Source organism: Chitinophaga pinensis, from assembly GCF_007896845.1.
In the GTDB taxonomy this organism is placed as follows: Bacteria; Bacteroidota; Bacteroidia; order Chitinophagales; family Chitinophagaceae; genus Chitinophaga; species Chitinophaga pinensis_C.
Genome location: NZ_VOHS01000036.1, coordinates 1 through 57,534 on the forward strand (window position 1 = coordinate 1; position 57,534 = coordinate 57,534).

Below are 57,534 nucleotides of genomic sequence, written 5' to 3' on the forward strand. Positions count from 1 at the left end.
AAGTTGTTTTTTTAACAGGTGACAATGCTACGCAGTGTTGTGGGTATAAAAAAGGAATGGTAACTGCTAGGCGGATACATCTTAATATTTTGAAAAAGGATGATCGTGATTTATTATTAATCAGTTCGCAAATTTTCCGGGATGGAAAACGACTATTCCTGCTCTAGCACAGTGGAAGTTCAAATACTAAAAAAGAATCCAGTAGTTTTAGTAGATGTTTGGAATTATAAAGATAAATGGTTGCAGTACGATCAACTAAATGGGATGGCGACTTCAGATTCAGAAATTTCACTTGACATAGAAACTTCTACTTGCGCATGGCTACAAACGCCAGGAGAAAGTGGAATGCTTGCGATTGATGATGAGTTGAGTGACGAATGGATTAAATTTGTATCAACAAAAAACGTTCCTGGTAAACTTAAGGAGGAGGAGTGTTTGGCCATTTCGACAATTACAGGAGAACGTATGCGAATTGATACTGAATTTGTAGCGGCCCCAGGAGGCAGATTTCTGATTTATTTTGATTCACGTATAGATGCATATTGTAGTTATGATTTGGTGAAAAGAGAAAAGTCTGTTCTTACTAAAGATATAAGAACAAATTGGAGAAAAAGTGGTTTTTGGGAGCCAGGAGAGCCCAGAGGCATAGCGGGCTGGTCAAAATCAGGAAAATAGTTTTCATATATGATAGATATGATATATGGAAGGTGGATTTAGAAAATAAGAAAAAGGCCGTTAATCTAACAAATTTTTATGGAGCAAGAATAAAGTGCAATTCAATATTATATCAAAATCGTCCTTGTTAGAAGAAGCACAACGGGTATTGTTAATTGGATTTAACCATGAGAATAAAAATAATGGATTTTTAGACTAGATCTGGGAAGATTAAATAAATTAGATTCACTTAGTATGGGCCCTTATATGTATTGGTATAAAAATTTCATGAATGATATCAATGGTAGTGAAGGTATGCCCCCTATCAAAGCCGAGTATACAGAGGCTTATATAGTTCAGCGACAGACATCCAGCGAGTCTCCCAATTTCTTTTATACAACAGATTTTAAATCGTTTAAAGCAATAACAAATTGTTATCCTGAAAGAAACTATAATTGGTTTAGAACTGAACTCCATACATGGAATAGCGAGGATGGAAGAAAGTTAAGTGGGATTTATATAAGCCTGATAATTTTGACTCAACTCGTCGGTATCCTATCATATTCTATTACTACCTGGTAATGTCTGATGGGCTCAATGTTTATATTAAACCTAAACCATGTGAAGGTGGATTAAATATAGCTTGGTATGTAAGTAATGGATATTTGGTATTTACGCCAGATATTGTTTATAATCAACATGAGCAAGGAAAAAGCCCGGTAACTGCCGTTGTTTCAGCAGCGAGATATCTATCTAAGTTGCATTTTGTGGATAGTAGTAAAATGGGATTGCAAGGATTTAGTATTGGTGGTTATGAAACCAATCTTTTGGTGACAAAAACTAATCTATTTGCAGCAGCTGCATCTTCGGCGGGATGTACCAATTTAGTCAGTGCTTATGGTAACCTTGATGGAACAGATATGAGGAATGGTCTTGAGGTTTCTTGGGGTATATTTGGTATTGGTGCATCTCTGTGGGATAGTACTAAAGTGTATATAGAAAATTCTCCTCTATTTGGGTTGTCAGATGTGAAAACTCCTTTGTTAATTATGCACAACAAGAATGATGGAGCCGTCCCTTTTTCGCAATCTCTTGAGTTGTTTCTAGGATTAAGGCGATTGGGAAAAAAGGTTTGGATGCTACAGTATGACGATGGCCATCATGGACTGTTTGGAGAATCAGCTCTCGATTTTGATATAAGGCTACAACAGTTTTATGCTTATTATTTAAAAGGATCGTTGCCCCCAAATTGGATGGTTTCAGGGATTCCGGCTCGCAACAAAGGAATAGATAGAGGGCTTTTGTTGGATAGCTCAGGAGTGATGCCTTAATGAGAATTTGTCATTAGCAAGACTATATTAGTAGGCTATGAAAAGGGTTGTTGCAAGGTGAAATTCTCTTGAAGTTTACATTGTGTAATGTTACAATCAGTCATCCAGTGCTCTGCTTTTTCGTTTATGGCTGTATAGGGCTGAATAGTTGGAGAAATATAGTCGCTAGTAGTAGAATGGGAAATATGCAAGCTACTTGTAGCTTTAAATGGTAATGTGTCATTCACTGCATCAAAACAAGACAAATACAGAAGTAACGCTTTTGTTTCCTGAATATCTCTCTCATCTTAGATCAAGCTAAACTTAAAAATGTATATCAATATTTATCCTGTTCGTAAAAAAAACTGCGGAGAATAATATTATTCTCCGCAGTTATAAAATTTAACCTGGATTATTGAGCTCTGAACAAAGTTGTTGCAGGGCAAGTGCGTCCAGGAAGTGAAATAGTATAAACTGTAGTCAGCGCAGTGGTACCCAGTCCCTCATTTACAGTTGTATATGGTAAAGAGGTTGGAGAAATACAACCGCCAGCAGTATAAGAATACAAAGTATGATTAGTCCTTGTAGCTTTAAACGCAAACGCGCCACCAACTAATGCGAACAATGCAACTGCAGAAAGAACGATTTTTGCTTTCTTCATAACTTTCTCGCCTTTTAAAATCAAAAGGCTAAACTTAGGAAATTTGGATTAACGCCTACTCTCTTCTAATGGTTTTCGGCTTCCCCATTATTTAACCCCAAAATGAGGTCATATGCCTGATCAGGACAATAAGTTTTATGCGAAATGAAATACCAGATGAACAGGTTTCTCAAAGTGACATACTAAGCAGTATGCCGGTTATTTTCATTTGGATAATCGTTTACGGGTAACAAGTTATTTTTCATGAATGCCTTCTTTAACAGTAATGGTAGCATGATTAATGGTGAGCGACTTCTTCGTTGTCGTCTCTAAATCAAAGATAGCATCATCGGGGCCTCTTTTACTTAGGAATCAGCGGCGGAAACTTTGGAGATCATGAATTAAAAAGAGGCGAAAGTGCCATCAGGAAATAGCACTTTCGCCTCGTAAGTCTGGAATAAAAATGGAGAAAGGTAAAAACTACTGCAGCATGTCTGCAATATGACTTAAGAAAAACTGATTACCTCCCTGTCAGGAGCTACCAGAGACATAGAACGCTGACAAGTCAGTTTTGAGCCCGGTGTCGGCCCTTCGATCGTATCCCCATCCTGAATGACGTCTCCTTTATCAAAGGCGTAATACGCAAGATTCCAGAGCAGTGTTGCTACGGATGATGGATTTTCGTTGGCAAAGCGGATCTCAAAGTCCGGCAGACCGAAAGTATGCAGTCCGATGGTGTCCATGAGCATCTCTTTGTTGGTAGAATTGGAGATATTGAAGAGACGGACATTCACAACGGTATCCAACAGACCTTGTTGCTCGAATATCTGGTTGGGAGGAAGCATTTTCTCGGCTGGAAGAGAATAAACGACGTCCGGTTGTGTGACGATGATAACTGCTTTTAAGAAGTTCGTAAACAGCTCATGTCTGGCTTTATAAGGTAATTGCCGGGTCATGAGGTCATTGATGAGTAATTCGTGCCGGCAACCTGCGGTTACCTCCGCAGCGGCGGACCAATGCCAGTTTTGTTGTAAAACCTGCTCCGGTATCAGACCGAGTCTGGTGACCGGCATAATGGCACATTGGGCGTGTACGGTGATGTCAGATAACTCAACTGGCAGATTCGGGAAGGTAAATAACATATTTCCTGTGTTTTCCACAGCGGGATAGGATTTTTGTAGCTCTTCCAGGATCCGGGCGTGATGAATGACGGGTTGTTGCTTAAACAACAAACGGCAACCGAGCATGGCAGGCATATTGGCTACCGCCATAGGCGATTCAGGTGTGTTCGGAAAATTCATAGGCGACTAAATTAATAAGATCTTGTCACGTTTTTTATTTCCCGGCTGTCTTAATATCAACAAAAGATAATTTATATGATAGTCGTAAAAGTTACTTACACCGTAAAAGACAGCTTTGTAGCGCAGAACAAACAGAATATCAACACTTTCCTGCAGGATTTTAAGAAATTGGCAGGTGAGTTCCGGTATACCGTCTATAGCAAAGACAATACCTTTATCCACCTGTCTCATTTTAAAGATCAGGAGATCCAGACCGCCGTACTGGATGTACCCTCTTTTAAGGCGTTTCAGGCAGCCAGAGATGCCAGCGGACTCATAGGAGCACATCACCTCGAGGTACTGGATCTGGAAGGGACTAATGCCGATATTTTCTAATATATTGTGTCGTAGGGAAGGTTTTGTAAATTAGCAAAGTCCAAAATCCATGACGGCACATGAGTAAGCATAAACAAATAGACGCACCACCCGTTTTTAATAATCTGGTCGAAAATTATGACCACCTCGGACTGCCCGTCGAGTTGATAGATCCTAAAAATGACTTTACCATTCATAAACTGAATGATATTCACCACGAGCTGCCGTACAAATCCCCGGTTTACAGGGCGAATTTCTATTCCTTCCTGTTCGTAAAGAACGGACATGGAAAGTATACCACCGACGAACTGGAATTTAGTACGGAGCCCGGGACTATCTATTTCACTAACCCCGGACATTACAAATCCTTCGAGTGGACCAGCCTCGAAGAAGTTTTCCTTGTCACCATGAGCGAGTCCTTCCTGAAAGAAAACGTCCATGCAAATATCTTCGAGGAATTCCCCTTCCTGCTGGCAGAAACAGTCCCCCCAAGGGTGCTGAAACCCGAAGTATATGCCGAAATCGAACCGCTATACCAGCAGATCTATAAAGAGTACTTCTCCTCCTCTCCCTATAAGAATAAAATGATGGGAAACCTCTTCGTAGTGATCCTGCTGAAAATAAAAGAATACTTCTGGGAGGATTATAACCCCATATATGAAGGTAACAGAAGCTCACAGATCGTCAAGACGTTTAAACGTACGCTGGAAAAGCATTACCGCGAACTTAGCACCGGCAAGGCTACCAAAGTCTTCCGGTCACAGGATTATGCTGCCGAACAAAACCTCCATCCCAGCTATCTCAATAACGTGATCAAAGCCAAAACGGGTAAGTCCGTCACCACATGGATCACAGATAAGACAATTACCGAAGCCAAGTCGATGCTGCAAAATTCCACTACACCCATCAAACAGATTGCAGATCAGCTGGGCTTTGCAGAATCAGCTCATTTCAGTAATTATTTTAAGAAATACACCGACATCACCCCCGTATTATATAGAAAACAACTCTCCAAAGGCTGACCTTAGTTTTTTACAACTAATAGTATAAAACTTGTATTTTTTTGGCGTGCTTATGTTTCACCTTTGTTATGTCAACAACGACAATAAAAACAAAGAAACATGAACACACTAAACGAAAAAGTAATCTTAGTAACAGGCGCTTCAAGAGGTATTGGTGCTACAATCGCAGCTAAACTGGCATCAGAAGGTGCAAAGGTAATTGTTAACTATGCCGGTAATAAAGACGCCGCAGAACAGTTAGTGAATGACATCAGACAAAATGGTGGAGACGCCATCGCCTTACAGGCTGACGTTAGTAAAGGCAGCGATGTAAAGCAATTATTTGATGATGCGATTGCACACTATGGTAGAATTGATGTACTGGTGAACAATGCCGGTATTATGATCAATAAACTGCTGAAAGATACTACTGACGAAGACTTCGACCGTATCTTTAATATTAACGTAAAAGGTACTTTTAATACTTTGCGTGAAGCCGCTACCAAACTGGCTGACAAAGGATCCATCATCAACTTCTCTACTTCAGTTAACCGTATCATGTTGCCTACATACGCCACCTATGTAGCCACAAAATCAGCTGTAGAACAACTCACCCGCGTATTCGCAAAAGAAATCGGCCCAAGAGGTATCAATGTGAACTCAGTATCTCCCGGCCCTACTAATACCGAACTATTCACCACAGGTAAGTCTGATGAAGTGATAGCCCGTCTTGCCTCACTGTCAGCGTTCAACCGTATCGGTGAACCAAACGATATTGCTGAAGTAGTTGCCTTCCTCGCCAGCGATGCTGCCAAATGGATCTCCGCACAGAATATCGGTGTAAACGGCGCTATGGCTTAATAAGCGCACCATCTCATTTCTTCAATCATTTAATCAAGTGTCAATCATGAATAGCTTAAAGAATAAAGTAGCAGTAGTTACAGGATCAGCAAGAGGATTAGGTAAAGCCATCGCAGAACGTTATGCCGCACTTGGCGCCGACATAGTAGTGAATTACTCAAGAGATAAAGCCTCCGCCGACGAAGTAGTAGGTAATATTAAAGCCATGGGCGGAAGGGTAATCGCTGTACAGGCAGATGTAAGCAAAGTAGCAGATATCGAACGCCTGTTCAATGAAGCAAAAGCCGCCTTCGGCAAAATTGATATCGTAGTGGCAAATGCCGGTATCGAACTGGTAGAAACACCAGTAACAGATTTTACGGAAGAACAGTTTGATCGCGTATTCTCCATCAACACCAAAGGTTCTTATTTCACCATGCAACAGGCTGCCAGACAGGTAGAAGACAATGGCCGTATCATTTACGTGGCCTCCAGTACAACCTCCTTCCCCGTGCCAGGTATGGCGGTATATGGTGGTAGTAAAACCACTCCGCGTTACATGGTCGATGTACTGTCAAAGGAAATCGGTCATAGAGGCGTAACAGTGAACTCTATCATCCCTTTCGCTGTTGATCATTCTGGTATATTCGCAGATCCTGCAGCATACCCTGAGCTGAGAAAACAATTACTGGATAGTTGTCCGATGGGCCGTCTGGCTGAAGTAGAAGATGTTGCCAATATCGCAGAATTCTTCGCAAGCGATATGTCTTCATTTGTTTCCGGTCAGCATTTGCTGGTAAATGGTGGTGCTACAAACTAAGTTCCCCGTGATCTGTTGATGTAAAAAATAGCAACTATGTTCATCAGAATTTTCAACACTGTACTGGTCCTCTTCATCGTATGTATGGGTCTCAAACAGGGATGGGCCATGCTGTCCGGCAAACCGGAAATGGCACAGCTGCTCGGCCGCTTTCAATTCAGCCGCACTGCTATCCTGATAATGGGTCTTGTTACCTTACTGAGTGTGGTATTGATCCTGTTTCCGGGGACTTTCATGGCAGGCAATTTCCTGATGGCCGCCTCCATCCTGCTGATCATGTGTTATGAGTTATCATTAAAAGATATAAAAGGCGCAGCAATAGAACTCCCCTTTCTCCTGATGAACCTGGTCGCTATTTTTCTACAGCATCCGTTCGCTAAAGCAACGTAATAATGAAAACTTTCCTAAGCATCATCGTGTTTGTAACATTTGCACTGACTACGTTCGCGCAAACAACATCTAAAACAATGAATACTGATAAATTAACCAACACGACCGTCAGAAAAGCAATAGACGCACTGCAAAGCGCGGATAGCAAAGCGTGGTTCGCATTGTTCACCGCAGACGCAGCCTTATATGATGATGGTAATAAAATGAATTTCCGCAGTTTCTTTGAAAAGACATTTGGGCATGAACGTTTCACCAGTATCGATAAGGTAGAGAATAATGGTCTGGACCTCTATGGCCATTTCCATAGCGATCAGTGGGGCGATTTCAAAACCTATTTTAAGTTCCATATTAACAGTGACGGTAAGATTAACCGACTGGATATCGGACAAGCCAGCTACTGATCTTACAGGTTCTGTGCTTTGAATTTGCCCCGATAAGAAAGATTGCTGCCTGAGATCATAAATGTCGCATCACCTCTGTAGTGCACCGTCCGGGGATATTTGGGTGAAGTCGCTACATGCGCTTTTACCACTTCAAGAACAAAGAAGTTATACTTTGGTAACAGGTGTTCGTCAATCACCTTACACTCAAAATTGGCATAGCATTCCTTTATAAGGGGTGCTTTTACCTTTTCAGCCGCTACTGCCGTTAACCCGAATTCACTGAATTTATCTATTTCCGCCCCCGTACTATTTCCAATACCTATAATGGTGTCAATCATGTCATATGTCGGAATGTTAATCACACATTCTTTACTCTTTTTGATCAGCTCAAAACTATAATTAGCGGCTGTAATCATACAACCAATCATGGAAGGTGAAAACTCCATCACCGTATGCCAGCCCATCGTCATGATATTCGTTGCACCTTTCCAGTGAGAGCTGACCAATACCGTAGGCCCCGGCTCCAGATACCGCCGGATCTCCGCAACAGGCAGATCTTTTTTTCTATATGCTCTTTTCATATTCCAAAAGTTATCAGATAGTTATAGGCTGATTGCACACTTTATCACACAATTACCAGACCAGTGTCATCGTGTGCGCTGATGCCAGTCATCATTCCCGCAGCTGACAGCGCCTACTTTCGCATTGTCATTATTTCACAATCAACCCACGAACATGAAACAGGTAAAATTTCTACTAACCCTTGCCCTGGTGTTTGCCGCCAATGTAATGTACGCACAGTCTTCCCTGAAAGCAGGAGACAAACTGCCCTTGTTTGTGCTGAAAGATCAGGATGGAAATGATTTCGTGGTGAGTGAATATATTGGCAAACATAAACTGGTGATCTTTTTTTACCATAAAGATGATAGTGAAATGGCTGTAAAAGAAGTCTGCGCCTTCAGAGACAGCTATGCTGATTTCAAAGCTGCGAATGCCATGATCATCGGAATTGGTTCCGGCAGTATAGAAAGTCATAAGGCATTTCAGGAAGAACATCGGCTGCCGTATGTGCTGCTGAGTGATCCTCAGAATGAAGCCCTGCGCTTGTTTGGTACGAAAGCAGGTTTCTTTCATGATATGAGAGAAACATTCATTACTGACCTTGCCGGTAATATCACATATAGTTACCGTGGTCATTTTAAAAGAGGAGATATCTACTCTGAGAAAGTGCTGAGTTTCCTCAGAACTGACGGAGTCAACTAATAACTACCTATCCTATACCCTATACATCTCTGCTATTGTGAAAGACCGCTAAGTAATTCCTGTGAGAAAAAAATAAGGTCGATTAACAAAAAAAGCAGGCTCCCCGGGCATATTCATCCCGGGGATTTCTTTTTTTTGTGTAAATTAATGGAGCCAACTGGAAATTGTCGCCGGTAGCTCATTGAGGGTCCGATTTGACAAGTTAGAAAACGATATGAGAAAAATACTATTTATCCTACTGATTCCTTTCACCGCGTTTGCGCAACAGGTCGTTATTACAGGACAAGTACCGGACAGCCCGGATAGTATGGACGTCTTCGTCTATAAACCCATAGGAACTTACTTCAATTCTCAATATAAACAGGTTGTAGGTAAGGTGATAGAACACCAGTTTAAGTTAGTACTGCCAATGACTACACCTGGTTTCATCACCATAGAGAACAATTATGTGAAGTCAATCCTCTTTGTTGAACCGGGTGATTATGTGGATATCGGTATCAGTCGGGAAGGTAGTCAGGGGAAGAAATTATATAAGGGAAATAATGCCGCCGGACATGAATTATTCAACAATGATACGCCCTTGTCTGAAGATAAGATGGCCGGTCTGATGGAACATGTCATGGATACAGCTAAAACTGTTAATGGCGCACTCTGGGGAATGCGTAATAGCCTGTCAGAACTCAAAAGTCCTTTACTGGTATACCTGAAGAAAGGTGAAATCTCCGTAGGATTCTATGAGAATATGGTGGCCACACTTGAAAGCCGTCTCCTATACAATTTCCTGAATGCTTTGGGTAACCGGCTGGATAAACCTGAAGCAAGGAAGAATAAAGCATTGACAGAAAAAGAGATGAAACAGCTCCTGCAGGACGCCGTAGATCTCTTCGACCCCTTTGATGAGAAATATACCGTCAGCCCCGCTGCCAGCTTGTTAGTAGCCAAGAAATGTTATCTGCTGAAGAAAGGCTATCTCCGCGGAGCATCTCCGCTTACAGATTTCTGGTTGCACTTTGAGGAACCTTCCCGTATCTATGCATATGCCCCCTCCACCCTGCTGGAAATGAACGCCGGAAACGAAGTGATGGCATATCTTAGTAAACGCCCTGCTGATAAAACAAAACAATTCGCACTGCTTGACTACTTTAAATATAATTTTCCCAAAAGTGCATATCTCCCTGTTGTTGAAGAACTGATCACTAAAAAGCGCTAAATACCGCCGCCATCGGTGGAAAATAATATAGCAGCCGTTCGCCTCTGGCGCAACGGCTTTTTTCTGCCCCATATATTCTTCGAAGACAACTTTGCACCCTCCTTTATATATGGTATTGTACCACCATTACGCCGTTATCGCTCCGAATATGAGCGAAGAGATCAGGGGGTAATACCGGTGTTATAACGGTATAATGCGGACTATAGAAACACCATAAACCCTCAATTTTTCCAGTATTACTAGTTTTGGGAGTGATAAATTTTAAATAATTAGTTAGATTTGTCTAAAAATATAATTTAGACAAGACTAAATAATGTTACGAAATGATCCGTATTTGTACTTTAGTGTATTTAAAAATAACATTACTTGTTGTACTGGCATTCCCCTCGGCTGCCCAGACGTCGATACCAACCGGCGCCATCACCGGGAATGTCGTATCTGATGGGCTGCCGTTATACCTCGCCAATATCACACTGGTGGAAAGCAAAGCAGGCGCAGCTACCGATTCGACCGGATATTTTCACATCAATAACCTTAAACCGGGTACTTACACGCTGAAAGCCTCAGCGACAGGATATACTGTTTTTACACGGAAAGTAAGCGTCACCGCCGGTGGAAAGATAAATGTCCAGATCCGCTTGCAGGCAGATGTTACCAAACTTAATGACATCGTAGTGACGGGTACCCTGAAACCTGTCAGCCGGGCAGAAAGTCCGGTGCCCGTAGAAGTCTATACATCAAAATATTTCCAGAAAAATCCCTCTCCCTCCCTGTTCGAGTCTATCGGTATGGTGAATGGTGTGCGGCCGCAGCTGAACTGTAACGTCTGCAATACCGGCGATATCCACATCAACGGGATGGAAGGAGCCTACACCCTCATCCTGATAGATGGGATGCCTATTGTCAGCGCATTATCCACTGTATACGGACTGAGCGGCATTCCTATGAGCATGGTCGAACGTATCGAAGTGGTAAAAGGCCCCGGCTCTTCGCTTTACGGCTCCGAAGCAATGGGTGGTATCGTCAACGTGATCACCAAAAATCCTATGAAGGCACCACTGATAAGTGCTGACGTCTATAGCACTTCATGGGGAGAATATAATGTAGACGCTGCCCTGAAAGTCAAAGCTGGTAGTGCACAGGGACTCGTAGGTGTCAGCTATTTCAACTACCAGCAGCCAAAAGATAATAATAAAGACGGCTTCACAGACCTTACCCTGCAGAACCGTATTTCCATATTTAATAAATGGGCCTTTCACCGCAAAGAAGACCGGCAGGCCAGTATCGCTGCAAGATATGTATATGAAAACCGCTGGGGCGGGATATGCGCTGGAATAAATCATGGCGTGGCAGTGATAGTATCTACGGCGAAAGTATCTATACGAGGAGAGTGGAGCTGATCGGAATGTATCAGTTACCGGTAAAGGAAAAGATCATGCTGCAATACTCCTATAACCGGCATGCACAGAACTCATACTATGGCCAAACACCTTATATGGCTACGCAACACGTCGGTTTTACACAGCTCTATTGGGATAAACAATTAGGTGAAAAGCATAACCTGCTGACCGGCGCATCCTATCGTTATACATGGTATGATGACAATACGCCGGGTACACTTTCTGAAGATGGGAAAGTAAATATGCCTGCAAAAACACCCCTGCCGGGTGCTTTTATACAGGATGAATGGTCCTTTGCTGCTAAACATAAATTACTGCTGGGCTATCGGTATGACTACGACAAATACCATGGAAGTATTCACTCACCAAGAATTGCCTATAAATGGGCGCCCAATGTTGATAATACCCTGCGCGCCAGTTTTGGGACAGGATTCCGTGTCGTGAACCTGTTCACAGAAGATCATGCCGCATTGACCGGTTCCCGTCAGGTCGTGATAGCTGAAACCCTGAAACCGGAAAAATCTTACAATGCTAACCTGAACTATGTACTGAAGATCCCCATGAACAATGCATTCATTAATCTGGATGCTACCGGTTTCTACTCCTATTTCACCAATAAGATCAATGGAGATTTCGATGTAGACCCCGATAAGATCATTTATGACAACCTGCGTGGACATGCCGTATCGCAGGGGATCTCTTTAAATGTGGACGCGGCGTTTGCCTTCCCGCTTAAAGTGCTCGCAGGATTGACCTATATGGACGTCTATCAGATAGATGAAGATGATGCCGGCATTCCGCAGAAAAGCAGACAGGTATATGCACCCAAATGGGCAGGGACGTTTACGATCGGATATAGCTTCCCCTACAATTTTGGCTTAGATCTGACCGGCAACTGGAATGGTCCTATGCGATTGCCGGTACAACGTAACGACTTCAGACCCGATTACTCCCCATGGTTCCTGCTGGCAAACGTACAGGTAACAAAGAAATTTGCCAAAGGATGGGAAATATACGGTGGTGTGAAAAATCTGCTGAATTATGTGCCTGAATACGCCCTGATGCGTCCTTTTGATCCTTTTGATAAATATGTGAATGACCCGGTGAACAATCCGAACGGTTATACCTTCGACACAGAATATAATTACGCCCCCTTACAGGGTGTCAGAGGGTTTCTGGGTATACGATACAATCTCTATCAATGAAAACAGCCCTGCTATCCATCACCTGTCTGATATGCAGCCTTGTGCTGTTCCTACCGGCTCATGCACAGCATGGGCCGGTAACTTTTGCCGGATTGAAAGACAGCATGGCGGTACAACCCCGGCCTGTAGTGATCGAATTATATACCACATGGTGCAGTTATTGCCGGATTCAGGAAAAACAGATAAAACGTTCTCCCACTTTACAACAACTTTTATCTGAAAAGTATTATTTTGTCTGCGTGAATGCTGAAAGTGCCGACTTTGCTGCTTTTAATGAAATCCTTGGTCAGGTAGCCCTTCAACAGCTGGCTTATCCCGCATGGATCCTATTGGATACAAATTACCGGATGAAAGACTTTCATACCGGACTGCTTAAATCCGGTGAATTGGAAGACTGGCTGATAGCAAAATAGAAATGCCAATTGCCCTATTATCGAATCTATTGTATATATCATCGAAAGGCGGGAGATTTCAAAAACAATGTCGGATAATTGTGCTTCGCCTCCGACTGCAGAGAGATATTTAAACGTTGATCTATGAACAGGCTTATGCTGGTCCTCCATTTCATAATGTTGGGCATACTACCCGGTATGGCCCGGCAGCAATATGGCGTGTCCATACCTGCATTACAACGTTTATTAGACAAAAGCACAACTGATACCGGAAAGATCCGGCTATCACTGGCCATCGCAGAAGCGTACATCCGTCTGCCGGGTGCAGAACAGAAAGATATGGACAGTGCATCGCTGTACATGAAACAGGCCGCCATTCTTAATACACGTGCCGGTATACCTCGCTGGGAAGCCCGTAACTACTATCTTCAGGCAAAAGCATACCGTGAAAAAGACCTTTATGTTGAAGGCAAAGCAGCTGCTGTTAAAGCAAGAGAATATTAGTATCGCTTAATTACCCCGGAGACATGGCAGATGTGCTCATGGAGACAGGCCACTACTATAGTATAGATGTCGAAGAAGAATTAAAAGAGAAGATACGTTTATACGAAAGCGCTGCGCTGCAGTATAAAAGGGCCGGTAATATTGCCGAAGAAGCCTATGCCTGTAAAATGACCGGCGACTGTTATCACTGCTGGGAAAATATGATGAAGCACTCCTGTATCTGAATAAAACACTCGCCCTGTATAAAAGACGGGCCGTAAAGATCTGCAAGGGGTCTATGACCTGATGGGGACAATCGCCACCGGTAAAGGAGACTATAGTCAGGGACTGACCTATGGGCTGCTGGCATTGAAAACCGCAGAGGAACAAAAAGATAGTTCACTACAATTATGCACGATATTAAACCGGCTTAGTGTTACCCTATACGAACTGGGGGATTATGAACATGCACTTGATTTCTCACAACGATCACTGAAAATAGCCAGCCACTATAAGGATACTACCGCTATCCTTACCGTCAGCACGAACTTTATTACCATCTACCTGAGAGATAATCAGCCGGCAAAAGCACTGGAACTGCTGAACAGAATTGTCGCATTATATAAAACGCCTATCCAGAAAGACCATATCTGGATATCCACAAACCTGATCCGATGTTACGTGCAGCTGCAGCAGATGGATAAGGCAGCTGCTTTCGTACCCGGTCTGCTGGCGATATCTGCAAAGATGTCAAAGTATAATTATTATCAGACCATGATCTACTCAGCACTGGTAATGTATTATATACACGGAAAACAATTTGAAAAAGCAGCAGAATTTTGCGCCTTACAGTCAGATGTATGTAAGCAGATCGGGCAGCTGAACGGACTGTCCCATAACTATCTGCAATGGTTCCGGGCCGATTCGGCGTTGGGAAATTATCCGGCCGCTATCCGTCATTATAAAGATTATAAGGTATTAAATGATTCCCTCTTCAGGATCTCTAAAGCTGGTGAGATCGCGCGATTACAGGTGCAATACGACTTTGATCAGAAGAATAAGGACATCACCCTGAAACAGCAGAATATAGAACTCCTGACACGTCAGGGCTTATTACAACGTGCTGCTTTGAAAGAAGCCCGCCTCACCCGCAACATCATCATATTTGGAGCCGTGATGCTGTTGTTACTGTTGATATTAAGTTACAACCGTTATCAGCTGAAGCAGGCAAGCAACAGACAGCTACAGCAAAACAGGAAGAAATTTATCTGCAGAATCAGTCTTTACAAGGACTGATAGACGTACAGGAGAAACTGCTGGAAGAAAAAGAATGGCTGGTCAAGGAAATACATCACCGGGTGAAAAATAACCTGCAGATAGTTATGAGTCTGCTGAATACGCAGGCCGCCTACCTGCATGACAGTGACGCGCTGGAAGCTATCAGTGAGAGCCGCTATCGTATGCAGGCCATTTCATTGATCCATCAGAAATTATATCTGTCGGCTAATATGGCCCTGATAGATATGCAGAACTATATCCGTGAACTGATAGCCGGTCTGAAAGACAATTTCGGCGGCTTACAGCAAATCTATTTCGATATCGATATCGCCCCCGTCAAACTGGATGTATCGCAGGCGGTGCCGGTATCCCTGATCCTCAATGAAGCATTGACCAACGCGATCAAATACGCTTTCCGGAAAAACGAGAACGGCATCATCTATGTCTCACTCCAGTACACAGGAGAAGCGCAGTTACTATTGCGTATCGCTGACAGCGGACACGGCTTCCCGGCCGGGTTTGACGTATATACACAAGGTACAATGGGGATCCGCCTCATAGAGACATTATCAGAACAACTGGAGGGTACACTTGAAATAAAAGAAGCACCGGGTGTAGCTGTACAAGTGTCTTTTAAACAGCAAAAGAGCTGATTAACCCCACAGGCGTTGACAGATACCCGAAAAATGTGTACTTTCACACGGCTCTCAACCAACTATGCCATATTTTAAAAGCCACATTCCTGGCGGGACCTACAATGAGCAAATGCCGATAAACAGGAAAGTATATTGCTGTACAGACCGGGCAGGGCTGTGAGCGGAAAGAGATGTATCTAAAAAACGATTTATGAACAGGTTACTGTTGCTTATCTGTTAGTAACAATATTTGTTTTGCAATGTGTTGCACAGGAAAAAGCACCACTACAATATAAACAACTCAGCATTTTGCTGACAAAGGACAAGCTGGACGAACAGGATATCAAACAGCTTTTTATCTGGGGAGAACAATACATTAACAGACCTGGAATATTGCCAAAAGATATAGATAGCAGCATCTTATGCGCTAATAAGATACTGAATGCAGGTATCAGACAGCACAATGACAGCTGGCAGGGACAGGCCTGTATGATCTATTCGAAGATATTCCGGGAAAAAGGAGAACAGACGAGAGGCCGTGAATATGCCCAAAAGGCGCAGAAGATATTCGAACGTACCCATCAGGAGGAATTCCTCGCGGATGCTTATGTAGAATTGTCCAGATATATCTCTTATGAGGACGATGAGAATCTCGCAGAAGCCATACACGAACAGGAAATGGCTGTCAAACTATATGCGAAAACAGGCAATCACCTGAAGCAGGCACAAACACTCACCCTGCTGGCAGATTACGTCATTGGCGTGCCGGATATGTACAAGGCGATCGAACTGCTGCATCAGGCAGAAGCAGTGTATAAAAAGATCGGTTATACGCGGTTGGGAGGTGTGTATGATCTCCTCGGACTGGCATACAGATCGACCGGAGAACTAAGCACAGCCCTCGACTATCAGCTGAGAGCCATAAGAGAAATAGAAGGAAGCGGAGATACGACGCAGTCTCTGTCCACTGCCTATAATGGTCTGGGTATGATGTACTATGAAATGGAGGCCTTTGAGCCGTCAGTAGATGCTTATAATAAAGCATTTGCCGTCGCCGAAAAATTGAAGGATACGGTCTCTATGCAATATATCACCGGCAATCTTGCCAACTCCTATATCCGCCTCAAAAACGGTGATGCTGCCCTACGTGTATTGAAAAGGGAAGAACGCTTTTTCCCTCCCTCGGGCGAAAAACCGCGAGTACTGCTGCAGGTAGCTATGGTGCACGCGTATGTGGCAGGAAATAAACTGGCTGCAGCACGCCCGTATGTGGCCGGCTGGTGGAAACAGAGAAAACTATGGACCGGAATGACGTGAACAGATTTCAGCTGCTCACTGCTACCTCTTCTTTCTATTATGTGACCAAACAGTATGACAAGGCGATCGAAGAATGTGAGGAGATAGGTTTATCACCAAAAAATATAACATGCTGGCTCAGGAAGCGCGCAACTACCGCCAATGGTATAGAGCAGATTCCGCCAGAGGAGATTTCGCCTCTTCAATTAAACATTTTCAGTTATATAAGTTCTATAGCGATTCGTTGTTCAGTGTCAGAAAAACCAGTCAGCTCAACCAGCTGCAGGTAAAGTTTGAGACAGAAAAGAAAGATCAGGCCCTTCAACTGAAACAGAAAAGTATCGAATTACTCACCAGAGATAGTCAGTTACAAAAAGCAGAGCTTAGAAGAGCCCGGTTCACCCGAAACGTGATCATTTTCGGAGCCGTTATGCTGATCATCCTTCTTTTGCTGGGATATAACCGTTATCAGTTGCGATTACGTAGTAACCGGCAACTAAAAGCCCAGCAGGATGAAATCAATAAACAAAACCTCTCCCTGCAGGCCCTGATCTCATCGCAACATAAACTACTGGAAGAAAAGGAATGGCTGGTAAAGGAAATCCATCACAGGGTAAAAAACAATCTGCAGATTGTTATGAGTCTGTTGAATACACAGGCCGCTTTTCTGGATGATAAAGACGCCCTGAATGCCATCAGGGAGAGCCGTTTCCGTATGCAGGCGATATCCCTGATTCACCATAAACTGTATCAGTCAGAAAATATGGCCCTGATTGATATCAATGTGTATATCCATGAACTGATCCATTTCCTGCAGGATGGATTTACAGGCGCTAACAGGATCCGGTTTGATATGCAGATTGCCCCCGTTAAACTGGACGTATCTCAGGCAGTACCGATCGGACTTATTCTGAATGAAGCAATTACCAATGCGATTAAATACGCATTTACAGATAACGGTACAATATTGATTTCTTTAAAGTTTACAGGACAGGACAGACTTACATTAGTGATCGCAGATAATGGCCACGGATTCGTGATGAATGCCGGCGCCAGTGTCAGAAAATCAATGGGCCTGATGCTGATGCATACATTAAGTGAACAACTGGATGGTACTCTGGATATCCAGAGCGAAAATGGAGTGGTCATAACAGTCAATTTCAGGTATCAGGAACCTGACCCTGCTGAAACTACAGGAGCATCTGAAATAACCTCTTCATACGGGATCATGTCATGATTTTATCTTAAATGATGAATTATCGATATGTTATAGGCGGTCTATATAGTCTTGAAAAAATGTTGTATTTTCAGCTGTCAATCATACAATTAAGCCAACTAGCCATTTATTGAGAAATAACAATTGCTGACAAACCGATCCTTAGCGTAACAAAGCATAATAAGAAAACAACATTAAAAGTAAAACCTCAGATAAAAGAGAGTATTAAAAATATTTATCTATGAATAGGCTATGGTCGCTTTCCGATTGCCTTCCAGGATACCTATTGCCACATATAGCGCAAAGCAATATACGGCTTTTGGACGGCGAAGAGGTGGACTTGATGCACACTTCATGGGAACATTTGCAGAAGATATTGAACATAGAGAGCTGGATCGGTGTAATATTTACAGTCAACTTTAAATATCAGAAGAAACAAGCTTTTACCATACCGGGAGCACAGGAGAAGGAAATCTCAGACTATGCCTGACACGAATGGGGACCATATAAATTTCTGCCGGAAAATGCTACTCTGGTGCTGTTGTGTACTGTTTTGCATCTGGACGGATTATGCATCCGCACAACAAAATCCCTTGTTGCCATTTTCCCTGCCAGTAACAGTGCAATATCCTGTTCCCGAGGGCATAGCAGATGTCTGGATGAAAGTAGCATTGGACTATAGCATCTATTCGGAAAAAGAACTGGCGCAGCGTATCGCCTGTTATGAGCAGGCAGTCCGGCTGTACCGGAAGGCGCTTAATCGCCGGAAAGAAGCAGATGCATTACAGATTCTGGGGGACTGCCATAATCATCAGGGCTCACTCGTACCGGCTGAAGCCGAATTGTTACAGGCACTGGCTATCTATAAGGAAATAGGATATACCGCTTTACAGGGTATCTATGATCTTTTAGGAAATGTAAATGGGCAAAAGGCACATTATGATGTAGCATTGAAATATGGGTTTCTGGCCGTCCGGACAGCCGAAGCGCAACAGGATTCCAGTCTGCAGTTATGTACCATTTACAACAGACTGGGATTGACTTTATATCATCTGGCGGAGTACAATAAGGCGCTGATATATTTTAAAAAATCATTGGGTGTTGCATATAAGTGGCAGGATACTACTTCCATATTGACATTGGTGCCTAACATAGCGAGTACCTACTGGCATTTGGGGCGGCCCGGACTGGCGATCAGTATGCTGACATCCACAGAGAAAAGATATCCGCTTAGTTACGATGAAGACAGGATCACTTTCGCTGCAGGTCTGTGTATCAACAATGTCAGTCTGGGGCGGTATGGGGAAGCAAATGTGTATGTGAAAAAGCTGCTGAACTTATCAGGTAAGTTTGATCGCTACAATTATATTCAGGACGTCGTATATGTAGCATTGTTGAACTATTATCAGGCTATAGGAGATTATGCACATCTGCGACATTATGCGCGTGCCTACGAGGAATATTGCCGGCGTGGTGGATATGCTTATGAACTGTTGAATGATTACGCGTATCTTTTCCGGGCGGATTCTGCACTAGGTAACTTCCCGGCTGCCATTGACTATTATCAGCAATATAAATTGCTGCAGGATTCTCTCTATGGAGAAGAAAAGAGTCATCAGATCGCACAACTGCAAATGCAATATGAGGCCGAACGTAAGGATCATGATCTGCAATTGAAGGAAAAGAGCATTCAGCTGCTGACAAGAGAAGGACTACTTCAAAAGTCAGCATTGGAACGTGCCCGCTTTGAAGGAAATATCATCATCGGAGGTACGGCTATGCTGGTACTGATGCTGGTATTGGGATATAACCGTTATCAGTTGAAACAACGTATCAATCGTGACTTAACTTTGCAGCAACAGGAAATCAGTCAGCAGCATCAGTCGCTGAGTGTATTGGTCAGTCGTCAACGAAAGCTGGTAGCAGAAAAAGAGTGGCTGATCCGGGAAATCCATCACCGGGCGAAAGACAATCTGCAGATCATTGTACGCCTGCTGAATACGCAGGCAGCCAATGTAGATGATCAGTCAGCAAGAGCAGCTATCCGGGAAAGCCGGCATCGCATGCAGGCAGTCTCACTGATTCATCAGAAACTGTATCAGGAAGAGAATGCGGCAGAACTGGATATGGATATATATATCCGGGAACTTGTTGCATATTTTAGCGACAGTTTTAATGGATTACAACAGATTTCATTTGATTTGCATCTCGCGAACGTATATCTGGAAGTATATCAGGCGGTACCTATCGGCCTGATCCTGAACGAAGCCATCACAAATGCATGCAAGTACGCTTTTCCTGAAGGGCAGGAAGGGGTCATTACCGTAGTGCTCAACTATGTAGCGGAAAATTATCTGCTGCTCTCTGTGAAGGATAATGGTACAGGACTGCCGGCTGATTTCGGGATACGTAAACGGGCATCTATGGGAATTATATTAATGGAAACCCTGACAGAACAACTGGAAGGCAATCTATCCGTGACAAACAAAGACGGCGTAAGCGTCGTGCTGATATTTAAACCACAACACAATAGGGAGACAATTCCGGCTTACTGAAATTAGTAAATAAAACTGCGTAGTATGGAAGAAAAAATCATGATCGTAGAAGACGAACTGATTGTAGCAGGTGATATACGATTAACGCTGGAGAGAGCGGGATATAAAGTATCAGGCGTGGCACGCTCTGTACACAGGGCATTGGAGATTATTGATGTAGAAAGACCTGATCTCGTATTGCTGGATATCTATCTGAAAGGCGATCAGACAGGTATTGACCTGGCTGTAGAGCTGAATAAACATAATATACCTTTCGTGTATCTTTCTGCGAACTGTAACAGACAGGTGCTGGAAGCCGCGAAAGTAACACAGCCTTATGGTTTTATCGTAAAACCATTCAGGGAAAAAGACCTGCTGGTAACGCTGGATATTGCCCGTTACCGGTACGAGCATCACCGTGTATTAAAAGTAAAACCCGGCGTTGTATCGCAATCAGATGATCTGCGTCTGCCTCCATTACCCGTACAGCAACAACCAATACCGGAAGTAAAGAAAGACGCACTTCCTCCTATTCCTAATTTTGAAGGTATTATTGGTAGCAGCATCCCGATGCAACGCGTTTTCGAACTGATTCGTCAGGTGGCTCCTCTGGATACTTCTGTATTGGTATTAGGCGAAACAGGTACTGGTAAAGAAGGTGTAGCAAATTGTATCCATCATCTCTCTCCCCGCAAGTCCAGGCCGTTCGTCAAGGTCAATTGTGCAGCATTGCCTACACATCTGATAGAGTCTGAATTGTTCGGTCATGAGAAGGGCGCTTTCACCGGTGCATTGGAAAAGAGGATCGGTAAGTTTGAACGTGCAGACGGAGGTACAATCTTCCTTGATGAGATAGGTGATATGCCAGCTGATCTGCAGGTGAAATTATTACGTGTTTTACAGGAAAAAGAAATTGAAAGAATAGGAGGTAATGGCCCGATAAAAGTGAATGTGCGCATCATTGCAGCGACTAACCGTAATCTGGAAAAGGAGATTGCAGAAGGACGTTTCAGACTGGATCTTTATTACAGGCTGCACGTATTTCCCATCATGCTGTCTGCATTGCGTGAGCGTCGTGATGATATTCCTTTGCTGATCGCTCACTTTATCCGCTTATATGCAGCTGCAACAGGTAAAGCTGTATCCGATATCGCTCCTGCTGCATTAAAACAACTGACGGAATATGCATGGCCGGGTAATGTACGCGAATTGCAGAATCTTATTGAAAGAAGTGTATTGCTGTCACGCGAAAACATTATCAGAGAAGTCATCCTACCGGTGAGTGTAAAGAAAGAAACAAGCGTTGTGTCTACCGAAACAGATATTAAAACAATTGTGGAATTAGAAAGAGAACACATACTTACCGTACTGAAAAAGTGTAATCATAAGATATCTGGTCCCGGCGGAGCCGCAGAACTATTGAATCTGCCGCCATCAACGCTTGCATCGAAGATGAAAAAACTGGGTATTGTAAAAAGACATACATTATAAAGTTCTCCATAAAAAGTACAACAGAAGAGTTGATTAGGCAATTGACTTTCGGGCGCTGTGTAAGTAGCTTTGTATCAGATTCAGCAAGCAATAAAAAGAAACAACAGAGAGGATTTAATAAGCAGAATAACCGAAGAAACAGCAGCATGGTTTTAAGTGAAGATAGTCGGCAATTATTAGCTTATAAGGGATAGGGAGCAGTCTGTAGACGATAGGCAATAGTTCAGATGGCACAACGCACATAGAACGAATAAAAGCTTAATCGGACATAGTTAAAAGACAGGACAAAAACAGACCCGTGTTTTGCTATGAACTATAGTCTATCGACTATGGACTGCTAACTAGAAGTGAAGTGCTGAAGATATTAAAAAGTATATCCTTCCTTTTATTCATACAGTGGAGCTTGATTGTTAATGGCCGTTTCTCTCCAGGAACGGTCCTTTTTTTCGTAAGGGCCGAAGGGATGCAGTTCGTATATTTGCTACATAACCCACAATCCCTCCGACAATGAAAGACAAGTCAATCATAGCTGACCAGTTGAATGATCTGGAAGAATTAATGGTTCCCCGCAGAAAAGACTTGCTGACATGGTGGCTGAAGTTTTTCAGTGCGATTTTTGTCGTGGCCGGCATCTTTGGCGTCTTCATTTATCCATACATGTTTCTGATGGAGACTGATATACAGGTAGCGTTGTATGGATTACAAAGTACGGATCGTACCTCTTTCCTTATGCTGGTCATTACCATGCTGTTTATACTGAAAGGAGTTGCTTCATTCGGACTGCTCACCGAAAAGGAATGGGCGGTGGATATAGGTCTTGCAGACGGATGGGTAGGGATTTTGGTTTGCGTCTTCGTAATGATCTATAATTATTTTGGTCCGGCACACATTTTTGCCCCTCTCGGACTTGAACTGATACTACTGTCGGCATACCTGGTAAAGCTTCAGAAAATACGTACTGACTGGAAAAGAGGCCGCGGCAGGATAAGCTAGTTTTCATTCACTCAAAATAGAAATTTATGGAACACCACTATGATACTGTTGCCAATGCCATCAACACTTTGAAGAGTCAGGGATTTACGGTTGATTTTAACCTCGAAGGTAATTACCTCGTGAATGGAGGAGACAAGATCGCTCTCAGTGAATTTAATATAGTCGATGTGTACCGTTATGAAGGCGATACCGATCCTTCTGATGAAGCGGCAGTGTATGCAATAGAATCAGCTGATGGTATAAAGGGCGTGTTGGTGACTGCTTATGGTCCGTCTGCCGATACTCTGAGTGAAGAAATGCTGGAGAAACTAAAAATCAGATAGCCTCCCCGCTACGTGGTGATTTGTAGACAGCTGTGGCGAAGACGGGTTCGCTTGTGGTAATACTATTTTAACAAATAGTTAAATTGAATTACCATTTATTTGAAATAATAGTACATGACTGTGTATTGGTGCAGTATTTGAAATTACTTTTATCCGATATATATAGTATGTACGAATTACTACAGATAAGAGCGCAATTGGAGACTATGCCGTATAAAAATACCGCTAGTCTGTTTGAATTAAGGATGGTATTAATGAATACCGGTACCTTATTGACGTCCAGACATCTGGCTAATCAACGGGGAGAAAAAGATATAATGACTTCCAAGTTGTTATTGTCGACTTTTCGCAACGTGCGGAACTATTATCATATACTGGAAACGACCAAAGAGGCGCATGAACAGTGCTTTAAAAATATCAAGGAGCTGGCGTTACAGGATTTAGTAAGTTTATACAGGAAGCTGCGAACGTCTAACGTTGTTAATATGCCACAGGAACAGCAGGTGCTAAGTGCAGCCCGTTAAACTACATCCGCCATTGCTGGCGTAGCATATTCTCCAGCAGATCCGCAAAGGTCCAGCCTATTTTACGGGCTGCTACTGCGGACAGGCTATCCTGATCCATTCTATGTGGACGGGAAGCACCGGTCATATTCGGCTTCATATTCAGGTCAAACAGGAAATAACGTCCTTGTTCATCCTGCCGGCAGTCAATTCTCACAGGAGCCTTTGCTCCGACTAAAGCCGCCGCAGATTCACATTGTTTACATAAAGTAATGATAGCAGGCGATTGCAATTGTGCATCGTCTAACACTTTGCTGTTATTTACAACAGCCACCGTGCCATTATACGGCGCAACACCATCGTGGTGATTGAATCGCTCCACCGGTGGCAGACTCCAATAATTGATCTTCTCCTGACAGATATCCTTTATCACATACTTACCCGGAGGCATGACTGTAATAGTCACTTCTTTGCCCGGAAGAAACTTTTCCACGTATACTGCTGTCCCGTATTTGTCTTCCGCAAACATCTCTTCAAGTACCATCTGCAGATGATCAGGTGTATCCACGACCTGTACACCATCGCTTCCTCTGCCCCGGATAGGTTTGGCTACTACCGGAAAAGGGAAATTCAGCTGGTAATCATGCAGATTGTCTTTGTTAATCAGAATGGCTGGCGGAATGGGAAGGTTGTTTTTCTGTAAGAGTTTATTGGTTGTCCATTTGTCATCATAGAGGTCTGTATTACGGGGAAGCTGGCCGACGGCAGCGATCCCTTTTTTCAGAAATGCTTCTACCGGGTGACCGTTATACAGGATGGTATTTAACCACAACACCTGAGCACCTTTAGCGAGTGCGTGGAGTATACCCGCTTCCGTATCAGGAAATACCCAGTCAAGATCGATCATTAGCTGAGGGTGGATCACGGGCGTGCTGACTGGTACCTGTCTTTCACGCAGTGCATAGGCTATATCTGCTCCGCTGTCTGAATAACCTCCGGGCTTCATAGGTTTTAAAATGCCGTTCCTGGCGGGTGGTTGCTGCGCCTGATAAAGCAGCGCTACTGGGGTACCGGTTACTGACATGGTCAACTGTTTAAAACGTGAATGTAAAGAAAAATACAATCTCCTCACAGCAGTGAAGCCCCGGGTAACTATGGTTGTGTGAGTCTTCTGCCCAGTCGCTCATAACGGGCCGGTTGTACAAACACAAGACTGTTATGATCGCCGTATTTAACCAGTCTTTCCTTCATCTCGGTACTCATCAGTACCTTATTCAGCAGGAGGTAAATGGCGTGGTTGTCGGGCATACAGCCGTTGGTATTGGAAAAGGTAATTGTATGTAGTATGTTGTTCAGTTTAGCATAGACCGTATACTTGATCTCAAATGTGGACAGCTGTTTAAAGCCATAGCAGACTTCCAGTTTAAGGTGATTATCCGCCAGAATGTCCTTCATGGATGTCATAATAAGATCGCTGTAGTTCACAGGTTCACCGACACACTCTTTGAGTAATGGGGCAAATACCCTATTATGTTCCAGAATGGCAATTTCTTGCGTGGGAGCTGTCTTTTTCAGATAATCGCCCGGTGGTACAAGTTCTTTCCGGAAGGTCTCCATTTCATTTACGATCCTGATATATTCCTGTATGTTATATCTGGCTGGCATAAGGTTGGCGATTTCTTTTTCCCCTTCGGGAATATGAGCGCCGTCGGTTCTCACGGGTTCCTGTTCCCAGCTTTTGGCCATGTTTTGCTTCAGCACGTGAAATTCCTCCTCAGTAACGGGATGGCTGGTGTATTTATAGCTACCAATATCAACATTGATTTTCAGATCGAAGTTCTTGTTGGCAGAGTGACGGTTACACTGAAAGCTGAATATGACAAGCAGGAATAATAAAGACTTTTTCATAGGATATATGGCTGGGGCTAAGATAAAAAAGAACGGCCATATGATCATGGCCGTTCATGTATAGTCCTGTTTTTTATGTACGGAGTGCTTAGTGGAGTACTACCGTATCACCGCCATCATGCAGGAAAACGGGATTGGTGATACGCAGTCCACCCAGAAATAATATTCCGACAGATATCAATGCTGTTGCTGCCATCAGCATGGTCATCGGAACGGGCGACGTTGCATGGAACAAACTGGCTACTGTAGATGCCAGTCCGCCGATACCCATCTGCAATGCCCCCATCAGCGCAGCAGCTGTACCTGCGTTCTTTTTAAACGGCGCGATACTCAGTGCAGAAGCATTCGGATTGGCAAATCCCAGACAGCTCAGATATAAGAACAACATGATAATTGTTGACGTCAGCCCGAACCATCCAAAGTAACTACCCGCAAAGAAGATGATACCGATGATTGCCTGTCCGATGAGCGCAATACGGATGATCTGCTCACTGCGGAAATAGCGTAAGGTCAGACTGTTCAGCTGACTGGAGCCGATAAAACCGACAGACAAACCGGCGAAGATCCAGCCAAAATGTGTTTCAGACACATGGAAGATATTCATAAATACCACCGGAGAAGACGATACGTATACAAACAGGCCGGAGAATGCAAATGCGCCGGTCAGTGCATAGGTATAGAATTGTGGTTCCCGCATTACGGCCCAGAATCCATTAATGATAGGACCCGGTTTCAATGACATGGAGGTATCTGGCTGGTGACTTTCAGGCAGAAAGGCAAAACAGGCGATCATCAGCAATAATCCCATTCCACCGAGTACGATAAAGATGGCCTGCCAGTTCCACGCAGCTGTAATATACCCTCCAATGGTAGGAGCCAGCATAGGAGAGGCACCTACTACCAACATGAGTAATGCAAAAACTTTCGCACTGTCTTTTATCGGGAACAGATCGCGTACCATTGCTACAGAGGCTACAGCCGCTGCGCAGCTGCCGATGGCCTGAATAAAGCGGAGGAGTACAAAAGACTCCAAAGATCTGGCTGCAATACATCCTGCGGATGCGATCAGGTAGACGATCAGTCCGGCATAAAGAGGTTTCTTTCTGCCAAAACGGTCCAGCAGGGGACCATATAGTAATTGTCCCGCAGAGATACCGATAAAGTAACTGGCGAGTGATAATCCGATACGTTCTGTAGGCACATGCAGATCTTCTGCTATGGCCTGATATCCGGACAGATACATATCTATTGAGAATGGCCCTAAGGCGGTCATTGTTCCCAGAATTAAAATCAGGGACCAATACTGCCGGGCTGGCATTGTTGCTTCCATTAATCAGTATTTGAGTGTGCAAAGCTATTTAAACATATCGGGAAATCCCAATTTCCCTATCGCATGATAGGAATAAGGATGTGGAAGCTGGTGCCCTCATTGACGATGCTGGTGGCGAAGATCTTTCCGTGGTGGTTGCTGACCACTTTTTCGCAAAGTGCGAGACCGATGCCGGTACCGGCGTAAACGTCGCGGGTATGTAATCGTTGAAATATGGTAAAGATCTTTTCCGCATAGCGTTGTTCGAAACCGATGCCATTATCTCTGACGATGATTTCATACCAGTTCCATGATGGATTCAACTGTGGATGCGTGGAAATTGCTGTTGCGGTAACAGGATGGCCGCTGATATTGATTGTCGGAGTAACGTCCTGCCGGGAGAATTTGATAGCGTTACCGATGAGGTTGAAAAAGAGTTGCCGTATTTGTAGCGGTACGGCGGCTATCTGCTGCAGGGGCGAGACAGTCAAAATTACCTTTTTTTCTTTAATGGCAAGTTCAAAATCTTCTTTTACTTCTTCTATGATAAGATTGAGATCAGTGAGGACAAAAGTATTTTCTGCTTTGTCCAGTCGGGAGAAGTTCAGCAGATCATTGATGAGGGCTGTCATTCTGTTGACGGACGCGTCTATCTTATTCAGGTATTTACGGGTGAAGATATCGGCTGTATGATCGGTTCTGTTCTGAAGGATATCGGAGAATATTTTGATCTTTCTCAGTGGTTCCTGCAGGTCATGACTGGTCACATAGGCATACTGCTCGAGGTTATTATTGACCTTTTCAAGGGTTTTATTAGCTTCCTGCAATTCTATATTGGCAATACTGAGTGCGCGGGTTCTTTCATTGACCAGCCTTTCCAGTTCCTGCTGGCGTTGCCGCTGTTCGGTGACATCCTGCGTGATACCTATCGCCATATGGGGTTGACTGGCATCGTCGAGGAAGATTTTTCCGGAAGTATGCATGATGCGTTTCTCACCTGTCCGGAAGTTCGTCAGCTCATATTCTACATTGATAATCCTGTCAGACCCGGGTTGTATTGCACGTTGAAAAGCAGCAGTCAGAATAGACGGATCTGTGATACAGGCGGTGGCTTCTTCAAGGGTGATGGTTTCACCCGGTGAGGCGCCAAACCATGCCTGTATGCGTTCAGCGAGTACGGCTTCTCCGGTCTGCAGATTTATTTTCCAGTCACCCAGTTTGGCTACTTCTATGGCATTCCGCAGGTTTTCTTCTGCTTCTGCGAGCAGCTGCCGGGCTTTTACCTGTTCAGTGACTTCCATAGCGGTGTTCATGACCGCATAGATCTCACCCTGTTCATCCCGGAGGGCCTTATAGGTAAAATTGTAGTAAGTGGGTGACAGTACGCCATCCCGCATCAGCATCACTTTTTCCTCTATGGCTTCGTATGTTTCGCCGGTTTCGTATACTTTGTCAAGGATATCGAAGAATGGTTGTCCTTCCAGTTCGGGTACAGCTTCCCGGAAGGTTTTGCCAATTACAGATGCATCTTTTTCCCATGCTTGCAGGATGGCATCGTTGACGGTGCGGATCCGTAATTCCCTGCCAACATATATACCGATAGGCGTCGGGGAATGGGCGACAAAGCTTTTGAACTGCTGTTCGCTTTGTTCTGCTTTCCTGCGCTGCATAACAGAAGATGTGACATCGATAGCGTGTACCAATATCTGTATGACCTTGCCTTCTGCATCGCGGATAGGCTGATAAATAAAATTGAAGAATATGGGTTCCCGTACACCGGTGCCTTTACGGTCGAGGCCTACTTCTATTTCGTGGCCGATGAAGGGTTGTCCTGTGCGATATACATCATCCAGTAGTTCGAAGATACCCTGATCTGCCAGTTCGGGTAGCGCTTCCCGGATCGGTTTACCCACGATACTGCGTTCTATACCGATCGTTTCCATATACAGCTTATTTGCCAGTATATACACGTGTTGAGGACCGCTGAGCACGGCAATGACTGCCGGTGTATCCATGAGCAGCTGGTAAAAGTTTTCCCGTTCAGCAGCAGATTCCTGTGTGACAGGACGGGACTGGGGCATTTGTATTGCAGTGGGTGTTGTGCGCTGCGAATATTCGATCACCATCACAATTGTGCGGGCGACGAGCCGGATAAAATGCAGTTCTGCGGGAGTTGGCTGACGTCCGGATTTATAACTGATTTCAAAACTTCCGAGGGCATTTCCTTGTTTTCCTGTCAGCGGGGTAGTGCAGCACACAGTACCCGGATGAGCGGAGGCTTGTCCCACCAGTGAAATAGTCGCGATCATTTCCCCGTCAGACTGTTGCATCCAGGTAATAATGTGCGTAAGTATCTCCTGTAAAGGGATGCCTGCTGCAAGCATTTCCATAACATCTGTCTGATGTTGCAGTAGTGCTTCTAGCCGGAGCGTCTCCCCGGATTGTTCGCGGTGTTCGTCATGCTGATGAAGGGATGTCTGCTCATTTACGGTGCTGCTCATAGTATCAGGAACGTGGCTTGACGTGTTCTTGAAATAAAGATAATGGAAAAATACTGGCATTACTCTTGTCTTGATCATCAACAATATCAAACCCCGAATTTTTATATGTTACGTGAAATACCCGGGCAACGAAGCCTTAAAAAAAATCTGATGCTGGCCTCATCAACGGCCTCGGTGGCGGGAATGACAAATGTGGTGGGTGTACTGGCTTTTCTTTCTTTTGTATCCAATATTACGGGCCATGTGGCGACGCTGGCGGGAAAGCTTACAGAACAGAATATGGAGGAAGTGTATACGGTGGCTTATTGGTTGTTCATGTTCTTTTCGGGGCTTTTGTCTCCAATTTTATTGTCCGGTCTTTCGATTACAAGAGCACTTATTTTGCACACGGGATGCCGATCGTATTGGAGATCGTGATTCTGTTGGGTGTGGCAGTTTATGGAAATGATGTATATAGCGGTAGTGAGTTCCAACGGGAAGCGACTACCGGTGCTGTGTTATTTTGTATGGGGCTCCAGAATGGATTGGTATCCCGTATTTCCGGAGGATTGATCAAGACTTCTCACCTGACAGGTATGGTGACTGATCTGGCGTCTGAATTGTCTGAATTGGTGCATCCGCACGCGGAGACGACGCGTGCATTGAAGGAAAAGATCTATATCCGTCTGACGGTGATAGGCTTCTTCATTTTAGGGGGGATATTGGGAGGATTGTTGTTCAGTATGATCGGTATGGTTACTTTTTTTATCATCCCGCTGGTATTGATAACGATACTGTTGTATGATGTGTATCCGGTTATCCTTCACCGGATGTTGAAAAGCTTCAAATAACGATCTGCAGCTGCGGTCAGTTGTGTATCTCAGATTGGTAACTTACACTGCGTTTCGATAAGGCTCTGATGCTGCTTAGGTAAATGAAAGATAAAATATAAACCGGGGATCTGTTATTCACAGAAAAGGAAATTTCCTATTTCGTTTTAAGCTCAATTTTAGCCGTTTTTAGCCCTTTGCTTTTTACCTCGATTCTAATATTGCCCGGGTGCTCATTAGCTCTTAAAATGACCAATGCATGCCCTTTGTAGCTATTTATTGCATGTTGTTGGAAGCTTGCGGGACAATCCGGACAGGCATTACCCGCAGCGGCGAGGGAACCATTTCCGGTGATGCTGATTTGTAGGGGCAGATTTGCGTCGGGTACTGCTCTACCCTGATCATCAATAATTTCCACCTGCACATAGGCGAGTGAGCCGTTACCGGCGGTAATTTCCCGTTGGTCAGCAGTCAGTCTGATGGCTACAGGGTTGTTAGCGGTTGCAATAGATCTGACGCCGACTTCATTGCCTTTGGCATCATAGGCAAACGCCGTTAATTGGCCCGGTGCGTAAGGTACATCAAAGGTGACGGTCAGCGGTGTGCTGTCAGACACTTCTTTTGTCGCTACCCTGAAATCATTGAGAATCAGGTCGATTTTGCTGGCGCGTGTAAAGACCCTGACCTGCATGTTTTTTCCGTTCATACCCCGCCAGGTCCATGAGTCGGATTCATCCGGCCATCCCCAGCGACTTACTTTTCCTTTTTGCCTTCTGGAACAGGTGTATGTACGAGTATCTCTACCGGACTATTCCGCCAGACTACATCCCGATAAAAGGACTGTGGTTTTTTATTGCCGATGAGGTCTATATCGCCACAAAAAGCATTGATCCATGGGAAGGTGCGTCTGCCCTGACCAGTACCGGTATAGGTGGAATGTCCGATACCGGCTTCGCCAAGATAATCCATAGCAGTCCATACAAAGTCACCGATGACAAATGGCAGTCCCTGCACCTGATTCCAGGTATCGTAGAGGTCAGCCGGCAGTGTTTCTGTACCGACAATTACGCGGCCGGGTACACGTCTTTCGTCGAGTGCGTAGTTTTTCCACTGGTAATTATAACCTGCCACATCCAGCAGGGCAAATACCGGATCTGCGGCCTGCCACTGATAGGGACGTTCCCAGAATTCGGGTACTGCTTCTGTGATAGCGCGGGTGGTATCATACCGGTGTACTGCCCGGATCATCTCCCGGGTAATGGCCAGTCCTTCCTTATCAGCCCTTTCCGGAATTTCATTGCCAATGCTCCACATGATAACGGAAGGGTGGTTCCGATCGCGCAACAAAACGCTGCGCAGGTCCTGTTGCCACCATTGAGCAAAGAAACGGTGGTAATCCTGCGGATGTTTTTGTTCTGTCCACATGTCAAACAGTTCGTCGATGACCAGCATACCCAGACGGTCACAGGCTTCGAGAAATTTTTCAGATGGGGGATTGTGACTGGTGCGGATCGCATTAAATCCGTTTGCTTTCATTAGTGCTACTTTCCGTTCTTCTGCCCGGTCAAAGGCAGCTGCGCCCAGAAGGCCGTTATCGTGATGCAGGCAACCACCTTTCAGCAATATCCTTTCTCCATTGAGCAGGAACCCTTTGGCTGCAGTGATACTGATGCGGCGGATACCGGTAGGGTAACTCAACGCATCTAATACCTTTTCTTTGGCGGTTTTAACGGTGTCAGAGAGCCTGATTTCGGTTGTATAGAGATAGGGTCTGGAAGGAGACCAGAGTGCCGGATTCAGCACCGTAAGCTGCTTTATGAAGGTGACAGTGTCTTTTGCTTTTGTCTGAACAGACTGCGCGGCAGTAGCAACGACCTGACCACTGCTATCTCTCAGACTGATCTCGACTATTCTGCCGGCGCTGTGCTGACTGACCACTGCCGCTGATACCTGCACGATGGCTTTACTTTTTCCTGCTTCCGGAAAAGTGATGAAGGTAGCTTCCCTGACCAGCTGATCTGCCGGTAGCACTTCCAGATGTACGTGGCGGTAAATACCGGCGCCGGTGTACCAGCGGGAATTGATGCCTTCGTTTTTCACTCTGACAGCCAGTACGTTCTTTTTACCCGGTGCTGTCAGGTAGGGTGTCAGGTCATAGGTAAAGGGCGTATACCCATAAGGGTGGTTACCAAGATGATGTCCGTTGATCCAGACATCACTGTCCATGTAAACGCCCTCAAACCGGATAGCGATGGTTTGTCCGGCGGGAATAGCCGGCAAAGCAAACGACTTCCGGTACCAGCCGGTTCCACCTACGACATAAGCACCGTGCTCCTGTGCAGGGCTGTATTTGTAGAAAGGTCCGATAATGGTGCTGTCGTTTTGTCCGGGGAGATCTTCTATCGCCCAGTCATGTGGCAGGTGCAAGGTTCTCCAGCCGGTTTCCGGGAAGTCAGGTTTTTCTGCTCCCGGCAGACTATCCTTTTTAAAAAGCCAGTTATCATCGAGTAACTGCTCACGGAGTAGTGGCAGTTTTTTTGTTTGTCCATAGGCAGCTAAAGAGAGCAAAAGGCTACCCATCAGCAAAAATTTTTTCAGACGCATGAAATTTGATCTTTTTCTTTGTCAGCAAGCATTTCGGCTATTTGCCGGGAAGCATGGCCGAAAGTTATTTCAAAAAATCTGATAATTTTTCTGAAAGTTTTTTGGCTAAATGAAAAAACTGTATACCTTTGCAATCCCAAACATCGAAAGCGATGGCAACAAAGCAAAGATGTTTAGTCGGGTCTCGGGGCGTAGCGTAGCCCGGTATCGCGCCTGCTTTGGGAGCAGGAGGTCGCAGGTTCGAATCCTGCCGCCCCGACTGAAAAAGGAAAAGGATAACAGCAATGTTATCCTTTTTTATTTTGTAGAGGGCTGTGTGTTTTGAAAAGTGAGAATTTCGGGGCGTAGCGTAGCCCGGTATCGCGCCTGCTTTGGGAGCAGGAGGTCGCAGGTTCGAATCCTGCCGCCCCGACCCGGAAAGGAAAAAGGAGATCAAGTAATTGGTCTCCTTTTTTGTTTTTCAGGTATATTTGGTTTCGTATAATCCAGAGTATGGAAAAAATCAGTATCCAAAATTTCGCAGGGATTAAAGAGTTGGACTTTGAGTTTAAGTCTATCAATATTCTTATTGGTCCACAGGGAGTTGGGAAGAGTGTAACAGTAAAATTTCACTACTTCTTCAGGAATTTCTTTCAGGAGTTGGCAAGGAATATAATTTTAGAAGAATCAACAGAAGATCTGGATAGAATACAAAGAGATAGGTTTGTTGTATTCTTTCCCCGGCATACCTGGCCTGAAGGCGATTTTAAAATCACCTATTCTCTTGATGAGGTCCAACTTAATCTGGAGAAAAAAGAAGGTGAGATTCAATTCTATTATTCGGAGTATTTAAAAAGTGCAATCAGCAAAATAAAAGCTGCGTATAAAGAAGAAGTTACCAATCTGAAAAGTCTTGGCAAAATTAGCGCATCGGTTGAAAGAGTCAGCGAATTAATCAAAATACATATCCATGAATATTTGTCATACAATCAACTTTTCATACCTGCGGGTAGAAGTTTCTTTGCAAATATTCAAAGTAATATTTTCTTTTTATTAAAGGCCCAGAGTCCACTGGATCCTTTTCTAATTGAATTTGGAGCTACATATGAGGACTTTAAACGTGTATATAAGCACGAACAAATTAAGGGTAAGGATAACTCTTTTGATGAAATTATTGCGGATATATTAAATGGTGATTATCTAAGAGAGGATGATGAAGATTTCCTCGTACATAAAGATCATCGTAAGGTTATCTTGTCGAGTACTTCTTCCGGACAACAGGAAACACTGCCATTGATTGTTTTTTTATGGGTATTATATTACGGAATGTATAGAGACGCTACCATATACATCGAAGAACCTGAGGCCCATTTATTCCCTGATGCACAAAAGGCGATTACACAGTTGTTGGCGAGGCTTTTTAACAATAGTGAGCATCGTTTTCAGATATTTGTGACTACTCATAGTCCCTATATATTATCCTCTTTTAATAATTTATTGGAAGCTGGGAGAATATCAGAATTAATGCCTGAAAAAGCAAAACAAATTGCAGAGATTGTACATGAAGAAGAGCAATTGAAATCTGGGCTGTTAACTGCATATTCTATAAATAACGGTAAAAAAGACGATCTCATAGATCAGGAAACTAATCTCATCACTCAAACAATATTAGACGGTATTTCAAACGATATTGCAATTGAATTTGGAAAACTTTTAGATATCGAGTTTTGATGAAAAATTGTAGGTTAACGTCAAAGAATAAGATTTTTACTTTCGAAGAACAAAGAAGCAAACTCATTTTAAAAAATAGAGATGAGGTTGAGTCTGTTAAAATTCATGTTGATGGTTGTGAAATAAATGAGGGATTAAGATGTGATTACCTGCATTTGGCTAAAGAGATTGAATTTTACATAGAATTAAAGGGGCAGGATCTGCATCATGCGATTAAGCAATTGAAGCAGACTATAAATAAACTTGGTACTAAAAACAAGGAGCAACAAAGGGTTTGTTATATTATTTGCACAAGAAGCCCATTAGCATCAACTGAAATACAAGAATTTGCCCGGGAGTTTAGGCGAAACTATAATTCCAGATTAGTGATCAAGTCTAGTCCTTATACAGATAGCTATTAAGCGTGTAATGCATAGCATAAAGGTTACTCCCAATCATACCCTCCTCCTGCCAGCTCTCTTTTATCAACATCATACCTAAACTCCACCCAGTGCTCATCATAATTACCATCATACGCCACAGCCAATCCTGACACCACGTTTCCATGAACATGTAAATCTTTCATTCCGCTCCATGAAATACGCTCCGTGTCCCAACACGTTCCATCCACTTCGATTACAGTTAATGACATTCTCTCTTGTAACACCATTCTCCCATCTTCCAGTATAAATAGATTTTCAACATCACATCCGCATAATTCAATTACTGTTTCCCTGTCCGGATGCATGACATAGCCGGTTCCTCCTGAGATGACTAAAACATGCTCCGACTGCAGCAATGGATATATACCATTAAAATCCGTCTCACCGGGAGCAAAGTTAGCTACCCAGTCAGTACCATCAGATTTGAAAAATTGCACCGGAAACCCCACGGAATAGAAAGTATCAGGTATCGCAACAGGCATAGGGCCATATACAGGCAGGGCGTCTAAAATTTTATACCGCATGATTTAAAAATAAGTAAAAAGCCTGAGGGGATATCATATCCACTCAGGCTGAATGATCGTTTGATGGGCAGAATAGTTATACGTTATTATTGAGCAAGCTCCGTTACTTTTGACACCTGCTTATACACTACTTCATCAAGCACAGCAAAGTGTTCTTTGCCACATTTGATTTTTTGTTTTTCGCTTTTTAGTAACTCCTGCCCTTCGCTTTTTGTTTCTGCAACAAAATATATTTTCTTTTCATCTTTAAATACTACTGCCCAATCGGGATTGTAGTTTCCTATTGGCGTTGGTATTTTGAACCAGTTTGGCAACTTGAAATAAAATTCGATATTCTCGCTTGTCTCGCAATCTTGCGCAAACTGACTTTCTACATGACTGTCAAGCGGAATGTATTGCTCATAAATGGTCTTTTCCTGTGCATTTACAGTATATGTGAAGTTGTCAAGATAAACTTCAAAACCGTCATCATCAAATAATGCCGTTTCATAAATTTTACCACCGATCTTCTCATATTTAATGCCGTCAATCATTAAGTCATACAAGACACCTTTTATAGCACTTGTTGCATTATCCATAAACATCTGAGGGTTGATAAGCACCTCATTTATCCGCCCGGATTCCTTCAGGATCTGTAATATAGTGTCTCGTGTCAGTTCTGTTTTACTTTGTATGTAAGCCAGTATATCAGGAATTTCGATTTTGCTTCCCTCATCGTCCAATGCACTATTGCTCAGAAGTTGTCCTGAAACCCCTTCATCAGTTAGCAGAACTTTCAGTTTGGTGCTTCTCACTGTCGGTTTAACAGTTGCAGGCATTTCCTTTACAGCTTTGCCTGCTTGTTCTATTAAGACGGGTGTTTGATAGGAGACATTGTATTGGGTGCGATACCGGATCTTGTCCCATATCTGCAAAAACTTAGTATCAACTTCAAATCCCTTTCTATAGTTGACTTTCTTGCGTTCTGCTTTATTTTTAATACGGTTTGCAAAGTTTACACCGCAATCTTCCTCTATTTCCTTCTGTAAAGCTTTCGCAAAGTCTTCATAGCTTTCATTTGCAATTACAGTCAGTTTATTGGTGTTCCGGTCATGTATTCTTTGGCCATTCTGGTCAACACATAAGCGTAAACCCCTTCCGATTTCCTGTCGTTTTTTTATTTCAGATCTGGTTTCATTGAGTGTACAGATTTGAAACACATTGGGGTTATCCCAGCCTTCACGGAGTGCGGAATGGCTGAAGATAAAACGTAATGGCGTATTTATATCAAGCAGCTTCTCTTTATCCTGCATGATGAGCTTATAGGTATCATCATCAGCTTGTGTTTCGCCACCTGTATCCTTTATTTTGCCTTTATTGTCCTGTGAAAAATAACCGTTGTGAATTTCATCTGCGGCATAAGGAATTAAACCGGAAAAGGCTGGTTTCCGTATTTCGTGTTGATAGATTTCTTCAAACCATTCAGCATATTTCCCTTTCAATGGATTACCGCTGGCATCATAATCACGGTAGTTCTTTACTTTGTCGATAAAGAATAAAGTTAAAACCTTGATACCTTTCGGTTTGTAGAACTTCTCTTTCTTTAAATGCTCTTCAACGGTTTTTTGGATCATATAGCGGAATACCTCATTGTGCAATCCGCCTTGTGTCTCTCCAATAGTAAGCATCTGGCCATTGGAAAGTGAAACAACCTGATTGCTGACATCGATCTCCGTTACTTTCAAATCCTGATAAATATCTCTTTCGCCTGAAAGCTTATATAAATCAAATTTATCTCTGTCAACCGTTACAGATTTTCGTACTACCCCTTTCGGCGTATTTACATCAATTTTAGTTTTGCGGCGATTTTATTCTTTCCGACGGACTGAATTTTCTCTACCTGCACGAATGCATCGTTCATGGCGTTATCGCTCACCACCGAATCCACTTCTATTTGCTTTACTAAACCAAGATCGTAAGCCTTTACAGGATTAAGCGAGTACATCAGATTGTAAAGATTGGTATGTGTGGCCGAGTATCGGAGTGTACAAAGCGGATGTAGATTTTCAATCGCTTTTTTACGGATTTCCGTTTCCATGTTTTGTGGTTCATCCACAATTACAATTGGGCGGGTGCTTTGAATAAATTCGATAGGTCTTTTTCCAGTTGTTCTGTCGATGGTTTTATTGATAATGTTTTCGTCTTTAGCAAATGCATCGATATTCAGTACCAGAATCTGGATAGCGGAGACTGAAGCAAAACTCCGCAAATTAGAAGACTTTTTGCTATCATAGATAGCAAAATTGATGGTTTCGTTGTCATAGATCGATTGGAAATGCTCACTTGTGATTTGTAGGTTTTTAATTACCCCTTCACGAATGGCAATAGAAGGCACAACTACCACGAACTTTTTGAAGCCATACAATTTATTAAGCTCGTAGATTGTCCTCAGATACACATAGGTTTTTCCGGTACCTGTTTCCATCTCTACGGAAAAGTTCATTCCCTGTAAATCCTGAACGCTATCTTTTATCTGATTCCGTTGCTGTATATTTTTTACGTTTTCGAGAATTTGCTCTTCTGATAACAGCAGGCGGTTTCCTGAGCCGTTTTCAGACAACAAAGATCCTACTAAAGAATACGAAAACTCAAAGTCACTACCGCTTACCGGTTGTCCTTCAAATATGTCGGTTATCGCTTTAATGGCGTCTAATTGATATTCCTGGTTGCTGTCAAAATGGAGTTTCATTCATTAATCAATTCAAGGGTTCGCTATGCTGTCAAAGCCTTTAATACCTGCAATCCTCTGCATATAGCAGGTGAACATTGCGCTTATATTGTTTTAAGATCAATGCCTGCATTCTTCATTTGCAGAACGGTATTGGTTTTTAACTGATCATTGTCTTTGAAAAGAATATCAAGCGCAATCACCTTTTTGGGCGTAAAGAAATGATGTTATCAACTGTTGCCTGATTGATGTCTTCTATGGCGATCAGTAACTCGCCATTTTTAATACTATAAAAGTTGCCTGTTTTCTCGACTTTGTCGGTCAGTGTATAACCAGCTTTCAGCATTAATTCAAACACCATGTTGTCCTGCGTACTGTCTTCCAGTACCGGATTGGTAAACATCTCTAACTGTTGCACCAGATTTCTTCCGTGATGTCGCCTGTTCGCCAGATCTTGAAATTGGAGGGAGATAGTTTGAAGAACTTAAAGCCCAGATCAACAGGTATTACTTCCTGCTCCTGTGCATTACTGCGTTCTTCTTCTATTTTTTTTATTACCCGGCGGATACGCTCGCTGCTTATATCAGCTATATTTTTATAACCTGCTTTATAGGCTTCGCTGTTGTTGTCGCAAGGTTCAGGAAGTTGAACCATAATGAATTTACATTTATTATGCGTTTCAATATTAAACTTAATGACAGCATGTGCTGTTGATGAAGACCCGGAGAAGAAATCCAGAATTATATCGTCATCTGCTACCGCAAGCTTTAGCAATCTTATGATTAAAGCTGTAGGTTTCGGCGTATCAAACAGATTATCCTCAAAAAGATCCAGTACCTCTTTTTTTCCTTCTTTATTTGAAGCTACATTGTCCCAGTAGTTACTGGTTGGCTGTCCTTTGCTTTCAAAATCGTATACAACTCTTTGAGGTATGCCATCATTGTTTTTACCGAAATAGACTCTTCCTTCTGCAATAATTTTTCGTAACTATCATACGGATAGGCAAATAACCTTTTATGCTTTTTACCGGAAGGAGTTGTTACTTCATATTCATAACCACCTCCGCTCAAGCCTTTAGAAACGGTAATCGGAACGGGTCTCCACTTGCCCTCCGGAAATTCATCAGTAGGTTCATTATAGCTCTTATTAATATACTCCTGCGAGATAGATTCCGGCTGCAATGTTGCCTGACTGCTCTTGGCGTAGGCCAGTATATTCTCCCTGAATGGCTACATTTTTTGAGTCGCTGGATATTTCTTTTTTTCTTTTCCACATGATGGAGGTGATATAATTTTCCTCCCCGAAAATTTCATTCATAATCATTCTCAGATTATGTACTTCGTTATCATCAATGTGTACGAAAATTACACCATCTTCACGTAACAGGTTTTTAGCCAGAAACAGACGAGGATACATCATGCTCAGCCAATTGCTGTGGTAATGTCCGTTGTCCTTGCTGTTCTTGCGGAACATCCCTTCTTTCATCAGATAGCCTTCTTCGTCTTTATCACCGACCGTTTTTCGTATTCAGCTTTGCTTTCTTTAAAACTATCAGGATAGACAAAACTATCATTACCTGTATTGTAAGGTGGATCTATAGCGATGCACCTGATCTTTCCGTAATAGCTTTTCTGCAATACTTTCAGTACTTCGAGATTTTCTCCCTCGATGAAAATATTGTCTGTCGTATCAAAGTTTACTGATTTTTCGGGTTGCGGTTTAAGTGTGGCAGTAGTAGGGATCTGCAGTACTTTAAAAGCATCACTTTTCCCGCCCAGTTCATTACATAACGTTCGTTATTAGTATTAATATCGGTCGAAAATGTTGCTTTGAACTTTTCAATATCAATCTTTCCCTCTGTGAAAATTTCTGGAAAATCCGCTTTCAGTTTTGCTATTCTTTCTTGTAGTATGTTTAATGACTCTCCGTTCATTTTTTCTTCTTTTTAAAAGTTCAACTTTTTTTCGGCTGCTTTAAAGCTTCCTGAGCAAGGTCTTCATGCTGCACTTCTTCGGCCAGCTTATCGCTTAACCAGGCCAATAGCAGCTCGTCGGCCTTTACATTGTAGTATTTTGCGAAAGCAAGTACCTGTTCTTTATTAGGTTTTCTTTCATCCCGCTCAAATTTGCTCAGAAGCGCAGTATCCATTTCCAACACTGCTGCCACTTGCCGGAGCAGTAATCCCTGCGCTTCCCGGAGTTCTCTCAATATTTGACCCAATGTATTCAATGGACTTAAATTAGACTTGTCAATAATTGTCCAAAGATAACGATTAAACAGAGATTTTGTTGGGAGCGGATAAGGGGCTCGTACGCGTTAGGGCTCATCAATTATATCTTTTCCCCGTCAGGGTCCGGGTGTCAATATCGTACGTAAAAGGGACGAATTCGTCTTCATAAGGGGCATCGAATGAGATCGCCTGTCCGGTTATGATATGCCCATTGACAGCCACATCCACGAATTTCCAATAGGAAATACGGCCTGTTTCCCAATAGGAGCCATCAGGGTCCATAATGCTGAAACGACTCGTGCCTTGTAAGATAATACGGCCGTCTTCCAATGGAAAGGCGCCGTCATAATACTCCCCAAAGATCTTGATGGGAGATGTGTTATCCGGATGCATGATATAACAGGTCCCGCCTGCAATAACGAGTACATTCTCTGAATCTCTGAGCGGCAGTACCGTATTAAACCGGGAGGATCCCGGAGCAAAATTCCCTACCCAGTCGGTTCCGTCCGATTTGAAGAAACGCACGGGAAAACCTGCTGAATAGTAAGGAGTGCCGCTTCGGGCGATAGCGACTGGCATAGGTCCATATGGTGGCAGGTATTCGAGTATTTCGTAGCGCATAAAGTAACAGCAATAAAAAAGCCTGTACAGCGTCGTAATAACACCATACAGGCTCTAATGTATATAAAAGTCAGGTTATTTACCTTCTGAAGTCGCTAATTGCCATTCCGGACGGATAAAGTGACAGGTGTATCCAAAAGGATGTTTCTGCAGGTAGTCCTGATGTTCTTCTTCTGCATCCCAGAAATCGGAGGCAGGCACTACTTCTGTCACGATAGGATTTTTATAAATACCGGCAGCATTCAGTTCTTTGATCAGCTCGAGTGCTGTCTGCTGTTGCGCTTCATCCAGATAAAAGATAGCGGAACGGTAAGAGGTACCGATATCATTACCCTGCCTGTTGCGTGTGGTCGGGTCGTGAATCTGGAAGAAGAATTCCAGCAATTTACGGTATGAAAGCAGATTAGGATCAAACTCAATTTTGATGCCTTCCGCATGACTACCATGGTTACGGTATGTTGCGTTGGGTACCTCTCCTCCCGTATAACCTACTACAGTTTTGCTTACTCCGGGCAGTGCACGGATGAGCTCTTCTACACCCCAAAAACAACCACCGGCGAGTATTGCAGTTTGTATTGACATATAATCTATTTTGGCTGTTAAGCGCATCTTTTGTGCCAGATAGCACTAGCCGTCATTTTAGCAGAAACGGATGCAGTAAAGGGCTGTTTTGTCAGGAAATCCCCTATAACAGCTCAATCGCCTCAGCGATCCGGCAGGCCTCTATAGAATTCTTTACATGTAGTTTCTCAAGGATATTCTGGCGATGCCGGCTGACGGTATTCACGCTGATCGACAGTTGTGTGGCTATTTCCTTACTGCTTTTACCATTTCTGATCAGCTGTAACAGCTGTTTTTCCCGGAAAGAAAGGATCGTGCTGAAACGTTTGTTATCTGTAGTGATCACCTGTCCAGTACCGGTATTCACGATCATTCCCTGATATTGGTCAGAAAGCTGCGGATTGCCGGCAAAGTTGTACAGACACAAGGCAAGGTTAATACTACCATTGCTATTACTATGCAGATAGAACATCCGATGCTGAACAGCCACGTACTCTCCATTCGCATCCTGCATCTGCAGATAACTGTTCACCTGATAATCACAGCGCTCCGTGACCGGCACACCCCCGACCAGATGAAAGAATTTCAGTTCGAGTAAATGCTTTTCCAGCAGATGATCCGGCTTTATCCTGTTAAAGATCTCGCCTTCCCAGATGGAATCGATCTCTTTCATCACAGGACTCGCAGCAATGCCCAAAGCAGGTGCTATTTTGCCGGTATATATGTAACTTTTATTGTTCTGCAGATCGCTTAAAACGCTGATGGCATTTTCAACGCGGGCATACATAGCAGCAATCGACTGGCAATATGCCAGCGCAGCTGCGGTATCCTGACCGGCAAAATTCTGTTGCAGCAGATTGGTATTGAGTTTCTCTAGTACATTCATCTCTAAAGTATGGTTATTTTTAACCATTGTGCGGTATCTGGCGGGACTCTACCTTTGTAAAGGTAACTATTAAACATGGTTATTTGTCTTTCAAAAACTTATAATATCTAATAAATGAAGAGAATTATTTTAGGGCTGCTCATGATCACCGGTATGCAGGCCGCTTCCGCGCAAACGCTTGAGAAAATGCAATGGTATAACGAACCTGCTGAATGGAAGATCAATAATAAAACATTTACCATGTTTGTTACTCCTCAGACAGATTACTGGCGTATTTCTCACTACGGTTTTACGGTGGATGATGCGCCTTTCTATTACACAACCTATGGTGGTGAGTTTGAAGTGAAAGTAAAACTGACAGGTAATTACAAAGCAAGATTTGACCAGATGGGACTGATGATCAGAACGGATCACCAGAACTATATCAAGAGCGGTGTGGAATTCGTAGATGGTAAACTCAATGTCAGCACCGTTGTAACACACACCACAAGTGACTGGAGCGTGACGCCGCTCGATAAAGTACCCCCTTTCATCTGGATCAAAGCAATCAGAAAACTGGATGCCGTTGAGTTCTACTATTCATTTGATGATAAGAACTATATCATGACACGTAATGCGCCTTTACAGGATAACCATCCGGTGATGGTGGGACTGATGGCTGCCTCTCCCGACGGACAAGGATTCGAAGCTAAATTTGAAGAATTTACCGTGAAACATCTTCCTGATCAGCGTCGTGTGATCTGGCTGAAAAATCATGCAGAATAATAAGGCATCAGCTACTCAGTATAATGAGTAAATAAGCCGTCCGCGGAAAGCAGGACGGCTTATTTTTTTCTCAATTCCTTTTAGGGATGCGTGTATAACTGATATACCAGCGTGCCGGAAGGAGGTACTCCAAACCCGCCATCAGTATATCCTAACGCTACCAATGTGCCATTTACCGGATTGGTATCGGCATCACTCACAATCTCAGCGTTCGCCAGTGTACTCCAGGCTACAAACTGACCGGAAGGTGTGTACCAGGCATAGTTCACGATGGCAGGTTGTACTTTCTGCTCCTGCGTTGGTGAAAATGAACTGAACAGCAATAACATCGCAAAAAGCGGCAGTGAAAGAAGGGCTTTCAAGTTTTTCATGTGTAGTCATATTAACGATTAACAAATAGGGGGTATATCCTTTTAAAGATAACAAACAATTGATAGAAATACACTGCTTTTTATCCGCTTACTCAGCCATTAAAACATTGTCTGTCCTAAACGTTTAATAGTCATTCATATCTATTAACATGCTCTTAGCATTTTTTGCAGTACCTTAATGTGCAAGGGACTAATAACCTATGTGGAAATCAAGGCAATGACTATAAGGGTCATTATATGTGCTGTAGCCCCCGGAGAATCAATTGAAACTTAAACAATACACTTCCTGTACCGCTGTGAAAGCCATTCTGAAATATCTGCTGATCATATGGCTGATTGTGTGGTGTGTGTCTGTAAAGGCACAGCAGAAGGACTCATTGTCCGTTGGAAGTATATCAGGGGTTACCTTTGATTCTACGCACAATTATGTACTCAAGAATACGAGTATATCGGTCTATAACGCCAGCAATGAACTGCTTACATTTAGTCTCAGTAATACACAAGGCGAATTTTCGCTGCCAAAGCTACCACTCAGACAAAAACTGAAACTGGTCATCTCCTACCTCGGCTATGCGACATGGACCAAAACACTGCAGCTGGAAGCTGATAAGCCCTTAACCGATCTGCATTACATCAACCTGCTACCGGAAAATACAGCCCTGAATGAAGTGGTCGTCACCGCCCCTCCGCCTGTACGCATGAATGGAGATACGCTCGAGTTCAATGCAGACGCTTTCGCACTGGATAAAAACGCCGTCGCAGAAGAACTGCTGATCCGCCTGCCCGGTGTTGTATTGTGGTCAGACGGCTCGATTACAGTCAATGGAAAGACCGTATCACGGGTACTGGTGGATGGCAAGCCGTTTTTCGGAAATGAGGCTGCTATAGCCACGCAAAACATCCCTAAAAACGCAATCGGGAAGATACAGGTCTATCAGAAGACGAAGAAAGACGAACAGGCCAGTCCCCATGATTCCATTCCTGAAATAAACATCCAGCTGAAAGAGGACAAGCACGAGGGACATTTTGGCGAACTCTCCGCCGGATATGGCTCCCGCAGGACCTATGAAAGCAATATGAATATGAACTTCTTTTCTCCCCGCACACAATGGGGACTGTTCGGTATCGCCAATAATGTGAATAAAACTGCCGGCGGTATTACCGACCTGCTACTGAATACCGCATTCAGAAGCCTGAAAGGAGATATCGATAACCAGCCGGATTTCGGTAAAGGCGGATTGAACCAGTCGCTCGGTGCCGGTGTATTCTATCATCACGACTTTAAACATGATGGGCGTGGACCAGCCTATCTGCCCTCTGAAGTAGGCGCCGATTATTTTCTCAAAAGAGACAGGAATAATCATCTTACAGATATCAGTAGTCTGACTACTTTGGGTACCGACAGCGCAATCATCCAGAAAAGTAAGGTTACCGTCAAGGATAATCAGATCAACCATCAGTTGAATATCCACCAGATAGAATTACGTACCGGAAAGAATATAGAACTGGCAGTAAAACCTTCACTGGCCTACACCACCTATGACAATGTCACCAGTAGTCATGCCAGCAGCCTGTCTACTAAAACAGGCTTACAGAGTGTCAGCAGCGTGGAATCAGAAAGTCATGCCCGCAATACGCATCTGGGTATCAATGCACGGTATTCGCACGATCTCAGTAATAATACATCCTTGTCGATGGCTTATTCCATCGATTATAACCGTGACGAAAATAACAGATATAGTAAATCCATTTTTACCTCTTTTGCCGATGCCGGTGATAACCAATACGTAGAACGGAAAGCCCTCAATACAAGAGCTGATGTGATACACCGTATGGATGCAGCATGGATTAAACTGGCCCCACTCCTGTTTGGGCGAGACAATTTTCTGTCTACCATCCACATCGATGTGGAGAATGGATTGGAATATAGCTCACAATCGGCTGATAATGTCGCGTTGGACAATGACACTACAGCAAAGCATTTCATATCCGATCCCTATCTGACCTATCACAGCAGATATAGGGTGATCAATGAGAATCCCGCTGTCAAACTGTCCCGGACTTTCGAACGTACGCTGGAAGATAAGTATACGAAATCCCTTTCTGTTTACCTGAATCTGCAGCAGCAGATCTACATACAGCAGAACACCTCTTCTCATACCTTCCGGCAATTTGATAGAAACTACCACCGTTTTGTTCCTTCTGTCAGTTTATCATATGAAAATGATCAGCTGAACCGCTTCAGTAATAGTTATCATCTGGGCTTTAAACGCTCATTCGAATATGCGACTGTAGATATGTTATATCCTATTGTAGATAGTACCAATTTCTACTACCTGATGGAAGGTAATCCGGATCTGACGCCTGCTGAAACAAGAGAGTTCAATTTCCGCTATAATCACAACAGCAGTAGCATTGAGTACGGACTCGTAGTGACCGCCACTACAACAGACAATTTCTTTGCAGGCAGTTCCTATATCAATGAAAATGGTACGACCATTACCAAAATTATTAATCTGGATGGCCGGCGTAACATTGAATTGCGGGGAGAAGTACAAAAGCCCCTGCGGCTCAGGAATGGCGATCAGTTGCAGATAGCAGAGGTACTTTCCTTTGCAAGGTCACGTAATCCGAATTACCTTGTCAGGAATGATGAACAACAGGATGTGATGAACATTTCATACGGGAGTCAGCTGAGGAATAAAATTACCGTGTATTTCATCCATCTGGATAGGCTGGCATTAAACCTTTCTCAAAACGCCCGTTATTACCTGTCCAAACAGCGTGGCTTCAATGATGCCCGTGTCAGCTCTTATGAGTACAATACCTCACTGAGCGTTGGTTATACACCCACCAGAAGATTTACCATCAGCAGTAATATTACCAGCAATTCAGTGGTATCGTCTGCTGCGGACCCCGTTACTTTCACCATCTGGAACCTGAGTGCTGCCTACCGGCTGCTTCCGGGTAATAATCTGGAGCTGAAATTTTCTGCACTGGATCTGCTGGGGCAGAACAGGAGTATCAATAACTATGGCAACAACTATGTATTGACACAGGAATCCCACAATGTGCTAAGACAGTATTTTATGCTGACCCTTACTTATTTTCCACGGAAGTTCGGGAGCTGAAAAACTCCACAAACTCAGGTAATATATCGCTGCTGCTGCCCTTCAACACATATCCGTTCTTCTTCTCTCTTGCGATCTCTGAAAAGTAATTACTGTTGGGGTTGATGTCTATGATCATGCCCTGTCTGCTTAGTACCGTTTCTACTATTCTTCTGGGCAGGTTCGTAGCGCCGGAGGTACCTACGATCAGGAGTAAACCGGTCTCTTTTGCCGTACGGAGAGAACTGTCCAGTTTATAGTGCTTTTCATCATAGTATTCGTCAAACCATAATACATGCGGACGCAGATAATTGCCACATTTAGGGCATTTCAGCAAGTCCATGTCATCATCTGTCAGTTCCTGTCCCTTTTCAAAATGGATGTCAGGAAAAGGGTAAAAATCCTTGCTACACTCATCTCCACAGCGTGATTTATCCAGTGTGCCATGGATAAAATAAGTCTTTTCCGGCGCAGATAGCGCCCTGGTATGCAGGCCATCCACATTCTGGGTGATCAATTGAAAACGGTCGCCAAAAATGTCTTCCAGCTGTTTAATAGCAAAGTGTCCTGCGTTGGGTTCGGCTTTGGAACAAAGCGTCTTGCGGTAAAGGAACCATTTCCATACTTCCATGGGTTTACGCCAGAACATTTCATAGGTACCCATTTCCTGTGGGGTATAATTTTCGGAGCCTACCGTCCAGAAACCATCTTTATCCCGGAAAGTGGGAATACCGCTATCCGCCGAAAGACCGGCTCCTGTTAATACGGTCAGTTTTCTTGATGCAGACTGGAAGCGGGCAAGGAGCTCCTGTAAGGTTGGGTCTAAATATGTCATCGTTTTCGGGCTAAAAATGCGCAATCAATAAGGAAAGGTAGGATAAATATTTCTTTTGTTTAATCTTCATCAGGAAGATGTACCCCTCTGAGAAGATACAGTAACTTATTAAAAAGGCCACGAACTCACAAAAATCTTTTTTAAGTTGGATAATCCTATATTAAAGCAGATGGCGGGCGCCCTGTGATCAGTCTGGCGTCTTTTGCAAAGTGTGAAAAATCGGTATAGCCATAGTCCTCACAATAGAATTGATAGCCTTCTTTTTTATACGCCTTTAACGCATTTTTAAAACGGATGATCTGCTGACTATATTTAGGCGTGAAACCCACATATTGCAGGAAATCCCTTCTTGCAGAAGAGTAGCTGATCCAGTTGTTTTTGCAGATGGTTTCAATTTCTTTTTCTCCTTTGAATTGCAATGTATGAAACGAACGCATGATACGGTGTAGTCTTTCCACTTTGTATAAATGCGGAAGGTCGTGTATTCTTTGAAGTAAGCTATGTTGGAACAGCTGTATACGTGTCTCAAAATTACAGGCCGATTGTATCTGTTCTTCCAGCTGATTGTCTTTCCACAGATAGCTGAACTCCGCCTGCGTATTCTCAAAGAAACCTGCAGCCTCTCTGAATAACAGGGGTGAGATACCGGATCTTAATTTTACAAAGAAAGTATGCATACCGCCACAGTAAGCACCGGTATATAATGTGGATATCTGCCCGAGAAGCGCTGCCTGTTGATGAATAATGGGCGTATCAGTGCCATCTTTGACGGAAGTCCATGGGTGACAGTTAATATTGAAAGCAATTAAAGTGTTGACAGATGGAAGTCCGTTGATATAGAAAGTAGTCGCCTGCGGAGCCAGTTGAATTTCAAAATAATAATCAACATACGTCCTGAAAATTCCTTCAGGGTATGCAATTTTGAAAAAGTGTTGCTGTGCATCTTCTGTCAATAACTGTCCTTGCTGCGACATGATACTATTGTAATTTACTGAGATATTCTGTACCTAATCCGGATATGAAATAGCGTGCTTTTTTATTTTCCAGCAGTTGTTGTGTCCAGTTGACAAACCCGCCGTCTGCAATGGCTATTTCCATTCCCTGATGATCAATGATCGCTTTGTACTGTATGCCCTGATAGTAGGCATTGGGTGAAGCATCTTTGTCTATCGTTACCGGGAATTGTGCGCGGGTGGCTTCCGTTATTGCAGACAGCAGGTGTTCCTGCTGTGGATAACCTGTTCTGGGTTGTAATTTAAAATAACTGACGGCCACGCCAAATACCTCCCGCAGCACGCGCTGTATTGCATGGAAATGATCGATAACAGCATTTATTTCAAAGGCATAACTACCGGTATCCATACCCGCGCTTACACAACATGCAATGGCGAAATGCGGACTATATCCCTTTATCTCCACAGGAGGTGTACGCACATGTCTGTGGGTTGTACAGTATTTGACCGTCTGCTGGTCCGGGTGTTGTTTTTGCTGACTGGCAATGTGGATAGCCATCGCATTAGTCGCATCAGATAACACTTCGGTGCCTCTGGTGGCACTGATGATCTTTTTCTGGTTCACCGTACCCAATACCGCCGATGTACCCAATAATGATACGGGAGATAGTGCTATGGGCGCAAATGCAAGTTCTTTCAGTACATGCAGTGCGTGAAGTTCCTGACTGCGCAGTTGCAGGACATCTGCCTCTGCCGGTTGAACGAAACGGTTGGTACTGTACTGACGCAAGAGATCTGCTGGCTTCATCTGTGCCGTTTTCCGCTGAAAGACTTCCAGTAAGAGAGAGTTCAGTTCAGAACCTGTCAGCTGATCTGCCAGTAGCTGTACCAGATCGACGCCTGCTTTCTGCGTTATTTTATCCAGAATTGCCTGCATGTTATATGTTTAGTAAAGCATAGAAATGTTCGTCAGATAGTTCGTGCTGTTTCAGGACCGCTTTTCTTTTAATCCCTTCCAGTATAAACCCGTTTTTCTCCAGTGCTCTGGCAGAATAGCTGTTATAAGCAAAGACACCGGCAAATATTCTGCTGATGCCATATTGCTCAAAAGCATGTCTGCATACCATACCGATGGCAGCTGTCATAATGCCTTTGTGCCAGTATGCTTCTCCCAGCCAGTAACCAATTTCCGCTGAATGTCTGTATACATCACTTTGCGGTAACAGATTAATAACGCCTGCCAGTTCCTCCCTGTAAAGTATCGCCCGGCAATATCCCCATGCACCTTCCTGTGCCTTACTGATAAAGAATTGGGCATCTGCCGGTGTATAAGGATGGGGAAATACGTTCCTTAAGTTACGGGCAATATTGGGATTGTTGGCCAATATACTTAGCCGCTGCTCATCGCTGGCCTCCAATGCCCTTAAGGATACTTCATGCATGCCTGTTATCGTGATATTGTCATTCATACAGCAAAAATGCATCCTCCTATGATGATTTCTGGTGTAAGAATCTGCCAATATTGATAAAGTCTTAACAATAAAGCACGCATCATGATAAGAATAATTCGAATATTTCCTTTAATTTTCGCCCATAATTCATTTTAAATGCGAAACCAGCTTATCACAATGGCAGCATGTCTGTCAATTTTCTCATTCACTGCCTGCCAGCAGTCCCAAAACGCACAGAGTGCGGAGAATGACACCACCCAACAGGTAGCACCTGATACGACTGCTACTGTAGCGGAAACACCAGCAGCAGATACCAGCGCTGCAGCAGCCCTGACAACCGTAATGTCTGCCCCTGAAAAAGTAAAAGCAGGCAAACCTGTACTGGTTAAATTTACAGTAACCAACAATTCCGATAAGGAAGCTGAGTTCTGTAAATGGCACACGCCATTCGAAGAGAAATTCCTGAATTCCTTCTTCGATATTCAGGACAGCAAAGGCGAGTCTGTACAGTATCAGGGTGTAATGGCAAAAAGAATCATGCCTCCTCCGGCAGAATCTTTCATTAAAGTGCCTGCAAAAGGAACTGTATCTGCTGAGATTGACCTGACAAAAGGTTACAAGATCTCCGCTCCGGGTACCTACAAAGTTGCTTATCAGGGCGACGGTATCAGCGGTCTGACAAATGTAAACACAGTGTCTGTAACTATCGAGTAGTTCATCTTACTGATATAAGGCAAAAGGGGTGTTCATCATATGATGGACACCCCTTTTTACATGTACATCCTGTCTATAATTCGCTATAATAAACTGGCAATAAATTATATTTTCGTTCTTTCCCGGCGAACAACCCGCCCATCTTTCATCTTCTAAGAACGTAATATGAAGATTACTGCTATTATTCCACTATTTGTTATGGGCTTCTCCTGCGCCGTTACAGGTCAGGCGAGGAAGAATGCCACACAGGTCCAACAGTACATTGCTAACCGCGCTCCTCTGCAGGAAAAACCTTACATCGAACTGCCACTTGGTTCCATAGAACCACAAGGATGGTTGCGCACAATGCTTGTTAATCAGAAAAACGGCGCTACCGGACAACTTGATAAGTTGTATCCACTGGTCATGAATCACAGAAATGGCTGGTTAGGTGGTGACGGCGACCAATGGGAACGTGGTCCCTACTGGATTGATGGTTTATTACCATTGGCCTACATTCTCAAAGACACCGCACTGATCGCTAGGGTAAAGCCATGGATCGAATGGTCTATCAACAGTCAGCAAGCGGATGGTTATTTTGGTCCTGCTACTGATTATCCGGCAGAACCGGGTCTGCAACGCGACAATAGTCGCGATTGGTGGCCGAAGATGGTCATGCTCAAAGTGCTGAAACAGTATTATTCTGCTACAGGCGACAAACGCGTGATTACCCTGCTGACTAACTATTTCCGCTATCAGCTGAACGAACTGCCTAAACACCCGCTTGATCACTGGTCTTTCTGGGGAAAGTACCGTGGTGGGGATAACCTCATGGTTGTTTACTGGCTGTATAACATCACCGGAGATAAATTCCTGCTGGATCTCGCAGAACTGGTACACAAGCAGACCTTCGACTATACCGAAGCTTTCCTGCATGGCGACCTGCTCCGCAGGCCATTTAGTATTCATGGCGTGAATCTGGCGCAAGGCATCAAAGAACCGGGGATCTATTACCAGCAGCATCCGGAGAAGAAATACCTCGATGCCTTACAGACGGGTTTCAAAGATCTCCGCTTTTATAACGGTATGGCCCATGGATTATATGGTGGTGATGAAGCCTTACATGGTAATAATCCCACACAGGGCTCAGAACTGTGTACCGCTGTAGAAATGATGTTTTCTCTGGAAAGCATTCTGGAGATCACCGGAGATGTGGCCTATGCCGATCATCTGGAGAAAATCGCTTTTAATGCATTGCCCGCACAGGTCTTTGAAAACTTCATAGACCGCCAGTACTTCCAGCAGGCCAATCAGGTGATGGCTACCCGCTATGTACGCAACTTTGATCAGAATCATGCGGGCACAGATGTGTGTTATGGTCTGCTGACAGGCTACCCTTGTTGTACTTCCAATATGCATCAGGGCTGGCCAAAGTTTACACAGAACCTCTGGTACGCTACAGCAGATAAAGGAATTGCCGCACTGGTATATGCACCAAGCACGGTGACTACTTATGTCGGTGAACAGACACCTGTATCTTTCAAAGAAGAAACAGCCTATCCATTCGGAGAATCTGTCCGGTTTACTTTTTCTACCAATAAGAAAACAGGTACTGTCTCTTTCCCATTCCACCTGCGTGTGCCCGGCTGGTGCAAACAGGCGACTATTAAAGTCAACGGACAGGTATTGCAGCAGGCGCCGGGTAACCAGATTGTGAAAATAGACCGTAGCTGGAAATCAGGCGATGTGGTAGAATTACAATTACCAATGCATATTTCACAAAGCAGATGGTATGAAAACACTGTATCTGTTGAACGTGGTCCGGTGACCTATGCATTAAAGATAGGAGAATCTATTAAGAAAGTAGCCGTTGAGAAAGAGGCGGTAGCATTTGGTAATGCTTATTACGAAGTGCATCCTACTACGCCATGGAATTATGCCTTGCTGGAAGTACCGGAAGATCAGCTGCAACAATGGTATGCAGTAGAGAAAAAGGATAGTCTGGTAAGCTACCCATGGAGTCAGGAACACGCGCCGATCCTGATCCGTACGAAAGCAAAACGCATTCCCTCGTGGAGTATTTATAATGAAATGACCGGTCCTGTTCCGTTCTCTATGATGTGGGGATTGGAAACAACACCGGCAGAAGAAATTACACTCATTCCATATGGTTGTACCAAACTGCGTATATCGCAGTTCCCGATGGTATGGAAGTAGCAGATATTGCGTAAAAGAGGCTGTCCCGCAATATGACGCAGGACAGCCTCTTTTCAATTTTAAATCAAAAACACGTTAATATATCCGGTTACAGGCACTTGCTTGTTAATTCCTGATTCCTGATTGACTAGATTGTGCCAATCTGCTTGGTGTTACCAAAGTCACAGGCACTGCAGCCATCCTGTCCGAAAGGACCATCTGTACCAGAACAAGCCGGGAAGTTCCAGTAAGATCTGTCGCGGAACAAAGGTCCTTTACCCGGATCGCCCCAGTTACCGCTGAAGTTAAATTCAAAGGCACTGCAGCTCATCTGTACCAGTCTGTTACCAGTCAGTACTTCATCCTGTGTACCATTCGGATTTCTATAATCACCCCAGTAAGCACACTCATAACCCGGCAAAGTGATAGAGCTGCCGAAGTGGTACATGCCATGTGCAAATTTACCTACCCATGCCTGTACTCTTGTACCAGCTGCCTTGCTTCTGTAGTCTTTGGTGTAGTAACCACCATGCTGGAAGTAAGTAACAGAAATGATACGCTGTGTAGACTGTCTGAACTGGATAACAACGTGCTCCAGGTCATAGTCATGTCCTCCCAGATTAGAGAAACAGTTTTCCTGACGTTTGTAAGCCCACCAATAGTCAATGAAGATCCTGTCAGCATCGCTTGGATGTACCTGTACATCAAAATAGGTTGGGAAATCTTTTGATCTCGGAACTGTTCTTTCAACCAGTACCAGCTTACCGCCACATGCTGCGGAAGATGGATCAGAACTGGCGAAAATGTTTTCAACAGTAGTTGGATAATCTGGTGACGCACGGTCAAATTTGATCAATGGAGCAAACTGTGTTGCCCATGCCTGAGCGCTTGTACCGCTTACCTTCGTGGAACTTTCAGAACAGGCGCATGGAGCGGCAGCTGCGACAGCAGCTACTTCCGTCTCGTTCTGCATTTTAGGCACCATTTCTTCGTCAGCTTTCTGACATTGTGTTAACAGTAATAAGCTACAGCAGCTTAACAGTAAGAGGGTCGTCTTTTTCATTTATTATAGGTTTTTAAGGAAAAACGTGGATGGTGATAACTGTCTTTCTGCTGCAATACCGGGTCAAGGATACTTATTTTCTCCGCATTTCAATTGCTGTATAAATGCTTAAAGCACTGTATGGAAATTCTTACGGTGTTAAACAGATTTGCATGCCTTATAAGGTGATCAACATGATGCTATAAGGAGAAACGGGTGGCTGCAAAATATAAAAGGGTTTGTGAGTGTATGTTATGAGAACATTAATAAAATGTCATCTTTATTCATTGTGTTACTGATAAAAGGAAAGCCGCCCGCTTTGAGCGGACGGCTGCAGGTAAATGGTTGTTTCACCCTGGATTGGAAAAGGAATGGTCCGTTGACTTTAATGGTGCGTAGACGTTTTACGTTTACTATAAATAAATTGTTCGAGAAAAAACATACATGCAGCAATAGCGATGATGCCTACACTGACCAATGGCAGTGAGCTGACGCCAAGACTTTCTAAGGCCAGTCCGCCGACTACCGGTCCGATAGCGAATCCCATATTACCAGAGGAGACAAAGAGACTGCTGGCAAATTCCGGCGATCTGGGAGCTGCACTGGTGATCAGTGTTTGTCCCAGCAGATAGCCGGAGGTCATCACAAATCCCCATAATAATACAATGGCTGCTGCAGGGTAGAATAGTCCGCTGACGAAATATAATACTACCTGTACAGCAATAATCGCTACAAAGAACTGCCATACGGAACGAACCATATTAATGCTTAATAAGCGGCCCATAAGCAGATTGCCGAATACACCGGCTACACCGAAAAGAAACATGGTCAGACTGATCGCTTTGCCGGACATCTGTACTACTTCTTTTAAATATTCAGCCATATATCCATAACTGGCAGACATGCCGGCCATGAATACGGTAACGATCGTAATGTTCCACCAGATCTTTGCATTTTTCAGAATGCCCAGCTGACTGCCAAAGGAGAATTTTTCCTTTACAGGCATTGAAGGCAGCAATATCAGGAGACTGATCAAAGGGATCAGGTTCACGATAGAACAGACAATAAAGGCTGCCTCCCATCCGTAGAGATCTGCAAAGAAAACGGAGATAGGTACACCGAGTACTGTTCCGATGCTGACACCGGAGAATACAATGGATACTGCTTTAGGCGCTTCGCTGGGCGCTACGGATTGTGCGGCTGTTGCCATCGCTACTGAAAAGAAGATCGGATGGAAGAATGCAGGCAGGATCCTTGCTATCATCAGTATCGGGAAAGAGGGCGCAATGATAGAAAGCAGGTTTGATACAATGAATATGACCAGTACACTACTTAATGCGACTTTTCTGTTGATACCTCCTGCTGCCAGTGTAATGAAAGGGCCGAAGACGGCAATTGTCAGTGCAAAAGCGGTCAGCAACCAGCCTGCAGTAGCAATGCTTACCTTGAAATGAGCTGCCAGTTGTGGCAGAATACCAATCACACCAAATTCCGTGGTGATGATACCAAAGATGCCAAAGGCCAGCAGATATACGATGTTCTTGTTAATATCTTTCTTTTTATGTGGAAGCGAAGGAGCTTCGCTGATCACTGTATGTTCCATGCTATTTGTTTAAAAGAGCTGCAAAATTCCGGTAAACGCATCAGATATCATTTGTCTCTCTTTGTGCTTTTTTTGTACAATTCTTGCAATAGCAATGGACGGCCGGCTATGGCAATTATGTATCACCACCCTGTCATACTATAGATAATCAGGCACTTCCTTTCTTTCCCGCATCACCATGATATCAAGTCCGCATCAAGTCCACCTCATGTCCGTTTCTACTTCATTTCCAATACTGAACATATAGTGGTTTACTGGTGTGCAACCAGTGGTATAAGCAGGGTAAAGCCCGTTGAAAGGGCATATTGGTCTTTGCTACCCCTTGAGTGTACCGGTACCGGCAGGTATTTGTATAAATCTTCTTTCCGGTGAATGATTTTTCATTTCAGACCAACCTTAACATAGTTAGAACTAACTATTGGCTAGTGGATTCCAGGTATTCTGACGTTTAACAATGTTCAATTATGCCAAAAATCGACCTGTCAATGTTAGGTTGATAGAATTGTACAAATTTTACGAAATGAAGGACAAGGGAAAAGCAATTATCCGATGCAATTTTGTATTACAAAATCAACGCATCATGGGAAGTAAAGAACGGATACAACGATTAAAGGACGACACCCGTCGGAATATTCTGACTGCTGCCCTCAACATCGTTAAAGAGGATGGCTGGCAAGCCTTGAACATGCGAAGAATAGCATTGGATATTGATTATACCGCTCCGGTGATCTACGAATATTTTGATAGCAAAGAGTCATTGATAGCAGAACTGACTTATCAGGGTTATGCAAAATTGTTACAAAGCGTCAGGACTGCCGGTAGTCAGATGCTTTCAACAGTGGAGCAATTACTGGCATGTGGCTCGCCTACTGGAATTTCGCGTTCACCGAAAAAGAGCTTTATCAGGCCATGTTTGGTATAGAAGTACACTGCAGTTCAATGAAAAGTGGTCATCGCAAAAGCGAAGAACTGGCCACCCTGTTCACTGATATCATCAGACAACTGGTAAAGGACAAAGAGGTGAGCGAAGAATCATCAACACCAAGTATTTCCGCATGTGGTCAGTCGTACATGGACTTATCTCTATCAATCTTGTGAATAAAGGCAAGTCTGAAGAGCTCAACCAACGTGTACTACACGAGGCCATTCACAGCACTATTACCTCAATAGCAGAGTAATTTTTTTTCAGTAGCTCTTAACAACGATAAGGACCTTAACCAAATTAGACATGAAAACAATGATTCAAAGTGCGGCTCCCTGAAACAATGAGCGCAGTACACAGGCAATAATTCAATAGCACCTATAACAGTTGGTAAAAAAACAAAAACAAAGTATCATGAAAGCAATCACTTCATTTATAACATTCTCTCTCATCGCAGCGCTGCTGGCAGCGTGTGCCGATCAACAGACTGCCGTTACAACTGCGGCACTTTCTGTACCTATGGCTACCGTTAATACCGGTAATGCCGAAACGGTTAACGAATATCCTGCAACCATTGAAGGTGAAGCAGAAGTAGAGATCCGTCCACAGGTAGGTGGTACATTAGAAAAGATCTTCGTTGACGAAGGTGCTTATGTATCCGCGGGACAACCGCTTTTCAAGATCAATGATCAGGTATACCGTGAACGTGTGAATAACGCAAACGCAGAACTTTCTGCTGCACAGGCAGCAGTTACCGCTGCACAGGTAGAGGTCAATAAGATTCACCACTCGTGCAGAACAAGGTAGTCGCAGATATGCAGCTTAAACTGCTAACAGTAATCTGGATGCCGCACAGGCCCGTGTTAAACAGGTACAGGCACTCCTG

Annotated in this window: 62 protein-coding genes, 2 tRNA genes and 2 pseudogenes; 37 read left to right on the forward strand and 29 right to left on the reverse strand. The window is 43.7% G+C overall.

From position 1 onward, the window contains the following. Window positions 1-141 precede the first annotated feature (141 nt). Together FEF09_RS23625 and FEF09_RS23630 are read left to right on the forward strand one after the other, a co-directional pair. Entirely contained in the window at window positions 142-675 is a 534-nt protein-coding gene (locus FEF09_RS23625) for a hypothetical protein (RefSeq protein ID WP_146307389.1), read from the forward strand. 560 nt (window positions 676-1,235) lie between these two features. Then, the gene (locus FEF09_RS23630) at window positions 1,236-1,985 is read left to right on the forward strand and encodes an alpha/beta hydrolase family protein (RefSeq protein WP_146307390.1); all 750 of its coding nucleotides are present in this window, start codon (window positions 1,236-1,238) and stop codon (window positions 1,983-1,985) included. Window positions 1,986-2,376: 391 nt separating this feature from the next. Here the strand turns inward: FEF09_RS23630 and FEF09_RS23635 are convergent, their stop codons facing one another. Then, window positions 2,377-2,625, reverse strand: a complete 249-nt coding sequence (locus tag FEF09_RS23635; RefSeq protein ID WP_146307391.1) for a hypothetical protein — start codon at window positions 2,623-2,625, stop codon at window positions 2,377-2,379. Window positions 2,626-3,110: 485 nt separating this feature from the next. Next, window positions 3,111-3,905, reverse strand: a complete 795-nt coding sequence (locus FEF09_RS23640) for a DUF4261 domain-containing protein (RefSeq protein ID WP_146307392.1) — start codon at window positions 3,903-3,905, stop codon at window positions 3,111-3,113. Window positions 3,906-3,980: 75 nt separating this feature from the next. On the opposite strand from FEF09_RS23640, the gene FEF09_RS23645 reads away from it, so the two are divergent. The 6 genes from FEF09_RS23645 (at window position 3,981) to FEF09_RS23670 (ending at window position 7,711) form a co-directional block, all read left to right on the forward strand. Continuing rightward, the gene (locus tag FEF09_RS23645; RefSeq protein WP_146307393.1) at window positions 3,981-4,280 is read left to right on the forward strand and encodes a hypothetical protein; all 300 of its coding nucleotides are present in this window, start codon (window positions 3,981-3,983) and stop codon (window positions 4,278-4,280) included. Window positions 4,281-4,339: 59 nt separating this feature from the next. Further along, window positions 4,340-5,281 (forward strand): AraC family transcriptional regulator, encoded by a 942-nt coding sequence (locus tag FEF09_RS23650; protein WP_146307394.1) that lies wholly within the window; start codon window positions 4,340-4,342, stop codon window positions 5,279-5,281. A 99-nt stretch (window positions 5,282-5,380) separates the two neighbouring features. Further along, window positions 5,381-6,121, forward strand: a complete 741-nt coding sequence (locus FEF09_RS23655) for an SDR family oxidoreductase (RefSeq protein ID WP_146307395.1) — start codon at window positions 5,381-5,383, stop codon at window positions 6,119-6,121. Window positions 6,122-6,167: 46 nt separating this feature from the next. Beyond that, complete coding sequence (locus tag FEF09_RS23660; protein ID WP_146307396.1) at window positions 6,168-6,920, forward strand: SDR family oxidoreductase; 753 nt, start codon at window positions 6,168-6,170, stop codon at window positions 6,918-6,920. 36 nt (window positions 6,921-6,956) lie between these two features. Further along, window positions 6,957-7,310 (forward strand): hypothetical protein, encoded by a 354-nt coding sequence (locus FEF09_RS23665; protein WP_146307397.1) that lies wholly within the window; start codon window positions 6,957-6,959, stop codon window positions 7,308-7,310. 2 nt (window positions 7,311-7,312) lie between these two features. Next, complete coding sequence (locus FEF09_RS23670) at window positions 7,313-7,711, forward strand: hypothetical protein (protein ID WP_146307398.1); 399 nt, start codon at window positions 7,313-7,315, stop codon at window positions 7,709-7,711. Window positions 7,712-7,713: 2 nt separating this feature from the next. Here the strand turns inward: FEF09_RS23670 and FEF09_RS23675 are convergent, their stop codons facing one another. Then, window positions 7,714-8,274: a flavin reductase family protein gene (locus FEF09_RS23675; protein ID WP_146307399.1), complete on the reverse strand. Its 561-nt coding sequence runs from the start codon at window positions 8,272-8,274 to the stop codon at window positions 7,714-7,716. 154 nt (window positions 8,275-8,428) lie between these two features. Here FEF09_RS23675 and FEF09_RS23680 point away from each other — a divergent pair, with 154 nt between their 5' ends. The 17 genes from FEF09_RS23680 to FEF09_RS23750 all read left to right on the forward strand — a co-directional run bounded on the left by FEF09_RS23680 (window position 8,429) and on the right by FEF09_RS23750 (window position 23,936). Then, window positions 8,429-8,956 carry a peroxiredoxin gene (locus FEF09_RS23680; protein WP_261387711.1) on the forward strand — a complete coding sequence of 176 codons (528 nt, stop codon included), beginning with the start codon at window positions 8,429-8,431 and terminating at the stop codon, window positions 8,954-8,956. Between the two features lie 214 nt (window positions 8,957-9,170). Then, entirely contained in the window at window positions 9,171-10,166 is a 996-nt protein-coding gene (locus FEF09_RS23685; protein WP_146307400.1) for a hypothetical protein, read from the forward strand. Between the two features lie 15 nt (window positions 10,167-10,181). Then, window positions 10,182-10,352, forward strand: a complete 171-nt coding sequence (locus FEF09_RS30915) for a hypothetical protein (protein WP_186774490.1) — start codon at window positions 10,182-10,184, stop codon at window positions 10,350-10,352. A gap of 158 nt (window positions 10,353-10,510) precedes the next feature. After that, window positions 10,511-11,566 (forward strand): TonB-dependent receptor, encoded by a 1,056-nt coding sequence (locus FEF09_RS34555; protein WP_315898184.1) that lies wholly within the window; start codon window positions 10,511-10,513, stop codon window positions 11,564-11,566. Further along, entirely contained in the window at window positions 11,491-12,771 is a 1,281-nt protein-coding gene (locus tag FEF09_RS34560) for a TonB-dependent receptor (protein WP_315898185.1), read from the forward strand. Before FEF09_RS34555 ends, FEF09_RS34560 begins: the two co-directional genes overlap by 76 nt. After that, entirely contained in the window at window positions 12,768-13,184 is a 417-nt protein-coding gene (locus tag FEF09_RS23695) for a thioredoxin family protein (protein ID WP_146307401.1), read from the forward strand. Before FEF09_RS34560 ends, FEF09_RS23695 begins: the two co-directional genes overlap by 4 nt. Window positions 13,185-13,307: 123 nt before the next feature. Continuing rightward, entirely contained in the window at window positions 13,308-13,667 is a 360-nt protein-coding gene (locus FEF09_RS23700; RefSeq protein WP_146307402.1) for a hypothetical protein, read from the forward strand. A gap of 23 nt (window positions 13,668-13,690) precedes the next feature. Further along, window positions 13,691-13,891, forward strand: coding sequence for a hypothetical protein (locus FEF09_RS23705; RefSeq protein ID WP_146307403.1), 201 nt, complete (start codon window positions 13,691-13,693; stop codon window positions 13,889-13,891). A gap of 61 nt (window positions 13,892-13,952) precedes the next feature. After that, window positions 13,953-14,942, forward strand: a complete 990-nt coding sequence (locus FEF09_RS23710; RefSeq protein WP_146307404.1) for a tetratricopeptide repeat protein — start codon at window positions 13,953-13,955, stop codon at window positions 14,940-14,942. 50 nt (window positions 14,943-14,992) lie between these two features. Beyond that, on the forward strand, window positions 14,993-15,577 hold the full coding sequence (locus FEF09_RS23715; protein WP_261387713.1) for a sensor histidine kinase: 585 nt from the start codon (window positions 14,993-14,995) through the stop codon (window positions 15,575-15,577). 237 nt (window positions 15,578-15,814) lie between these two features. Next, a complete protein-coding gene (locus FEF09_RS23720; RefSeq protein ID WP_146307406.1) occupies window positions 15,815-16,876 on the forward strand; it encodes a tetratricopeptide repeat protein in 1,062 nt (353 codons plus the stop codon). 109 nt (window positions 16,877-16,985) lie between these two features. Continuing rightward, window positions 16,986-18,092: a sensor histidine kinase gene (locus tag FEF09_RS23725; RefSeq protein ID WP_146307407.1), complete on the forward strand. Its 1,107-nt coding sequence runs from the start codon at window positions 16,986-16,988 to the stop codon at window positions 18,090-18,092. 503 nt (window positions 18,093-18,595) lie between these two features. Continuing rightward, window positions 18,596-20,626 (forward strand): sensor histidine kinase, encoded by a 2,031-nt coding sequence (locus tag FEF09_RS23730; protein ID WP_186774491.1) that lies wholly within the window; start codon window positions 18,596-18,598, stop codon window positions 20,624-20,626. Window positions 20,627-20,650: 24 nt separating this feature from the next. Continuing rightward, the gene (locus tag FEF09_RS23735) at window positions 20,651-22,096 is read left to right on the forward strand and encodes a sigma-54-dependent transcriptional regulator (protein ID WP_146307409.1); all 1,446 of its coding nucleotides are present in this window, start codon (window positions 20,651-20,653) and stop codon (window positions 22,094-22,096) included. A 507-nt stretch (window positions 22,097-22,603) separates the two neighbouring features. After that, window positions 22,604-23,089: a hypothetical protein gene (locus tag FEF09_RS23740; protein WP_146307410.1), complete on the forward strand. Its 486-nt coding sequence runs from the start codon at window positions 22,604-22,606 to the stop codon at window positions 23,087-23,089. 26 nt (window positions 23,090-23,115) lie between these two features. After that, complete coding sequence (locus tag FEF09_RS23745; RefSeq protein ID WP_146307411.1) at window positions 23,116-23,412, forward strand: hypothetical protein; 297 nt, start codon at window positions 23,116-23,118, stop codon at window positions 23,410-23,412. 167 nt (window positions 23,413-23,579) lie between these two features. Further along, a complete protein-coding gene (locus tag FEF09_RS23750) occupies window positions 23,580-23,936 on the forward strand; it encodes a hypothetical protein (protein WP_146307412.1) in 357 nt (118 codons plus the stop codon). Between the two features lies 1 nt (window position 23,937). Here the strand turns inward: FEF09_RS23750 and FEF09_RS23755 are convergent, their stop codons facing one another. The 4 genes from FEF09_RS23755 to FEF09_RS23770 form a co-directional block, all read right to left on the reverse strand. Next, window positions 23,938-24,999, reverse strand: a complete 1,062-nt coding sequence (locus FEF09_RS23755) for an ATP-grasp domain-containing protein (RefSeq protein ID WP_146307413.1) — start codon at window positions 24,997-24,999, stop codon at window positions 23,938-23,940. Between the two features lie 68 nt (window positions 25,000-25,067). Further along, window positions 25,068-25,823 (reverse strand): hypothetical protein, encoded by a 756-nt coding sequence (locus FEF09_RS23760; RefSeq protein ID WP_146307414.1) that lies wholly within the window; start codon window positions 25,821-25,823, stop codon window positions 25,068-25,070. 88 nt (window positions 25,824-25,911) lie between these two features. Then, on the reverse strand, window positions 25,912-27,153 hold the full coding sequence (locus FEF09_RS23765) for a multidrug effflux MFS transporter (protein WP_315898186.1): 1,242 nt from the start codon (window positions 27,151-27,153) through the stop codon (window positions 25,912-25,914). Window positions 27,154-27,209: 56 nt separating this feature from the next. After that, window positions 27,210-29,633 carry a PAS domain-containing protein gene (locus tag FEF09_RS23770; RefSeq protein WP_186774492.1) on the reverse strand — a complete coding sequence of 808 codons (2,424 nt, stop codon included), beginning with the start codon at window positions 29,631-29,633 and terminating at the stop codon, window positions 27,210-27,212. Window positions 29,634-29,816: 183 nt separating this feature from the next. On the opposite strand from FEF09_RS23770, the pseudogene FEF09_RS23775 reads away from it, so the two are divergent. Then, a pseudogene (locus tag FEF09_RS23775) lies at window positions 29,817-30,463 on the forward strand (YoaK family protein). Between the two features lie 136 nt (window positions 30,464-30,599). Here FEF09_RS23775 and FEF09_RS23780 read toward each other — a convergent pair. Together FEF09_RS23780 and FEF09_RS23785 are read right to left on the reverse strand one after the other, a co-directional pair. Further along, window positions 30,600-31,148, reverse strand: coding sequence for a DUF4982 domain-containing protein (locus FEF09_RS23780; RefSeq protein WP_146307416.1), 549 nt, complete (start codon window positions 31,146-31,148; stop codon window positions 30,600-30,602). Between the two features lie 47 nt (window positions 31,149-31,195). Further along, complete coding sequence (locus FEF09_RS23785; RefSeq protein ID WP_146307417.1) at window positions 31,196-33,046, reverse strand: glycoside hydrolase family 2 TIM barrel-domain containing protein; 1,851 nt, start codon at window positions 33,044-33,046, stop codon at window positions 31,196-31,198. A 185-nt stretch (window positions 33,047-33,231) separates the two neighbouring features. On the opposite strand from FEF09_RS23785, the gene FEF09_RS23790 reads away from it, so the two are divergent. The 4 genes from FEF09_RS23790 to FEF09_RS23805 all read left to right on the forward strand — a co-directional run bounded on the left by FEF09_RS23790 (window position 33,232) and on the right by FEF09_RS23805 (window position 35,157). Then, window positions 33,232-33,305 (forward strand) — tRNA-Pro (locus FEF09_RS23790). 79 nt (window positions 33,306-33,384) lie between these two features. Further along, a tRNA-Pro gene (locus FEF09_RS23795) sits at window positions 33,385-33,458 on the forward strand. Between the two features lie 80 nt (window positions 33,459-33,538). Further along, window positions 33,539-34,756 carry an AAA family ATPase gene (locus tag FEF09_RS23800; protein ID WP_146307418.1) on the forward strand — a complete coding sequence of 406 codons (1,218 nt, stop codon included), beginning with the start codon at window positions 33,539-33,541 and terminating at the stop codon, window positions 34,754-34,756. Then, window positions 34,756-35,157, forward strand: coding sequence for a hypothetical protein (locus FEF09_RS23805; protein ID WP_146307419.1), 402 nt, complete (start codon window positions 34,756-34,758; stop codon window positions 35,155-35,157). The genes FEF09_RS23800 and FEF09_RS23805 overlap by 1 nt, the downstream gene beginning before the upstream one ends. Before the next feature lie 23 nt (window positions 35,158-35,180). Here FEF09_RS23805 and FEF09_RS23810 read toward each other — a convergent pair whose 3' ends face one another. From FEF09_RS23810 to FEF09_RS23860, 13 genes and pseudogenes are all read right to left on the reverse strand, one after another. Beyond that, entirely contained in the window at window positions 35,181-35,702 is a 522-nt protein-coding gene (locus FEF09_RS23810) for a hypothetical protein (RefSeq protein ID WP_146307420.1), read from the reverse strand. An 86-nt stretch (window positions 35,703-35,788) separates the two neighbouring features. Beyond that, a complete protein-coding gene (locus FEF09_RS31775) occupies window positions 35,789-37,426 on the reverse strand; it encodes a hypothetical protein (RefSeq protein ID WP_222597093.1) in 1,638 nt (545 codons plus the stop codon). Between the two features lie 95 nt (window positions 37,427-37,521). Continuing rightward, entirely contained in the window at window positions 37,522-38,430 is a 909-nt protein-coding gene (locus FEF09_RS31780) for a DEAD/DEAH box helicase family protein (protein WP_222597094.1), read from the reverse strand. Window positions 38,431-38,608: 178 nt separating this feature from the next. Further along, window positions 38,609-38,827 (reverse strand): hypothetical protein, encoded by a 219-nt coding sequence (locus FEF09_RS23820; RefSeq protein WP_146307421.1) that lies wholly within the window; start codon window positions 38,825-38,827, stop codon window positions 38,609-38,611. Then, on the reverse strand, window positions 38,815-39,063 hold the full coding sequence (locus tag FEF09_RS33555) for a hypothetical protein (protein ID WP_261387712.1): 249 nt from the start codon (window positions 39,061-39,063) through the stop codon (window positions 38,815-38,817). The genes FEF09_RS23820 and FEF09_RS33555 overlap by 13 nt, the downstream gene beginning before the upstream one ends. A gap of 87 nt (window positions 39,064-39,150) precedes the next feature. Further along, window positions 39,151-39,387 (reverse strand): annotated as a pseudogene (locus FEF09_RS34965) (hypothetical protein); the annotation flags it as partial. Continuing rightward, window positions 39,273-39,590, reverse strand: coding sequence for a hypothetical protein (locus FEF09_RS31785; protein ID WP_146307422.1), 318 nt, complete (start codon window positions 39,588-39,590; stop codon window positions 39,273-39,275). The pseudogene FEF09_RS34965 and the gene FEF09_RS31785, both read right to left, overlap by 115 nt. After that, a complete protein-coding gene (locus FEF09_RS31790; protein ID WP_222597095.1) occupies window positions 39,556-39,894 on the reverse strand; it encodes a DNA methyltransferase in 339 nt (112 codons plus the stop codon). Before FEF09_RS31790 ends, FEF09_RS31785 begins: the two co-directional genes overlap by 35 nt. Before the next feature lie 211 nt (window positions 39,895-40,105). After that, on the reverse strand, window positions 40,106-40,342 hold the full coding sequence (locus tag FEF09_RS23840) for a hypothetical protein (protein ID WP_146307423.1): 237 nt from the start codon (window positions 40,340-40,342) through the stop codon (window positions 40,106-40,108). Between the two features lie 20 nt (window positions 40,343-40,362). Continuing rightward, a complete protein-coding gene (locus FEF09_RS23845) occupies window positions 40,363-40,638 on the reverse strand; it encodes a helix-turn-helix domain-containing protein (protein ID WP_146307424.1) in 276 nt (91 codons plus the stop codon). A 97-nt stretch (window positions 40,639-40,735) separates the two neighbouring features. Next, a complete protein-coding gene (locus FEF09_RS23850; RefSeq protein ID WP_146307425.1) occupies window positions 40,736-41,260 on the reverse strand; it encodes a hypothetical protein in 525 nt (174 codons plus the stop codon). 75 nt (window positions 41,261-41,335) lie between these two features. Further along, a complete protein-coding gene (gene msrA, locus FEF09_RS23855; protein WP_146307426.1) occupies window positions 41,336-41,842 on the reverse strand; it encodes a peptide-methionine (S)-S-oxide reductase MsrA in 507 nt (168 codons plus the stop codon). 103 nt (window positions 41,843-41,945) lie between these two features. After that, a complete protein-coding gene (locus tag FEF09_RS23860) occupies window positions 41,946-42,707 on the reverse strand; it encodes a response regulator transcription factor (RefSeq protein WP_146307427.1) in 762 nt (253 codons plus the stop codon). Window positions 42,708-42,821: 114 nt separating this feature from the next. Between FEF09_RS23860 and FEF09_RS23865 the strand changes: the two genes are divergently transcribed. After that, window positions 42,822-43,472: a DUF1349 domain-containing protein gene (locus tag FEF09_RS23865; protein WP_146307428.1), complete on the forward strand. Its 651-nt coding sequence runs from the start codon at window positions 42,822-42,824 to the stop codon at window positions 43,470-43,472. Window positions 43,473-43,552: 80 nt separating this feature from the next. Here the strand turns inward: FEF09_RS23865 and FEF09_RS23870 are convergent, their stop codons facing one another. Then, window positions 43,553-43,843 carry a hypothetical protein gene (locus FEF09_RS23870; protein ID WP_146307429.1) on the reverse strand — a complete coding sequence of 97 codons (291 nt, stop codon included), beginning with the start codon at window positions 43,841-43,843 and terminating at the stop codon, window positions 43,553-43,555. 263 nt (window positions 43,844-44,106) lie between these two features. Here FEF09_RS23870 and FEF09_RS23875 point away from each other — a divergent pair, with 263 nt between their 5' ends. Then, entirely contained in the window at window positions 44,107-46,974 is a 2,868-nt protein-coding gene (locus tag FEF09_RS23875; RefSeq protein ID WP_146307430.1) for an outer membrane beta-barrel protein, read from the forward strand. Here FEF09_RS23875 and FEF09_RS23880 read toward each other — a convergent pair. The 4 genes from FEF09_RS23880 to FEF09_RS23895 form a co-directional block, all read right to left on the reverse strand. Beyond that, complete coding sequence (locus tag FEF09_RS23880) at window positions 46,943-47,788, reverse strand: SIR2 family NAD-dependent protein deacylase (RefSeq protein ID WP_146307431.1); 846 nt, start codon at window positions 47,786-47,788, stop codon at window positions 46,943-46,945. The two genes, FEF09_RS23875 and FEF09_RS23880, sit on opposite strands and share 32 nt — an antisense overlap. 155 nt (window positions 47,789-47,943) lie before the next feature. Then, the gene (locus FEF09_RS23885; protein ID WP_146307432.1) at window positions 47,944-48,762 is read right to left on the reverse strand and encodes an AraC family transcriptional regulator; all 819 of its coding nucleotides are present in this window, start codon (window positions 48,760-48,762) and stop codon (window positions 47,944-47,946) included. A 4-nt stretch (window positions 48,763-48,766) separates the two neighbouring features. Next, window positions 48,767-49,678, reverse strand: coding sequence for a hypothetical protein (locus FEF09_RS23890; protein ID WP_146307433.1), 912 nt, complete (start codon window positions 49,676-49,678; stop codon window positions 48,767-48,769). A gap of 1 nt (window position 49,679) precedes the next feature. Beyond that, a complete protein-coding gene (locus tag FEF09_RS23895) occupies window positions 49,680-50,210 on the reverse strand; it encodes a GNAT family N-acetyltransferase (RefSeq protein ID WP_222597096.1) in 531 nt (176 codons plus the stop codon). A 138-nt stretch (window positions 50,211-50,348) separates the two neighbouring features. Between FEF09_RS23895 and FEF09_RS23900 the strand changes: the two genes are divergently transcribed. Then, window positions 50,349-50,906 (forward strand): protease, encoded by a 558-nt coding sequence (locus tag FEF09_RS23900; protein ID WP_146307434.1) that lies wholly within the window; start codon window positions 50,349-50,351, stop codon window positions 50,904-50,906. Between the two features lie 165 nt (window positions 50,907-51,071). Then, window positions 51,072-53,102: a beta-L-arabinofuranosidase domain-containing protein gene (locus FEF09_RS23905; RefSeq protein WP_146307435.1), complete on the forward strand. Its 2,031-nt coding sequence runs from the start codon at window positions 51,072-51,074 to the stop codon at window positions 53,100-53,102. A gap of 127 nt (window positions 53,103-53,229) precedes the next feature. On the opposite strand, the gene FEF09_RS23910 is transcribed toward FEF09_RS23905, so the two are convergent. Both FEF09_RS23910 and FEF09_RS23915 read right to left on the reverse strand, forming a co-directional pair. After that, window positions 53,230-54,144, reverse strand: a complete 915-nt coding sequence (locus tag FEF09_RS23910) for a hypothetical protein (RefSeq protein WP_146307436.1) — start codon at window positions 54,142-54,144, stop codon at window positions 53,230-53,232. 364 nt (window positions 54,145-54,508) lie between these two features. Next, window positions 54,509-55,726 (reverse strand): MFS transporter, encoded by a 1,218-nt coding sequence (locus FEF09_RS23915; protein WP_146307437.1) that lies wholly within the window; start codon window positions 55,724-55,726, stop codon window positions 54,509-54,511. A 520-nt stretch (window positions 55,727-56,246) separates the two neighbouring features. Between FEF09_RS23915 and FEF09_RS31795 the strand changes: the two genes are divergently transcribed. The 3 genes from FEF09_RS31795 (at window position 56,247) to FEF09_RS31805 (ending at window position 57,455) form a co-directional block, all read left to right on the forward strand. Next, window positions 56,247-56,648: a TetR/AcrR family transcriptional regulator gene (locus FEF09_RS31795; protein ID WP_222597097.1), complete on the forward strand. Its 402-nt coding sequence runs from the start codon at window positions 56,247-56,249 to the stop codon at window positions 56,646-56,648. Between the two features lie 17 nt (window positions 56,649-56,665). Then, complete coding sequence (locus FEF09_RS31800; RefSeq protein WP_222597098.1) at window positions 56,666-56,824, forward strand: hypothetical protein; 159 nt, start codon at window positions 56,666-56,668, stop codon at window positions 56,822-56,824. Window positions 56,825-57,062: 238 nt separating this feature from the next. Next, window positions 57,063-57,455 (forward strand): biotin/lipoyl-binding protein, encoded by a 393-nt coding sequence (locus tag FEF09_RS31805; RefSeq protein WP_222597099.1) that lies wholly within the window; start codon window positions 57,063-57,065, stop codon window positions 57,453-57,455. Window positions 57,456-57,534 lie beyond the last annotated feature (79 nt).

Bases quoted from the DNA above. Each gene is read 5' to 3' on its own strand.
- FEF09_RS23625 (WP_146307389.1), top strand. From the start codon at position 142: ATGGAAAACGACTATTCCTGCTCTAGCACAGTGGAAGTTCAAATACTA.
- FEF09_RS23630 (WP_146307390.1), top strand. From the start codon at position 1,236: ATGTCTGATGGGCTCAATGTTTATATTAAACCTAAACCATGTGAAGGT.
- FEF09_RS23635 (WP_146307391.1), bottom strand. From the start codon at position 2,625: ATGAAGAAAGCAAAAATCGTTCTTTCTGCAGTTGCATTGTTCGCATTA.
- FEF09_RS23640 (WP_146307392.1), bottom strand. From the start codon at position 3,905: ATGAATTTTCCGAACACACCTGAATCGCCTATGGCGGTAGCCAATATG.
- FEF09_RS23645 (WP_146307393.1), top strand. From the start codon at position 3,981: ATGATAGTCGTAAAAGTTACTTACACCGTAAAAGACAGCTTTGTAGCG.
- FEF09_RS23650 (WP_146307394.1), top strand. From the start codon at position 4,340: ATGAGTAAGCATAAACAAATAGACGCACCACCCGTTTTTAATAATCTG.
- FEF09_RS23655 (WP_146307395.1), top strand. From the start codon at position 5,381: ATGAACACACTAAACGAAAAAGTAATCTTAGTAACAGGCGCTTCAAGA.
- FEF09_RS23660 (WP_146307396.1), top strand. From the start codon at position 6,168: ATGAATAGCTTAAAGAATAAAGTAGCAGTAGTTACAGGATCAGCAAGA.
- FEF09_RS23665 (WP_146307397.1), top strand. From the start codon at position 6,957: ATGTTCATCAGAATTTTCAACACTGTACTGGTCCTCTTCATCGTATGT.
- FEF09_RS23670 (WP_146307398.1), top strand. From the start codon at position 7,313: ATGAAAACTTTCCTAAGCATCATCGTGTTTGTAACATTTGCACTGACT.
- FEF09_RS23675 (WP_146307399.1), bottom strand. From the start codon at position 8,274: ATGAAAAGAGCATATAGAAAAAAAGATCTGCCTGTTGCGGAGATCCGG.
- FEF09_RS23680 (WP_261387711.1), top strand. From the start codon at position 8,429: ATGAAACAGGTAAAATTTCTACTAACCCTTGCCCTGGTGTTTGCCGCC.
- FEF09_RS23685 (WP_146307400.1), top strand. From the start codon at position 9,171: ATGAGAAAAATACTATTTATCCTACTGATTCCTTTCACCGCGTTTGCG.
- FEF09_RS34560 (WP_315898185.1), top strand. From the start codon at position 11,491: ATGCGCTGGAATAAATCATGGCGTGGCAGTGATAGTATCTACGGCGAA.
- FEF09_RS23695 (WP_146307401.1), top strand. From the start codon at position 12,768: ATGAAAACAGCCCTGCTATCCATCACCTGTCTGATATGCAGCCTTGTG.
- FEF09_RS23700 (WP_146307402.1), top strand. From the start codon at position 13,308: ATGAACAGGCTTATGCTGGTCCTCCATTTCATAATGTTGGGCATACTA.
- FEF09_RS23705 (WP_146307403.1), top strand. From the start codon at position 13,691: ATGGCAGATGTGCTCATGGAGACAGGCCACTACTATAGTATAGATGTC.
- FEF09_RS23710 (WP_146307404.1), top strand. From the start codon at position 13,953: ATGGGGACAATCGCCACCGGTAAAGGAGACTATAGTCAGGGACTGACC.
- FEF09_RS23725 (WP_146307407.1), top strand. From the start codon at position 16,986: ATGCTGGCTCAGGAAGCGCGCAACTACCGCCAATGGTATAGAGCAGAT.
- FEF09_RS23730 (WP_186774491.1), top strand. From the start codon at position 18,596: ATGCTACTCTGGTGCTGTTGTGTACTGTTTTGCATCTGGACGGATTAT.
- FEF09_RS23735 (WP_146307409.1), top strand. From the start codon at position 20,651: ATGGAAGAAAAAATCATGATCGTAGAAGACGAACTGATTGTAGCAGGT.
- FEF09_RS23740 (WP_146307410.1), top strand. From the start codon at position 22,604: ATGAAAGACAAGTCAATCATAGCTGACCAGTTGAATGATCTGGAAGAA.
- FEF09_RS23745 (WP_146307411.1), top strand. From the start codon at position 23,116: ATGGAACACCACTATGATACTGTTGCCAATGCCATCAACACTTTGAAG.
- FEF09_RS23750 (WP_146307412.1), top strand. From the start codon at position 23,580: ATGTACGAATTACTACAGATAAGAGCGCAATTGGAGACTATGCCGTAT.
- FEF09_RS23755 (WP_146307413.1), bottom strand. From the start codon at position 24,999: ATGTCAGTAACCGGTACCCCAGTAGCGCTGCTTTATCAGGCGCAGCAA.
- FEF09_RS23760 (WP_146307414.1), bottom strand. From the start codon at position 25,823: ATGAAAAAGTCTTTATTATTCCTGCTTGTCATATTCAGCTTTCAGTGT.
- FEF09_RS23765 (WP_315898186.1), bottom strand. From the start codon at position 27,153: ATGGAAGCAACAATGCCAGCCCGGCAGTATTGGTCCCTGATTTTAATT.
- FEF09_RS23770 (WP_186774492.1), bottom strand. From the start codon at position 29,633: ATGAGCAGCACCGTAAATGAGCAGACATCCCTTCATCAGCATGACGAA.
- FEF09_RS23780 (WP_146307416.1), bottom strand. From the start codon at position 31,148: ATGAACGGAAAAAACATGCAGGTCAGGGTCTTTACACGCGCCAGCAAA.
- FEF09_RS23785 (WP_146307417.1), bottom strand. From the start codon at position 33,046: ATGCGTCTGAAAAAATTTTTGCTGATGGGTAGCCTTTTGCTCTCTTTA.
- FEF09_RS23800 (WP_146307418.1), top strand. From the start codon at position 33,539: ATGGAAAAAATCAGTATCCAAAATTTCGCAGGGATTAAAGAGTTGGAC.
- FEF09_RS23805 (WP_146307419.1), top strand. From the start codon at position 34,756: ATGAAAAATTGTAGGTTAACGTCAAAGAATAAGATTTTTACTTTCGAA.
- FEF09_RS23810 (WP_146307420.1), bottom strand. From the start codon at position 35,702: ATGCGGTATAAAATTTTAGACGCCCTGCCTGTATATGGCCCTATGCCT.
- FEF09_RS31780 (WP_222597094.1), bottom strand. From the start codon at position 38,430: ATGAAACTCCATTTTGACAGCAACCAGGAATATCAATTAGACGCCATT.
- FEF09_RS33555 (WP_261387712.1), bottom strand. From the start codon at position 39,063: ATGGTTCAACTTCCTGAACCTTGCGACAACAACAGCGAAGCCTATAAA.
- FEF09_RS31790 (WP_222597095.1), bottom strand. From the start codon at position 39,894: ATGAAAGAAGGGATGTTCCGCAAGAACAGCAAGGACAACGGACATTAC.
- FEF09_RS23840 (WP_146307423.1), bottom strand. From the start codon at position 40,342: ATGAACGGAGAGTCATTAAACATACTACAAGAAAGAATAGCAAAACTG.
- FEF09_RS23850 (WP_146307425.1), bottom strand. From the start codon at position 41,260: ATGCGCTACGAAATACTCGAATACCTGCCACCATATGGACCTATGCCA.
- msrA (WP_146307426.1), bottom strand. From the start codon at position 41,842: ATGTCAATACAAACTGCAATACTCGCCGGTGGTTGTTTTTGGGGTGTA.
- FEF09_RS23860 (WP_146307427.1), bottom strand. From the start codon at position 42,707: ATGAATGTACTAGAGAAACTCAATACCAATCTGCTGCAACAGAATTTT.
- FEF09_RS23865 (WP_146307428.1), top strand. From the start codon at position 42,822: ATGAAGAGAATTATTTTAGGGCTGCTCATGATCACCGGTATGCAGGCC.
- FEF09_RS23870 (WP_146307429.1), bottom strand. From the start codon at position 43,843: ATGAAAAACTTGAAAGCCCTTCTTTCACTGCCGCTTTTTGCGATGTTA.
- FEF09_RS23880 (WP_146307431.1), bottom strand. From the start codon at position 47,788: ATGACATATTTAGACCCAACCTTACAGGAGCTCCTTGCCCGCTTCCAG.
- FEF09_RS23885 (WP_146307432.1), bottom strand. From the start codon at position 48,762: ATGTCGCAGCAAGGACAGTTATTGACAGAAGATGCACAGCAACACTTT.
- FEF09_RS23890 (WP_146307433.1), bottom strand. From the start codon at position 49,678: ATGCAGGCAATTCTGGATAAAATAACGCAGAAAGCAGGCGTCGATCTG.
- FEF09_RS23895 (WP_222597096.1), bottom strand. From the start codon at position 50,210: ATGAATGACAATATCACGATAACAGGCATGCATGAAGTATCCTTAAGG.
- FEF09_RS23900 (WP_146307434.1), top strand. From the start codon at position 50,349: ATGCGAAACCAGCTTATCACAATGGCAGCATGTCTGTCAATTTTCTCA.
- FEF09_RS23905 (WP_146307435.1), top strand. From the start codon at position 51,072: ATGAAGATTACTGCTATTATTCCACTATTTGTTATGGGCTTCTCCTGC.
- FEF09_RS23910 (WP_146307436.1), bottom strand. From the start codon at position 54,144: ATGAAAAAGACGACCCTCTTACTGTTAAGCTGCTGTAGCTTATTACTG.
- FEF09_RS23915 (WP_146307437.1), bottom strand. From the start codon at position 55,726: ATGGAACATACAGTGATCAGCGAAGCTCCTTCGCTTCCACATAAAAAG.
- FEF09_RS31795 (WP_222597097.1), top strand. From the start codon at position 56,247: ATGAAGGACAAGGGAAAAGCAATTATCCGATGCAATTTTGTATTACAA.
- FEF09_RS31800 (WP_222597098.1), top strand. From the start codon at position 56,666: ATGAAAAGTGGTCATCGCAAAAGCGAAGAACTGGCCACCCTGTTCACT.
- FEF09_RS31805 (WP_222597099.1), top strand. From the start codon at position 57,063: ATGAAAGCAATCACTTCATTTATAACATTCTCTCTCATCGCAGCGCTG.